Origin of the sequence: Pseudoalteromonas sp. MMG005 (genome assembly GCF_018101015.1) — a bacterium.
GTDB classification, from domain to species: domain Bacteria; phylum Pseudomonadota; class Gammaproteobacteria; order Enterobacterales; family Alteromonadaceae; genus Pseudoalteromonas; species Pseudoalteromonas aurantia.
The window spans coordinates 57,672-115,342 of record NZ_JAGJEK010000024.1; the positions used below are offsets into that span (position 1 = coordinate 57,672).

General features: G+C 41.2%; 55 protein-coding genes, 1 tRNA gene and 1 pseudogene (2 of these 57 cut by a window edge). 40 read left to right on the forward strand and 17 right to left on the reverse strand.

What is annotated here, in order from left to right; translation table 11 throughout:
• From J8M01_RS18400 to J8M01_RS18420, 5 genes are all read left to right on the forward strand, one after another.
• Positions 1-958, forward strand: the 3' portion of a protein-coding gene (locus J8M01_RS18400; RefSeq protein WP_211058918.1) for a polyamine aminopropyltransferase. 779 nt of this gene lie to the left of the window's left edge; only the last 958 of its 1,737 coding nucleotides appear in the window; its start codon lies off the left edge, out of view; the stop codon is at positions 956-958.
• A gap of 79 nt (positions 959-1,037) precedes the next feature.
• Entirely contained in the window at positions 1,038-1,451 is a 414-nt protein-coding gene (locus tag J8M01_RS18405; RefSeq protein ID WP_211058919.1) for a DUF2170 family protein, read from the forward strand.
• A gap of 14 nt (positions 1,452-1,465) precedes the next feature.
• On the forward strand, positions 1,466-2,158 hold the full coding sequence (locus J8M01_RS18410; protein WP_192506482.1) for a PspA/IM30 family protein: 693 nt from the start codon (positions 1,466-1,468) through the stop codon (positions 2,156-2,158).
• Positions 2,159-2,228: 70 nt separating this feature from the next.
• Positions 2,229-2,858, forward strand: coding sequence for a hypothetical protein (locus J8M01_RS18415; protein ID WP_211051258.1), 630 nt, complete (start codon positions 2,229-2,231; stop codon positions 2,856-2,858).
• Between the two features lie 5 nt (positions 2,859-2,863).
• A complete protein-coding gene (locus tag J8M01_RS18420; RefSeq protein ID WP_210995980.1) occupies positions 2,864-3,184 on the forward strand; it encodes a hypothetical protein in 321 nt (106 codons plus the stop codon).
• Between the two features lie 4 nt (positions 3,185-3,188).
• On the opposite strand, the gene J8M01_RS18425 is transcribed toward J8M01_RS18420, so the two are convergent.
• Positions 3,189-3,482 (reverse strand): hypothetical protein, encoded by a 294-nt coding sequence (locus tag J8M01_RS18425; protein ID WP_192506485.1) that lies wholly within the window; start codon positions 3,480-3,482, stop codon positions 3,189-3,191.
• A 195-nt stretch (positions 3,483-3,677) separates the two neighbouring features.
• Here J8M01_RS18425 and J8M01_RS18430 point away from each other — a divergent pair, with 195 nt between their 5' ends.
• Positions 3,678-4,400 (forward strand): lipoate--protein ligase, encoded by a 723-nt coding sequence (locus J8M01_RS18430; protein ID WP_211058920.1) that lies wholly within the window; start codon positions 3,678-3,680, stop codon positions 4,398-4,400.
• Positions 4,401-4,533: 133 nt separating this feature from the next.
• Entirely contained in the window at positions 4,534-5,550 is a 1,017-nt protein-coding gene (locus tag J8M01_RS18435) for a substrate-binding domain-containing protein (RefSeq protein ID WP_211058921.1), read from the forward strand.
• An 18-nt stretch (positions 5,551-5,568) separates the two neighbouring features.
• Here the strand turns inward: J8M01_RS18435 and J8M01_RS18440 are convergent, their stop codons facing one another.
• Positions 5,569-5,964, reverse strand: a complete 396-nt coding sequence (locus J8M01_RS18440) for a VOC family protein (RefSeq protein WP_210995984.1) — start codon at positions 5,962-5,964, stop codon at positions 5,569-5,571.
• Positions 5,965-5,982: 18 nt separating this feature from the next.
• Between J8M01_RS18440 and J8M01_RS18445 the strand changes: the two genes are divergently transcribed.
• From J8M01_RS18445 to J8M01_RS18460, 4 genes are all read left to right on the forward strand, one after another.
• The gene (locus J8M01_RS18445; protein ID WP_192506489.1) at positions 5,983-6,273 is read left to right on the forward strand and encodes a ribbon-helix-helix domain-containing protein; all 291 of its coding nucleotides are present in this window, start codon (positions 5,983-5,985) and stop codon (positions 6,271-6,273) included.
• Positions 6,274-6,320: 47 nt separating this feature from the next.
• A complete protein-coding gene (locus J8M01_RS18450) occupies positions 6,321-6,695 on the forward strand; it encodes an MmcQ/YjbR family DNA-binding protein (protein WP_210995986.1) in 375 nt (124 codons plus the stop codon).
• A 157-nt stretch (positions 6,696-6,852) separates the two neighbouring features.
• Positions 6,853-7,266: a hypothetical protein gene (locus J8M01_RS18455; protein WP_192506491.1), complete on the forward strand. Its 414-nt coding sequence runs from the start codon at positions 6,853-6,855 to the stop codon at positions 7,264-7,266.
• 17 nt (positions 7,267-7,283) lie between these two features.
• Positions 7,284-7,808, forward strand: coding sequence for a hypothetical protein (locus tag J8M01_RS18460; protein ID WP_192506492.1), 525 nt, complete (start codon positions 7,284-7,286; stop codon positions 7,806-7,808).
• Between the two features lie 77 nt (positions 7,809-7,885).
• On the opposite strand, the gene J8M01_RS18465 is transcribed toward J8M01_RS18460, so the two are convergent.
• Entirely contained in the window at positions 7,886-8,653 is a 768-nt protein-coding gene (locus J8M01_RS18465) for an HAD-IIB family hydrolase (RefSeq protein ID WP_211058922.1), read from the reverse strand.
• A 255-nt stretch (positions 8,654-8,908) separates the two neighbouring features.
• Here J8M01_RS18465 and J8M01_RS18470 point away from each other — a divergent pair, with 255 nt between their 5' ends.
• Positions 8,909-10,528: an SUMF1/EgtB/PvdO family nonheme iron enzyme gene (locus J8M01_RS18470; RefSeq protein ID WP_211058923.1), complete on the forward strand. Its 1,620-nt coding sequence runs from the start codon at positions 8,909-8,911 to the stop codon at positions 10,526-10,528.
• A gap of 156 nt (positions 10,529-10,684) precedes the next feature.
• Positions 10,685-12,646 carry a winged helix-turn-helix domain-containing protein gene (locus tag J8M01_RS18475; protein ID WP_211058924.1) on the forward strand — a complete coding sequence of 654 codons (1,962 nt, stop codon included), beginning with the start codon at positions 10,685-10,687 and terminating at the stop codon, positions 12,644-12,646.
• A gap of 18 nt (positions 12,647-12,664) precedes the next feature.
• Here J8M01_RS18475 and J8M01_RS18480 read toward each other — a convergent pair whose 3' ends face one another.
• A complete protein-coding gene (locus J8M01_RS18480; protein WP_211058925.1) occupies positions 12,665-13,780 on the reverse strand; it encodes a response regulator transcription factor in 1,116 nt (371 codons plus the stop codon).
• 553 nt (positions 13,781-14,333) lie between these two features.
• Here J8M01_RS18480 and raiA point away from each other — a divergent pair.
• The gene (gene raiA / locus J8M01_RS18485; RefSeq protein WP_192506497.1) at positions 14,334-14,690 is read left to right on the forward strand and encodes a ribosome-associated translation inhibitor RaiA; all 357 of its coding nucleotides are present in this window, start codon (positions 14,334-14,336) and stop codon (positions 14,688-14,690) included.
• Positions 14,691-14,784: 94 nt separating this feature from the next.
• Positions 14,785-15,702, forward strand: coding sequence for a glutaminase B (gene glsB, locus J8M01_RS18490; RefSeq protein ID WP_192506498.1), 918 nt, complete (start codon positions 14,785-14,787; stop codon positions 15,700-15,702).
• Between the two features lie 30 nt (positions 15,703-15,732).
• Here the strand turns inward: glsB and J8M01_RS18495 are convergent, their stop codons facing one another.
• Positions 15,733-17,037 (reverse strand): inosine/guanosine kinase, encoded by a 1,305-nt coding sequence (locus J8M01_RS18495; RefSeq protein ID WP_192506499.1) that lies wholly within the window; start codon positions 17,035-17,037, stop codon positions 15,733-15,735.
• Positions 17,038-17,194: 157 nt separating this feature from the next.
• Here J8M01_RS18495 and tadA point away from each other — a divergent pair, with 157 nt between their 5' ends.
• A complete protein-coding gene (gene tadA, locus J8M01_RS18500; RefSeq protein WP_192506500.1) occupies positions 17,195-17,698 on the forward strand; it encodes a tRNA adenosine(34) deaminase TadA in 504 nt (167 codons plus the stop codon).
• On the opposite strand, the gene J8M01_RS18505 is transcribed toward tadA, so the two are convergent.
• Positions 17,689-17,847, reverse strand: a complete 159-nt coding sequence (locus J8M01_RS18505) for a hypothetical protein (RefSeq protein WP_192506501.1) — start codon at positions 17,845-17,847, stop codon at positions 17,689-17,691. The genes tadA and J8M01_RS18505 overlap by 10 nt on opposite strands.
• A 93-nt stretch (positions 17,848-17,940) precedes the next feature.
• Positions 17,941-19,302: a membrane-bound lytic murein transglycosylase MltF gene (gene mltF, locus J8M01_RS18510; protein WP_211058926.1), complete on the reverse strand. Its 1,362-nt coding sequence runs from the start codon at positions 19,300-19,302 to the stop codon at positions 17,941-17,943.
• A 232-nt stretch (positions 19,303-19,534) separates the two neighbouring features.
• Here mltF and purL point away from each other — a divergent pair, with 232 nt between their 5' ends.
• The gene (gene purL, locus J8M01_RS18515; protein WP_211058927.1) at positions 19,535-23,419 is read left to right on the forward strand and encodes a phosphoribosylformylglycinamidine synthase; all 3,885 of its coding nucleotides are present in this window, start codon (positions 19,535-19,537) and stop codon (positions 23,417-23,419) included.
• A 130-nt stretch (positions 23,420-23,549) separates the two neighbouring features.
• The gene (locus tag J8M01_RS18520; RefSeq protein WP_211058928.1) at positions 23,550-23,705 is read left to right on the forward strand and encodes a hypothetical protein; all 156 of its coding nucleotides are present in this window, start codon (positions 23,550-23,552) and stop codon (positions 23,703-23,705) included.
• 341 nt (positions 23,706-24,046) lie between these two features.
• Here J8M01_RS18520 and J8M01_RS18525 read toward each other — a convergent pair whose 3' ends face one another.
• On the reverse strand, positions 24,047-24,355 hold the full coding sequence (locus tag J8M01_RS18525; RefSeq protein WP_211058929.1) for a monooxygenase: 309 nt from the start codon (positions 24,353-24,355) through the stop codon (positions 24,047-24,049).
• 140 nt (positions 24,356-24,495) lie between these two features.
• On the opposite strand from J8M01_RS18525, the gene J8M01_RS18530 reads away from it, so the two are divergent.
• On the forward strand, positions 24,496-25,407 hold the full coding sequence (locus J8M01_RS18530; RefSeq protein ID WP_211058930.1) for a LysR family transcriptional regulator: 912 nt from the start codon (positions 24,496-24,498) through the stop codon (positions 25,405-25,407).
• 99 nt (positions 25,408-25,506) lie between these two features.
• Here the strand turns inward: J8M01_RS18530 and J8M01_RS18535 are convergent, their stop codons facing one another.
• The 4 genes from J8M01_RS18535 to J8M01_RS18550 all read right to left on the reverse strand — a co-directional run bounded on the left by J8M01_RS18535 (position 25,507) and on the right by J8M01_RS18550 (position 29,017).
• Positions 25,507-26,169 (reverse strand): hypothetical protein, encoded by a 663-nt coding sequence (locus tag J8M01_RS18535; RefSeq protein ID WP_211058931.1) that lies wholly within the window; start codon positions 26,167-26,169, stop codon positions 25,507-25,509.
• Positions 26,170-26,283: 114 nt separating this feature from the next.
• Positions 26,284-26,823: a hypothetical protein gene (locus J8M01_RS18540; protein ID WP_211058932.1), complete on the reverse strand. Its 540-nt coding sequence runs from the start codon at positions 26,821-26,823 to the stop codon at positions 26,284-26,286.
• Positions 26,820-28,007 carry a peptidylprolyl isomerase gene (locus J8M01_RS18545; protein WP_211058933.1) on the reverse strand — a complete coding sequence of 396 codons (1,188 nt, stop codon included), beginning with the start codon at positions 28,005-28,007 and terminating at the stop codon, positions 26,820-26,822. The genes J8M01_RS18540 and J8M01_RS18545 overlap by 4 nt, the downstream gene beginning before the upstream one ends.
• Entirely contained in the window at positions 28,007-29,017 is a 1,011-nt protein-coding gene (locus tag J8M01_RS18550; protein ID WP_210998209.1) for a phospholipase, read from the reverse strand. The genes J8M01_RS18545 and J8M01_RS18550 overlap by 1 nt, the downstream gene beginning before the upstream one ends.
• 186 nt (positions 29,018-29,203) lie before the next feature.
• On the opposite strand from J8M01_RS18550, the gene J8M01_RS18555 reads away from it, so the two are divergent.
• Complete coding sequence (locus J8M01_RS18555; RefSeq protein WP_210998208.1) at positions 29,204-30,019, forward strand: MipA/OmpV family protein; 816 nt, start codon at positions 29,204-29,206, stop codon at positions 30,017-30,019.
• Positions 30,009-30,413, forward strand: a complete 405-nt coding sequence (locus J8M01_RS18560; protein WP_192506523.1) for a DUF3019 domain-containing protein — start codon at positions 30,009-30,011, stop codon at positions 30,411-30,413. Before J8M01_RS18555 ends, J8M01_RS18560 begins: the two co-directional genes overlap by 11 nt.
• 7 nt (positions 30,414-30,420) lie before the next feature.
• On the opposite strand, the pseudogene J8M01_RS18565 reads toward J8M01_RS18560, so the two are convergent.
• The 5 genes and pseudogenes from J8M01_RS18565 to J8M01_RS18585 form a co-directional block, all read right to left on the reverse strand.
• A pseudogene (locus J8M01_RS18565) lies at positions 30,421-31,984 on the reverse strand (cryptochrome/photolyase family protein).
• Positions 31,985-31,986: 2 nt separating this feature from the next.
• Complete coding sequence (locus J8M01_RS18570) at positions 31,987-33,336, reverse strand: DASH family cryptochrome (RefSeq protein WP_211058934.1); 1,350 nt, start codon at positions 33,334-33,336, stop codon at positions 31,987-31,989.
• 86 nt (positions 33,337-33,422) lie between these two features.
• On the reverse strand, positions 33,423-33,929 hold the full coding sequence (locus J8M01_RS18575) for a hypothetical protein (RefSeq protein ID WP_211058935.1): 507 nt from the start codon (positions 33,927-33,929) through the stop codon (positions 33,423-33,425).
• A gap of 54 nt (positions 33,930-33,983) precedes the next feature.
• A complete protein-coding gene (locus J8M01_RS18580; protein ID WP_211051592.1) occupies positions 33,984-34,466 on the reverse strand; it encodes a globin in 483 nt (160 codons plus the stop codon).
• Positions 34,467-34,755: 289 nt separating this feature from the next.
• Positions 34,756-35,535 (reverse strand): delta-class carbonic anhydrase, encoded by a 780-nt coding sequence (locus J8M01_RS18585; protein WP_211058936.1) that lies wholly within the window; start codon positions 35,533-35,535, stop codon positions 34,756-34,758.
• 198 nt (positions 35,536-35,733) lie between these two features.
• Between J8M01_RS18585 and J8M01_RS18590 the strand changes: the two genes are divergently transcribed.
• The 19 genes from J8M01_RS18590 to J8M01_RS18680 all read left to right on the forward strand — a co-directional run.
• Positions 35,734-35,810 (forward strand) — tRNA-Met (locus tag J8M01_RS18590).
• Between the two features lie 260 nt (positions 35,811-36,070).
• The gene (rimP, locus tag J8M01_RS18595) at positions 36,071-36,526 is read left to right on the forward strand and encodes a ribosome maturation factor RimP (RefSeq protein WP_192506529.1); all 456 of its coding nucleotides are present in this window, start codon (positions 36,071-36,073) and stop codon (positions 36,524-36,526) included.
• Positions 36,527-36,566: 40 nt separating this feature from the next.
• Entirely contained in the window at positions 36,567-38,069 is a 1,503-nt protein-coding gene (nusA, locus tag J8M01_RS18600; protein WP_210998202.1) for a transcription termination factor NusA, read from the forward strand.
• 24 nt (positions 38,070-38,093) lie between these two features.
• The gene (gene infB / locus J8M01_RS18605; protein ID WP_210998201.1) at positions 38,094-40,742 is read left to right on the forward strand and encodes a translation initiation factor IF-2; all 2,649 of its coding nucleotides are present in this window, start codon (positions 38,094-38,096) and stop codon (positions 40,740-40,742) included.
• A 111-nt stretch (positions 40,743-40,853) separates the two neighbouring features.
• Positions 40,854-41,252 (forward strand): 30S ribosome-binding factor RbfA, encoded by a 399-nt coding sequence (gene rbfA, locus J8M01_RS18610; RefSeq protein ID WP_010365895.1) that lies wholly within the window; start codon positions 40,854-40,856, stop codon positions 41,250-41,252.
• Entirely contained in the window at positions 41,252-42,187 is a 936-nt protein-coding gene (truB, locus tag J8M01_RS18615) for a tRNA pseudouridine(55) synthase TruB (RefSeq protein WP_210998200.1), read from the forward strand. Before rbfA ends, truB begins: the two co-directional genes overlap by 1 nt.
• A gap of 108 nt (positions 42,188-42,295) precedes the next feature.
• On the forward strand, positions 42,296-42,565 hold the full coding sequence (gene rpsO / locus J8M01_RS18620; protein WP_010365898.1) for a 30S ribosomal protein S15: 270 nt from the start codon (positions 42,296-42,298) through the stop codon (positions 42,563-42,565).
• A gap of 224 nt (positions 42,566-42,789) precedes the next feature.
• Positions 42,790-44,916 (forward strand): polyribonucleotide nucleotidyltransferase, encoded by a 2,127-nt coding sequence (gene pnp, locus J8M01_RS18625; protein WP_010365900.1) that lies wholly within the window; start codon positions 42,790-42,792, stop codon positions 44,914-44,916.
• Positions 44,917-45,023: 107 nt separating this feature from the next.
• On the forward strand, positions 45,024-45,902 hold the full coding sequence (gene nlpI, locus J8M01_RS18630; protein ID WP_192506533.1) for a lipoprotein NlpI: 879 nt from the start codon (positions 45,024-45,026) through the stop codon (positions 45,900-45,902).
• A complete protein-coding gene (locus J8M01_RS18635; RefSeq protein WP_211058937.1) occupies positions 45,886-47,019 on the forward strand; it encodes a hypothetical protein in 1,134 nt (377 codons plus the stop codon). Before nlpI ends, J8M01_RS18635 begins: the two co-directional genes overlap by 17 nt.
• 263 nt (positions 47,020-47,282) lie before the next feature.
• Entirely contained in the window at positions 47,283-50,075 is a 2,793-nt protein-coding gene (locus J8M01_RS18640) for a monovalent cation/H+ antiporter subunit A (protein WP_211058938.1), read from the forward strand.
• Positions 50,075-50,422, forward strand: a complete 348-nt coding sequence (locus tag J8M01_RS18645; protein WP_192506536.1) for a Na+/H+ antiporter subunit C — start codon at positions 50,075-50,077, stop codon at positions 50,420-50,422. The genes J8M01_RS18640 and J8M01_RS18645 overlap by 1 nt, the downstream gene beginning before the upstream one ends.
• On the forward strand, positions 50,419-51,936 hold the full coding sequence (locus tag J8M01_RS18650; RefSeq protein WP_211058939.1) for a monovalent cation/H+ antiporter subunit D: 1,518 nt from the start codon (positions 50,419-50,421) through the stop codon (positions 51,934-51,936). The genes J8M01_RS18645 and J8M01_RS18650 overlap by 4 nt, the downstream gene beginning before the upstream one ends.
• Positions 51,937-52,473 (forward strand): Na+/H+ antiporter subunit E, encoded by a 537-nt coding sequence (locus J8M01_RS18655; protein ID WP_192506538.1) that lies wholly within the window; start codon positions 51,937-51,939, stop codon positions 52,471-52,473.
• The gene (locus J8M01_RS18660) at positions 52,467-52,736 is read left to right on the forward strand and encodes a K+/H+ antiporter subunit F (RefSeq protein ID WP_211058940.1); all 270 of its coding nucleotides are present in this window, start codon (positions 52,467-52,469) and stop codon (positions 52,734-52,736) included. The genes J8M01_RS18655 and J8M01_RS18660 overlap by 7 nt, the downstream gene beginning before the upstream one ends.
• Before the next feature lie 9 nt (positions 52,737-52,745).
• Complete coding sequence (locus tag J8M01_RS18665; protein ID WP_192506539.1) at positions 52,746-53,078, forward strand: Na+/H+ antiporter subunit G; 333 nt, start codon at positions 52,746-52,748, stop codon at positions 53,076-53,078.
• Positions 53,079-53,275: 197 nt separating this feature from the next.
• On the forward strand, positions 53,276-55,396 hold the full coding sequence (locus J8M01_RS18670) for a methyl-accepting chemotaxis protein (protein WP_211058941.1): 2,121 nt from the start codon (positions 53,276-53,278) through the stop codon (positions 55,394-55,396).
• A gap of 227 nt (positions 55,397-55,623) precedes the next feature.
• A complete protein-coding gene (locus tag J8M01_RS18675) occupies positions 55,624-57,537 on the forward strand; it encodes a DNA topoisomerase III (protein WP_211058942.1) in 1,914 nt (637 codons plus the stop codon).
• Positions 57,538-57,595: 58 nt separating this feature from the next.
• Positions 57,596-57,671, forward strand: partial view of a tetratricopeptide repeat protein gene (locus tag J8M01_RS18680; protein WP_211058943.1) — the 5' portion only. The gene runs 782 nt beyond the window's last position; the window shows 76 of its 858 coding nt (coding positions 1-76); it begins with the start codon at positions 57,596-57,598; the stop codon falls past the right edge of the window.

Here is a 57,671-nt window from a genome sequence, read left to right on the forward strand (position 1 = left end):
GATGAAAGACTTGAGTAATGTTTTGTATAAAGACAAAGTGATTTATTCTGAGTCGACTAAGTATCAACATGTTGTGGTGACTGAGCGATTGAGTCGCACGCAAGCAATGCCTATTAATGATTTATTTTTAAACGGCCGCTTACAATTTTCCAGCGCCGATGAGCAGATTTACCATACTATGCTGGTATATCCTGCGATGTTAGCGGCTAATCGCCACGACCGAGTATTAATTATCGGTGGCGGTGATGGATTAGCACTGCGCGACGTACTTAAATGGCCAGTTAAAGAAGCGACACTCATTGATTTAGATGGTCAGTTACTGTCGCTATTTGGTTTGAAAGGTCAACCTTTCCCTGCGTTACCTGAGATAACAACTAAGCTATCGGCATTAAATAACGACGCATTGAACGATCCTCGTGCTAACGTTATTGTCACCGATGCTTTTCTAGAAGTGGAGAAAATGCTTGATGAAGGGTTATTGTTTGACAGTATTATTATTGACTTGCCCGACCCAAATCATCCCGACTTGAATAAGCTTTATAGTGATTACTTTTATAATCATGTTAGACAGTTATTGTCACCCGACGGTGCATTATCGATTCAATCGACTTCTCCGTATCACGCAAAGAATGCGTTTATCAGTATTGCTAAAACGGTGCAGCAAGCTGGGTTTGCTCATGTTGAGCAATATCAGCAGAATATTCCTTCATTTGGTCAATGGGGATGGACAATTGCAACTCGAACAGGTCAAAGTGCCAGTGAAAGAATCAAAGCCGTTAACGATTTTCCTGTACCAAGCAATTGGGTTAATCAAGAATATTTACAAGCTGCATTTGCTTTTCCAAATAAATTTTTTGATGGAAATAAAAGTATAGAAGTCAATAGACTGGGTTCTGGTGTGTTGTACGATTATTATCGTCAGGCATGGCAAACAGAAGCCGAGTTGTATAAAAATTGAAATGGAAGGTTGACATAATATGTCAGCTATGCAAATCTTAACTCAGACATAATATGTCATAGTGAATAAGGTATATAAGATGGAATTAAATGAATTATCAATCAAACTTGCATCATTTGAAACTGAAGGTGCAAATTTTGAGTCATTCTTAATTGCGAACGAAGGCGAGCAAGAAGTGTTGCAGGTCATTGTAGATGGCAATGATGAGTTACCTATTTTTGTTACTCAAACAGAAGAGCAGCTACTTTGTATCAGTTACTTATTTAATGAAGCCGAAGTCAAAACTGAACTGCGCCATGAATTGAATGAAGCCTTATTAAAGTTAAATGTACCAATTCCTTTGAGTGCATTCGCTAAAATTGAAGATCAGTATGCAATATTTGGTGCTTTAGCGGTGAGTTCATCTTTTGATGAAGTGACACATGAGCTAGTAACATTAGCCGATAATGCAATCGACGCTTTAGACGCTGTGACCGCTTATTTAAACGAATAATAGTGGAGTAAGTTATGAGTATTTTAAAGAAGTTATTTACCGCTGTACGTGGTGGTGCTAGAGAAGTTGGTGAGTCGATTGTGGATGCGAATGGCATTCGCATATTTGAGCAAGAGATAGCGGACGCACAGAATGCGCTGCATAAAGCCAAGAAAAGCTTAACGGAAGTGATGGCGAAAGAAATGCAAACCAAGCGTAAAATTAGCGCTTTAGATGACAGTATTGCCGAGCATGAAGAATACGCAGGCCAAGCGTTAGCGAAAGGTAATGAAGCATTAGCAATGGAAATTGCTGAAAAAATTGGTGATTTTGAAACAGAGAAATCTGAACATGATCAAGTACTAGCAGGCTTTAGTAACCATATTGTGGTTTTAAAGCAACAAGTTAAAGATGCTGAGAAATCAATCAAAGAGAACCAACGTCAATTAACGATGGTTAAAACGACTGAAAGTGTTCAGCAAGCAACAATGGCAGTAAATAGCACATTGAATACTAATGAGTCATCAATGACCAACGCGCGTCAATCGTTAGAGCGTATTAAACAACGTCAACAAGATAGACAAGATCAACTCGGTGCAGCGAAGCAACTAGAAGCATCTGCTAATGGTGATGATCTAAAAGCGAAGCTTGCTGAAGCGGGTATTGGTGAGCAAAATCAAAAGAGTAATGATATTCTTGCGCGTATAAAAGCAAAACAAAACGGATAATTTGTTTTACTCTGATAAAGGAGGCTGTGCCTCCTTTTTTGGTTTGGTATTATTGTAAATAAGGCTTCTTATGTTTGGTTTTTTTAAATCTAAAAAAGCGCCAGAGCGCCAACTCTCTCATCCAAGTCAGTTAGCCGTTGGTGATATGCTGACACTGATTGATTCATTTGCGTACCCGGGTTGGCTTAAAGGTCAAACGCTTAAAGTAACCGATGTACAAACTTATCAATATCAGCATAACGCAGAGTACGAGTTTGTACTGGAGAGTGAATCTGGCAAAGTGGCTTTCCTGCAAATTGAACGCAATGATGGCGAAGAGTTTGCTAACTTTTCGGTCAAAATTCAGCGAGAAGAAGTGGATGTTATTTTTACTTTGGATGAATTTGCACGTATTTTCGATGAAGAGCAGCTAAGTGAGATCACGACTGTTGCGCAACCCGATGCTTATGCACATTTCTTAGCGGATAAATATAAGCAAAGTGAAACGCCTTATGTGTGCTATTTCCATGCAAAAGACTACAGAAATCAAACTTTACCGCGCTATCAAGATGAATCTGGCGAGCCATGTGAAGTGATCAGCTTAATCTCAAGTGACGAAAGTCACAGTATTAATATTGAGATTTGGGAAGGGGGAGAAACCGAAGTGTCTTTAACACTGAGTCGCCCTGTAAGTGACGTAATTGACTTGTTCCCAGGGTAAAGGTCGTGACAGATAAGCAAGCCAAGTGGCAGCGACAAGAACAAGCCGTTCGAGCCACGCAGATGGCATTTGATTTGACCAGCGATGTGCAAAAAAGCATTAAAAAGCAAGCCATTGATGAAGAGTTAACCCCATCAGATATGATCCGAAAGATTTTACAATTAGATGTGAAATCTAAAAAGACGCGGCAAAGACTGTCATTTAATCTGAATGATGATGAAATTGCAGAGCTGGCAATACGTTTTGGGGTTGCGACAGATGATAAAAGAGCGGTAAAGCAGCAAGTTGCCGATATTCTGATCCAGAAATTTTCAAAAGGTGAGTAGCAGCCTAGGCGCTTATCAATTTGGTATGGGGGTTTTGTATTACCGCTATTTCTGCACCGTCAAAAGCTGGGCTCCGTTGAAAGTGATTTCCAATTAACTTTGCGTAGCCCAATTCTGCAACGGCGTTGCAATTCAATATTTTTTCGTCGCCACTCGTGCCAACATATATTGTTCCAGAGGCTTCAACATAGCGCCTTTCTATATATACTTGAGCACAGTGATCAGGTATACATACGCCCGCATACGTTGCAAATAAACTTGCGCAGCATAAAGAGAGTAAATAGTTAGATAACGTCATTTTTTCTGTGAAACTCCAGTGTATGTGTATTTTTCATAAGGTATTTATATTCAATTAGGTTTACTCTAAGGTTGTCATGCAATTGTACCTTTAAAAGATTGGGTATGGAGCGTTCGAGTCCCCCACCAATACCCCATATGATATGATGTTACAGCTGTTTATTCATTGACTAAGACCCGCACGAAAAGGACTATTATGGAAAAAACACGTATTAAGCTACTGCGTTATACTGATATTGCAGTTAGTACAGTCTTTGACAAAGAAGCGGCGTTATTGGCCCAATTGCAAACTAACACGTTAGATCAAAGCTTAATTTTATGGCGAACTAAAGTACCAACATTGGTTTTACCTGCGGGTAACAAATGGCCCATGAGTTCCTCACTGGAAAGCGCGTTATCTGAAATAGGGTGGCAATTATTTACTCGAAAAACAGGTGGTGCACCGGTTCCACAAACCGACCGTGTTATTAACGTATCTCATTTATATCATTGGCCAACCTCGAAACCTTATTCAATTGTTTTGGCATACCAATATTTATGTCGGGCTTTAACTGGCTTTTTGGCATCGTTTGGTATCACCTGTGATGTTCATGCCACGCCTGGGTCATACTGTGACGGCGACTATAATCTAAATATTGCAGGTAAAAAAATAGTAGGTACAGCACAGCGTGTTGTCGTAACAAAAGGTGGAGGGCGAGTTGTATTGGCGCAAGCATGTATTTTAATAGATGCATTAATGGAAGAGTTGGTTAAACCGGTTAACCTTTGTTATACCCATTGTGGTTATCAAGAATTAATCAAAGCAGATGTACATACCTCTTTATTTGAGCATATAGACGAACGTTTAAATGTCGATATGTTGTTTTCAAAGCTTCAACAAGCCTTTATCGATAGCCAGTTGTATTCCAGTTTTGAATAGTGTGTAATTTATTCAATATAGAATGATTACCTTTACTTTTATTTTACCTGCTTTACTCTCATCTGAGTGCTGTCACTTTTTATTGTGAGCAGCGAGGGATTTTGAGTTTGTATAATCGCGTTCTAGGATGAGTATGATTTTGCAGTATAGAAAGCCGCTAAGTCGTTATGTAACACAACTCACAACGGCTGTGCTTTTATCGATGTTATGTGTCAGTAATTGCTTTGCGACGGTGAAGATTGCCGTTGTCGGTAAAACTAAAAATGACAGTTTCTATGAGCAGTCTTATAAAGGGTGTGTACACTTCGCGAAAACACATGCCAATTTAGAGTGCGTATACGACGGTGCTGATGACTATCAGGATGTGCGTACACAAGTATTGATAGTAGAAGAGCTCGTGAAAAAAGGCATTGATGGGGTACTTTTATCCACGACTGATTCAACCTTTTTAGTTGAGGGAGCCCTTAAGGCTGCAAAGCGACAGGGGATCCCTGTGATCACCTTTGACTCAGATTTGTTACCCGAACATCAAACCTACAGATTGGCCTATGTAGGTACAAATAACTTTGATTTTGGTAAGGCATTAGGAGAGGTAGCCAAAAAATATCGCAACAATGATTCACCGCGGTTTTGTATTCAATCAGGTCACCACACGACGCCTAATTTGAATGAACGCATTAGAGGAGTTCGTTACTCTTTGAATAGCGAAGTGCGTGCACCGCATGAAAAAGGTAATATTTGGAAAGAGTATGAACGATGTCCTTTTTATACGATGGGCCGAAGAGAAGATGCGCTTAACCAGCTGCTTGCAATGGTGAGAACACCTAACCCGCCGATATTTATTGCTGTCGCAGGGTTCGCACAGTTTAACCCTCGATATATTGAAATGTTGCGCCCCTACAAGAGTAAAATTCAAAATAAACAAGCAATTATTATTTCGGCTGATACCGAGCAAGTGCAATTAAGTGCCTTGCAACAAGGGCTTGCAACTGAAAATGTGGGCCAAAACCCATTTCAAATGGGCATAACAGGTGCGCAATTATTGTATGATGTGATTATGTATAAAAAGGAGCCTGACCAAGACAGTTATTTTTTAGACTTTCACTATTGCCAGCAAACTAACACGCAGACATGTACGGTTAATCATTAGTTGTTTGCTCATTTTCAGTTAACGATATATTTTGGATCGCTCGATGACTTCAATGTCATAACCATCAGGGTCGGTGATAAAAAAGAAGGTGGCAATTAAGGTAGAGTGATTGAAAAATTGTTTTATTTCTTTAGGCTGGTAACCAAGCTCAATGGCGAGTTGGTGCAGCGAATTAAGATCTGGCGTCGTGAAAGCGAGGTGACCATAGCCATTACCTAATTCATACTGGTTTTTTTGTGCATGGTTATGTGTTAATTCGAGTTCAAAATCACTGTCTTCATTACCTAAATAAATCAGTGTAAAGTCATCAAATGTCAAACGACGCTTTTCATGCAAGTTAAATAATGCGTGATAAAATTTAATAGATTGTTCAGCGTTGGTTACCCTAACCATCGTATGGATCATTTTAGCCATGTTGTTCCCGGAGTAAATATGTGTGAATTATATGCCTCGCAACCACAGTTGCTATACGACACAACCAAGCGCTCAATTCGAATTCAAGGTGTTGTTACGAGCTTAGCGCTTGAAAATCAAATGTGGCATTTACTAGAGCAAATTGCACAACAAGAGCAGAGCTCAGTTGCAGAGTTTATTTCCGTTTTATATCAAGAGATTATAGAACGTCACGGTGAAGTAAAAAATTTAGCATCAATGCTGCGCGTTACTTGCTTAACGTATGTGCTCAATGATAACGGACGTAGCTCAAGTTGGGGTAGTAACTGAGTACTACGTTTTAACTCATGTCTATTTTAATCGTTAAGGCAGGTAGTATGGAAAAAATTGAAGTTAATACTTACTTATTAAATAAGCCATTTACAACAGTGAGTCAGCCATTTGGTGAAGGCGTTGATGTGTATAAAGTAAAAGATAAAATGTTTGCCACCTTAGCCCGAGGTAAAATGGGCAAGGCAGACAGCGATTATTGGTGGATGAATTTAAAGTGTGACCCTGATGAAGCTGCAATACTGCGAGATATCTTTGATGCCGTGATCCCTGGTTACCATATGAATAAACGCCTTTGGAACACCATTATTCTCGATGGCTCAATTCCGCAAGGAGAAATTGAGCGGATGATAGATAATTCATTTTTGCTGGTGGTAGGTAAAATGACGAAAGCTGCGCAAAAGGCAATTCTTCAAAGGTAGATTCCGTGGCCAGTTCGGTCCATTTATCAGTGATTCTAACAAGGCTATATGAATAAATTTTGATTTGATATATTGGATACAATATTTAGTATGAAATTGAACTGTTTTTCGTTACATTGAAGACTGTATTAACTTGTCTATTAATTAAGGAAAAATGATGACTACAGGTAAATTAGGATTGTTTATTGCTACATGGATGACGCTGTGTGTTGGCTGTCAGAGTGTGCAACAAAGTAATTCAGAAAAGGTGGATAGATTAACAGTAGGTGTAGTTCAAAAGGAGATAAAAAATGGTATGCCATCAACGGATGTGGTTGCTGCACTTGGTAGCCCAAATATAGTTAAAACAGCACCAAGCGGAAATGAAGTGTGGGTATATGATAAGTTTTCAAAAGAACAAGTTTATCAGACCTCAGGAGGAACTCTAGGGTACTTTTCTGGCAACGGAGGAGGGATTGTTTCTGCCGAGCAAGGCAGTAGTCAGGTTAGTTCGAATACGTTAACGGTCATCATCAAATTTGATCAGCTAAGTAATGTGAGTTCAATTGCTTATCACCGCAGTAAATTTTAATTAACAGGTAAGAGCTAATGAATTTACTGAAGTATTTTAGCGTATTGTTATGCGTGATAAGTGTACTTGGATGTGCATCAAAACAACAGCAAATGTCGACTTTAGAAGTGCGCAGTATGCAAACGAAAGAATACGATAGTACGACTCAATTGGTGGTGTTTAAAGCGTTGATAAATGCATTGTTAGATAGAGGGTTTACTCTGACATCTTCTGACTCTGATGCTGGTGTGGTGTTAGCAAATAGTACGACGACACAAACGAATGGCACAGAAGTACTCACAAAAGCAGTTGCCACGTATTTTACTCTGGGCCTTAATTGGGTATTTGGTGATAATAACCTAGATGATACGATTTCCATTGATATCTCAGCCAATGTGACTCAGCTAAAAGGGATCACAAGAGTTAGGATTAATGCCATTGCAAAGCGTTTAAATAGCAGTGGAGAAGTTGTTGAATCTGACATGATTGTTGAACCACAATATTACAACTCAATTTTTGAACAAATTGAAAAGTCGGTATTTTTAGAACAAAACCTCGATTAAAGCGACCATGCTATCCATAAATAAGAACTGAAATAGGTGGTATTCAGTTCTTATTTTATCGATATAAAGCGGTTCTGCTATGAGGCGCGTTTTGTCTCGAGTAAAGTTTGCAAATGTGTATGTATGGTATTTTTGCATACCAGAGTATGGGGGCGGGTGAGCGAAATACCACGGCCTACCACAACCGCTTTTTTTGCCGCATTTAACATCGCGACGTCATTGTGATCATTGCCAAAACACATGGTTGACGACAAGTCGAGCTGCAATAATTGTAGCGCAGAAAGTTTGTTGCTTTGTTCAGTGACAATATCAAAGCAATCCGTACCACTATGGTGATAAAAAGAGAACTTATCAAAATGCTGCTCACAGTAGGCTTTTATTTCTTTATAACGACTTCCTTCAAGCACTAAGAGTTTGATGACTTGTTGTTCACGTAAGCTCGCATTACAAGTGGGAGGTGTGCCAAGCTTAGCGACCCACTGATGAAATTCATGCGGCTTGTCTGAAATTGCATAATCGTAATGCCCGTCATAAAGGTAAGCAATGCCTTCACGGTCAAGCCATTCAAGTAACTGTACTATTTGTGCTTTATTAAAAGCATTTGCATTTGTGACTTGCTGTGCTTTGCTGATCATTGCCCCATTGCATCCAATTAAGGTGTGATCCCAAAAATGTTTGGGTAGGACTGGCAACGTATCTCTTAATGGTCGGGCTGTTGCAAAGTAAGTATTAATACCTGCGGCCTCTAATTCTATGAGCGTGTCACTGAGTGCGCTAGTGAGAGGTTTGCCTTCAAAAATAAGTGTTCCGTCTAAATCGAAAACAAAGTTTTTAATACCCTTCATGTTACTCCTTGGTTATCTCAAATCAGGACTATTTTGCAATGAAAGTAGGGTTATTGTCTAAAGGTTTATTCTGAATTTAAGCAGCCTATATTGAATTGTCGTTTTAAGCTGTGTTTTTCTATTTGTAAATTGTAACGTTATGATTTTATTTATTATAAATATGATAGGAAACTTTTATAAAACTGATAAGACGTCGCGTTAGTAACGACCTACAGTGGCCTTGGAACTTTTCGAAAAAAGTAAATTGGAGCTGGAATGAAAAAAATAACATTAGCTACATTGGTATTGCTATATGGTAATCGGGTTTGGGCTGCAGACGTAATTGAGCCGCCAATGGCGAGTATTCCCGCAGGGAGTTTTACGGTACAAACCGAAAATGATGAAAGTTATGATGTCACGGTGCCCGCATTTCAGATGGCTAAATATGAATTGACCGTTGCTGAATATAGCCGATTTATTTCTGACACAGGATATGAAAGTGCGAACAATTGCTCACATCGTATTGATTCAGGGTGGTTTAGCGGTCCGAGTGATGGTAGTTGGGACAATAATATATATCGGTTCTCAGAGTTTCATCCTGTTGTATGTATTAACTATGATAATGCCGTTGCGTATACGCAGTGGTTATCACGTAAAACGGGCAAAGATTATCGTTTGTTGTCTGAAGCTCAGTGGCAATATGTTATTGAAAGTGGCGGATTACAAGAATACATAAAAGCAGAGGGTAAAAAGCGTGAGCAAATATGTGATGTGGCTAATTTGGCTGATTTACATGCTCAAAATATGTCTGAAAAATTATACGGTGCGTCTTACACTGCAGCTTACAATGTTGAGAACTGTAGCGATAAAGAGGTAACGCTCGCTATGGTTGGTATGTATAAAGCCGATAAATATGGTGTGCATGATTTAGTGGGTAACGCGAACGAAATTATGGCAGATTGTTATGTTAGTGATACCGATAAGTTGAAAAGTGAAGGTGTCACCAAGACTGGAAAGGAGTGCAAGGCCTTTTTTTCTAAGGGTGGCGCTTGGCATTGGGGAATTCAAAATGTATTGGAGCGTTCTCAAAAAAGCCGGGACTTTTTAGGGGCAATTGAAGGGTTTCGGATAGTGCGTGATACCGCTGGACAACAGCTTGAGCCGCAAGAAGGTTCTACTTGGTTTGTGAACACGCTTAAAAAAGAACACGTAAAAGCTAGGCGAGTACATGCACAAGTAGCAAACTATCCAAAGCAAGTGACGGGCGTAAAGCTCACTGAATTTAAAGAGAAAGTCGAGTTAAGTTGGCAGCTAAGTAATGATGAAATACAGCCAACATATCAAGTGTTCAGACAAGATCTTTTGAATAATCATAAAGAGGTTATTGTTGGCTCTGGTATAAATGGGCGAGTTACAGACTTAAACCCTCTACCACATAAAGCGCGTTATTCTGTGGTTGCTTATTATGGTGATAGGCCGAGCTTACACAGCGAAACGATTGACACATCGGCCTATATTACACATGCCATACCAGGTAAAATTGAAGGGGAGGCCTTTTCACAAGGTACTGATATTGAAGTTATGAACTCAGTGCAAGAAGCGAAAGAGGACCGCGTGTTTGCAAGCTTAGGCTTGGCGAAAGCACAGTACAAAATTGATGTATCAACAGCGGGGCAATATGCTTTGCAGCCGAGGGTGTATCATACGGGCAGCAGCAAGCGTGTTGAAGTTAAGCTTAATGGTCGAGTAATTACGTCATTTTCGACTTCGTCTGAGCAAGGGTGGCAAGTTGTCCAAGATGTACACATCAACTTACCCAAAGGTGAGCATACATTGTCATTGCAAGGGCTTGAAGCTCGGTTGTCGGTTAATTGGATGGATATACGGCGTTTATAGTTTTTTTTGTTGTCAAACAGTAAGTATAAGGACGTACTTGTTGTTTGAAATTCAATCTATTTATTTTGCAGCAAAGCGAACGTTGGATTATTTTGGTTTGCAAATACCCATTTAAAGATTAATCTATCAACTAATGACAGTTGCTATAAAATAATAATGATTAATTTTTTAAACTTTCAATTTGATGTAGAGCAAGGTTTACTTTCCCAAGAACAGCAGTTTGTTTCATTGAATCATACCCAAATACAGTTACTTACTTTACTTATTAGTGAGCCTGCAAGGGTGTTTAGTAAAGAGGAAATACTGGCAGCAGTATGGCAACACAAAGTGGTGTCAGAACAAGTCATATTTCAAAACATCAGTCAGTTACGTGCATTACTGGGTGAAAGTGCCATTAGAACCTTTCCTAAGAAAGGTTATCAATGGAATATTCCTTTAGAAGATATAGGCAATGTGCATTCAATAACGGAACCAGAGTCTGCGTCTAGTGAATTAAACAGCGTAAGACCTGCAACGAACAAAATAGAGCCATTATCAGTTAAGTTAAGCAACGCAACATCTTTAAGTGGCGAACATAAGAGTGCGAGTTATAAGAAGCGCTCTTATAACTCGTTTGTTTATGCTGGGGTTATACTTTGTATCAGTTTATTTTTCATTATATACATTTCAGCAAGTAGCGTATTTAATGGCAAGCATTTTGTTGATTATCAGTTTGATAGTGTATTTTTACCACTTACTTTACAAAGCAATAAAAAATTGGCTCAAGAAACTGAGCAATTAAATCAATTACTGAGTAGTGAATTTAATATACCGAGTAATAAACTAGAATATGTGAATGAAGGGCAGTTTTTTAACTCGCCTTACATGACTTATCATACACTGCAAAAGGATAACACGGCGCTTTTGTTTTCGGGCACACTGTATGAAAATTATAATGAAGCCACTAAGCTATTTCAGCCCTATATGTTTGAGCTTTTAATACAAGGTTATGAACGGCAATGGGTCAGTTATTTATACGCGCAAGATATGACTGAGTTGAGTGGTAAAGTCATAGAACAAATGCGTATATTGAGTAACTCTCGTTATTTTATTCAACAGCGAAGTGCGAATGTTTCTGCAGAGTTAGTGTTATTAAATGGCCAGTTCCCACTAAACTTAAGTGTGCTACAAAAACTAGCTGAACGGTTTATAGATGAAGACAAGTTTGATGCTGCTGATGGTTACATAGAGCAGCTTTTAACATTAAGTGCGGAACGACAACATGCCTTGTATTATGCTTATGGCAAGTGGCTAAAAGGTGCGTTATTTGCCGCAAAAGGGAAGCAAGCGCTGGCACTGGCATTTTATGAGCAGGCGAATACGCTATTCTCAGACACTTTGCTATATGGTTTACAAAGTGAGGTGAATAAATCACTTGCTGATTTGGCTCATGACAACCGTGACTATGACAAAGTCAAAGCGCATTTATATGCAGCAGCCAGCTTAGCGCGTTTAGCAAGAAAGCCGGTACAGGAAATTCGTGCATATACGTTGTTGTCAATTAAGGCGCGTAAATTTGGCTTTGACAAAGCCAGTTATGATCACCTTTATCAAGCCAAAACGTTATTGGCTGAATATGAACTGGATGGTTCTCATTATATGCTGCCCTTTTATCATTTTGCTTTGTTTGCAGCGACTACTGAGGAGAAACAGCACTTTTTTCATGAAGTATTACGAATGCCGGTTACACCAGACAATGAATGGGTTTTTTTTAGTGCTGTCGAGGCCTTAAGTAAGCTATATCTAAGAGAAAATAACTTTAGTGCTGCAAAAACAGTGATTGATCACGTTAAGAAACCAGCGTTAAAGGCTTACTTAGATGCACAGTATCATCAAGCAAATGGCGATGTTCCTCAGGCAATATTGTCAGCGCAAGATGCGTTTAATTTTAGCCGTACACAACATACACTGTGGCTCAGTTTAAATAGTGCCCTATTATTATTAGAACTTGCAAATACGACGCACAACTTAGAAGTGTCAGAGTATCGTGTTTTTATTGAGTCGAATGCTAATCTTAGCTGGTTACAATGGCGTCAAGCGCGTTTAGCTCAGGTCGGTATAGCAGTACCAGCGTCGTGAGTTAAACCATTGGTGCTTTTAAAACAGTACATTGTTAGAATCTTGAGGGTTTTCTTTAAAGAGAAAGCGTAGTTCGTGTGGTGGTTTTTTTAAGGTACCTAATAAGGTGGTTACCTTCTCGGCATTACCATTAAAGTTGTGAATGAGTTGGTAAAGATCATCACCAGAGTCTGTAATGAGTTTATCTAAGTCACTTTCATCTTGTAAATCAAACTGAGACACCAACCCAGACTCAAAAAGCTGAGACTTTAAGTGGCTTTTCGAATTATTAACCGAGCTCTGAATACTGTCTAAAATGGCTTTGTTATGGGTTTCAATTGATAGGATCTGCGCGACCAAGTTGGCTTGACGCATAATATGCGTAATGGCCATTTCAAGTGCATCCATGAGGTGTGCAATAACATCTAATTGTTCACCAACATTCTTAGCTAAAAACGCCACTGATTGCCAATTAAAAATAACCGCCCCTTGAGCAAGCTTATGAATATGGTCCAGATCTTTGTGGTGGTTCAGTAGTTCTTTTTCTAGTTTGGCAACGTGATTGGATGAGCTAACGGTGTTTTTAGTCTGTTTAAAGTGAATCACACCATTGAGGTTTAATGAGTGCACAGTATTGAGTAATACTTGTGTTAGACTTTTCATATCAGCACAATAATGGCTAGCCTGCATAAATAAGCTTATGGCCTTCATGTAGGCGTTTTGTTTTTGTAAATCAAGTAACAGAGACTCTGTTTCGTCAATGGTATCGAGTGCTTCATAGTGTTGCTGTTCAGCCGTAAGAATGGCTTCAACTTTAATTTTTATTTCATCTGGATGTACTGTTTTAGAGATGAAATCGTTGGCGCCTATTTCGTAAGCTTTGATATGGCCATCAACGGAAGTGAGACTAGAAATAAACACAATGGGTGTTGTTTGCATGACCTGCATATTTCTAAGTTGTGTACATACTTCAAACCCAGAAATCCCAGTCATAACCACATCAAGCAGAATTAAGTCAGGTTTAAAAGCTTGTGCACGTTCTACACCTTGCTCACCTGAGCACGCAACATCTACCGTGAAATGAGCAAAGGTTTTTTGTAATAACGTGCGGTAGAAATCTTCATCGTCAATAATTAGAATTCGTGGTGTTGTCACAGGCTTGTCCTAATGTATGAAGGTCACAGATTTATTCAATATAGTGCAAACAAGGATAAATGAAACTTTATCACCCGTGCAGGTAATTTTAATTGTATTTATATAAGTAACCTCAGCTCTGGATAAGCGAATTTGCCCAATAAAGCTATTTTTCTCACTCTCGGCGTTGCTTTCATTTGTAATAGCCCGTTATTACTGCATAAAAGCGCCTTGATTTTGCACAAAATATCATCATTGGATTGTACGTAAGTTTGTTTTCAAAACATTCTCTATTCCAAAACCCTTATCCAAATCTGAGGTTAAGTAATAAGTGTTGGAGGTGCTAAGTATCGATTGATTAGGGAGTGCAGCAATGGAGGCGTCATATACCAGTGATGATTGAATGTTGCGTATTTCGAACTAACCGAATGATTTTCATTAATAAGGTGTAAAATTGAACTATGACCTAAGTCATGAGTTTGCAATTTATTAAAAATATCTTACATTTTGATCTTGAGTATTCTGAGAATGGCCTCAATACTATTAGTGAGGTAAGCAAAAAAAAGGATACCCTATGAAAATTAATCTTTCAGGCCACCACGTAGATGTTACTGATTCAGTGAAAAGCCACGTCCAAGAAAAGTTTGCCAAAATAGCGAGTCACTTTCCTTCACTGTTGTCGATTGACATAATTATCAGTAACGAGCATAAAAAGTTTTACACTGAAATTACAACTACCTATTCAGGTGTGAGTATTTCAGTCAAAGGTGAGAATGAAGTAATGTACCCGGCGATCGCAAGTGCAGCAAAAAAATTAGATGCCGCACTTAAACATCGTAAAGGTCAGTTAAAAGCCAATTTACATGCAAAGCCTGTTAGCACAACACCGGAAATAGCACACGAAATCATTCAGGAAATGGAATTACGTTAAGCTGAGATAAATCTCGACATTTAAGATGAATAGGGCCTAGATAGGCCCTTTTTTTATGTTAGACTCGGCTTCTTTTCACTTTTTAATAAAAACTATGGCTGATTATCAAGCAGTATTAGATCGAGTCATTGATCATATAAAGCCCTTACTATATCAAGGCACTGTCGCCGACTATATACCTGCACTTGCAGAGCAAAGCTTAGGGCAGTTCTCAATTGCAATTCAAACCAATGATGGTCAAAGCTTCAGTGCAGGTGATATTGACGCACGTTTTACAGTGCAGTCTGTATCAAAAGTAATGACCTTAACCATGGCACTACAACGCTACGGTGATGAGTTATGGCAGCGTGTGGGAAAAGAGCCTTCAGGTACCGCTTTTAATTCACTGACTCAATTAGAGTTCGAAAATGGCTTACCAAGAAATCCATTTATTAATGCTGGGGCAATCGTGACGTGCGACGCCTTATATTCTCGCTTAGGTGCGCCAATTCATACAATGTTAGAGCATTATCGCGCACAATCAGGCAATGACAAAGTTAAAATAAATAAACGAGTTGCACAGTCTGAATTTGAGCATCGGTATAGAAATGCGGCGATGGCTTATTTGATGAAGTCATTCGGTAACTTTAACAATGACGTAGAAGAAGTGTTGTGGTCTTATTTTAATTATTGTGCGATTGAACTAGATTGTGTGGAGCTGGCTAAGACCTTTTCATACTTATCAAATCAAGGTTATTGCCAACACAGTAAACAACAGTTATTGACAGCTAAGCAAACGAAGCAATTAAACTCGTTATTATTTACCAGTGGTTTGTATGATGCTGCGGGAGATTTTGCGTATCGTGTTGGTATGCCGGGTAAATCAGGCGTGGCGGGTGGTATTATTGCGGTGTTGCCAAATCAGTTTACGGTGGCTGTATGGTCACCTGGACTTGATAAGGTTGGCAATTCTGTGGCAGGTATTGCCGCACTCGAATTCTTAAGTGAAGAACTCGGCACGGCCATTTTTTAACTTGAGCTCAGTGTTTTTTCTTACTGGGTATCATTTATCCCAGTAAGAAGTTTCCAGTGAATCTTCACGTTCAGGTAATCCACGAGAAAGACGTGGAGAGTGCTGTACCAATACTTCATAGCTTGCTCGGTTAGCGTATTTACTAATTTGTGCAAGAGACGAGTAAGTGATGGCTGCTTGTTCATGCTTTGCCGAGTTTGGCACATTCAGTTTGTGATACTCGTTCGCAGATAAATCATGTAAAACGGCCGCTAGCGCACAATCACCAGCCCCATTGGTATTTTTAATGGTATCTGGGCCACCCATATAAGGTGCTGTATGACTATAAGCACGAATTGGGTTTGGGCAATCCGCTTTACGCATCGCACGTGAGAATTCGTATTGGTTAAATTCAGGAATAGCACCAGGTAATAAAGGGTATTCAGTTTCACGTTTTACGCTGTCTTCAACATAACCTGCCATAAATAAGCCTTTGGGCCCAGCTGTACAGATAACCAAATCAACCCAATCAAGCGCTTTATCGGCAGCAAGTAGCGGATCAGAGAAACCTGTAATCGCTTCACCTTCCTCTTCATTCATTGCTAAAATATCGACATGCTTAGCGACAAATTCAGCCCACCAACTAGGGTCTTGTTCGATTAAGAACTTAGTGCCTAAAGTCAATACCACAGGTACACCAGCTTGGTTCGCATATTCAACCGCTTGCATGGTTGCTTGCGTCATTGTTTCATCACCAGTGGTACGCATTAAATATGCGCTAATCACCAAGGCTGACGCATCTTGGATCAAGCTTTGTGAAATAGACTCAGGACGCAGATAGTTCATTAATCCAGCGCTGATAGCAAATGTGCGTTCGCCACTGTCATCAATCAATGTAAAGCAACGACCAATAGGGCCATCAACAGGTTGTAAGTGATCAAGGTCAACACGGCTAGATGTATTACATAAAAACTTATAAGCGTAACTACCTATATTGATATTTTCACTCATTACGCCAAGTAATACTGAGCGATCATCTGCAAGCACTGAGTAATTGTGCATGGTATTACCAATGGTGCCACCAGCAAACTCGTAATCAACCATATCTTCGCGCTTTAAACGCTCGTATAACGCATTGGTAATATCACTGGCTATCACTTGCGACATACCACGCTGCAGGCCAAATTCATCAAGAAAGGCTTGATCTACTTTGGCTTCAATATCTACGACAATTTGGTCAATGCCACATATATAGCTGCGTTTTAATCTGTCGTCATTGCCCAATTGGTTTATTAGAGGGTCTTTTTCTTCCACTGGAAAATAGTGTTTATGCCTACGGCGTCCTGGAAATTTCATGTTATACCCGTGTGTTTGAGCTCAAGAAATAAAAAAAGCGGCGAATTATAGCGTAAGTGTGCCGTGTTGAGCCACGTCATTTTGGTAATTTTAGCAATAATATGTGGTATATTTGCTCTTGACGAATCCTTATTAATAGTAGCACGACATAAAATTCATGACGGAATTAGAGCAAGATCAATATTGGATGGCACAGGCGTTGGCTTATGCTGATCAAGCTGAGCAGCAAAATGAGATACCAGTGGGCGCACTTATTGTAAAAGACAATCAATTAATCGCGACAGGGTGGAATCAGTCTATTTGCCAGCATGACCCATCAGCACATGCAGAAATGCAAGCCGTGAGAGAAGCTGGCAAAGTACTCGAAAATTATCGTTTGGTTGACTGTACTTTATATGTCACGTTAGAGCCTTGCCCTATGTGTGCGGGGTTACTCGTACACAGTCGTTTAAAACGCTTAGTATTTGGCGCGCCGGATGCTAAAACAGGTGCAGCGGGGTCAGTGATGAATATCGTTAATGAACCTAAATTGAATCACCAAGTAGAGGTAACGCAGGGCGTACTTGCAGAGTTGTGTGCAGAAAAACTGTCAAATTTTTTTAAACGTCGTAGAAAAGAGATTAAAGCGGCTAAAAAAGCAAAGCAAGCGACTCAAGGCTGAGCCGCAATTTCTTCCATTTGTTGTTGCGCAAATAGTTTACGACGCAATAACACTTTTTTGTGGTTATTTTTCATAATAACCCGGCGGCGATTCGCCTGAGAATGTTGGGTGTTTCGTTTAAATTGGTGAGTTCGACGTCTTCTAAGCATCGGCACCTCCTTATTTGTGAGAGAAAAAACACATATGGCAGAATTGCAGGGATGTATTGCAATAGCATGACACTCGCATCGAAAAGACGCATTTTATTTGCCAGCTTTTGTATCAAGCGCTCCGTTTTCATCTAACCATATCAGCGCGTCGTAATATCGACGGATGTTGTTAACATACTGAACGGCAACATCGCCACGCGCATATCCATATCTGGTCTTTCGATAGTAGCGTTTTTTGATTAGAAGGGGTAGTCGTTTTTTTACCTCTGCCCAGCTGTCTGGATCACCCATTTGCTGTTTGGTAATTTTCCTCGCGTCGTTGACATGCCCCCAACCAACATTGTATGACGCCAATGCAAACCAAGTCCTATCAGGTTGACCAATGCTTTTCGGAATTCGTTTCAATAATTTTTGTAAATACTTAGCGCCTCCTCGAATATTTTGCTCAGGTTTAAGGCGGTTTGTGACACCCACTTGCTTGGCTGTTGGCTGGGTGAGCATCATTATGCCTCGCACACCTGTAGGCGACTTAGCACGCGGATTCCACATAGACTCTTGATAGCTTAAAGCGGCAAGTAAGCGCCAATCAAGTGGGCTGGCGTATTGTTCAAACCAAGCACGGTAATTTGGTAATGTTTTACGGGTGGCTTTAACGAATGACAGAGTATTCACATAATTAAATTCATTAACATGACCAAAATACTTTTCTTCTAAGGTGTAGAGGGTTTTGTCGTGTGCAACGGTATTAAAAAATGGCAATAGCAGTGCATAGAGCGAGTCATCGCTATCGTTTCTTAGTACCCACGCGACTTGATCTGAATGCGTAACAGAAAACCCAATGCTGATATTGGGATGGTAACGTCGAAACAGAGCAAGGGTATGAGAGTCGGCAATGGTAAACTGAATTTCTTCATCTATCACGCCTTGTAGTAGCTCTTCTTCATCGAGATGGGAGGTTGTTTGCCATTCTAAGCTAGGGTATTCGTATTGTGCCTGCTCAAGAGATAAGGCATGGTTAGAATCATTGAGTACCACAATCGGTTCGTCAATATCGGCAAAACTGCGAGGTCGAGTACGGCCCTGTTTATAAACGAGTTTCTGGCTTACTTCTCGGTAGGTTGGACCAAAGCGGTAAGCGCGTTGTGGATGGTAACTCAGCCCTGAAGCGGCTAAATCCAAATCGCCTTTGTCTAAGCGAGCAAATAACTCAGACAAACTGAAAAAAGGCACTATTTGTAACTCAACGCCTAAGTATTGCGCAAATTGATGACTGAGCTCATATTCAAAGCCTTGTTCACCTTGTTGCGATTGAAAGTAGTTACTTGGACCCACCAAAGTGCCAACTTTAATTACTTGCTGTTCTTTAATTCTTTCTAATTGATTGGGAGGTGTTTTATCACAGCCAGCAATTGCCAGTACTATGACAATCGTTAGATACGTCATTAATTGCTGCATTTTATGGCCTTTTAGCGAGGTTCTGTGCACTACGTTATCGAAATTACCGACTGAAAGCAAAACTCCCAGTACCTTGTTTTGTATACAACAAACACAGATTTTGCGAGGCAGTGCAAATGAGGGCACGGATTTTTTACGAGTTTTGACAATTTTGGGTTAAACCTAACCGCTATTTCTACTATAATGGCGACCCAAAATATCGTTCAATCCCTAACCCCGGATGAAAATACCTATGTTGATCTTACGTGGTGCACCTGCACTGTCTGATTTTAGAGTTCAAAAAATCCTTAAAAGCTGCGTTGACGCGAACCTACCTATCACAGGTATTTATGCTGAATTCATGCATTTTGCTGATTTAACAAGTGAACTATCTGAAGCCGAATTGGTTAAGTTAAACAAGCTGTTGGAGTATGGTCCGACAATCGCTGAGCATGAGCCAGCGGGTCAGTTAATTTTGGTTACACCTCGTCCAGGCACGATTTCACCTTGGGCGTCAAAAGCAACCGATATTGCAAACAACTGTGGCTTAAGCCAAGTACACCGTGTTGAGCGTGGTATTGCGTATTATGTTGAAGGCGAGTTATCCGCTGAGCAATTATCAGCAACGGCGGCACTATTACACGACCGCATGACTGAAGCCGTGCATTCTGAGCTTGAAAGTGCTGGTAAGTTATTTAGTGTTGATGAACCTAGCCCAATGTCATCGGTTGATATTTTAGGCGGTGGCCGTGAAGCGTTAGCAACAGCAAACGTAGAGCAAGGTTTTGCATTAGCAGATGATGAAATTGACTATTTGGTAGAAAACTTCCAAAAGTTAGGGCGTAACCCGAACGACATCGAATTATTTATGTTTGCGCAAGCAAACTCTGAGCACTGTCGTCATAAGATTTTCAATGCAGATTGGACAATCGACGGTGCTGAACAACCTAAATCATTGTTTAAAATGATTAAGAACACCTTTGAAAATAACCCAGAAAACGTATTGTCGGCATATAAAGACAATGCCGCAGTAATGAAGGGTTCTAAAGCTGGTCGTTTCTTCCCAAATAAAGAGGGTGAGTACACTTATAATCAAGAGAATATTGAAATTTTGATGAAAGTTGAAACTCACAACCACCCAACCGCTATAGCGCCTTTCTCTGGTGCTTCAACGGGCTCTGGTGGTGAAATTCGTGACGAAGGTGCCACTGGCCGTGGTTCTAAGCCAAAAGCGGGCTTAGTGGGCTTTACCGTATCTAACTTGCGTATTCCAGGTTTTGAACAACCTTGGGAAAGCGACTTTGGTAAGCCTGGGCGTATTGTTAACGCATTAGACATTATGACTGAAGGGCCTCTGGGTGGCGCGGCATTTAACAACGAGTTTGGTCGCCCAAATCTACTGGGTTATTTCCGTACTTACGAAGAAAAAGTCACCAGCCACAATGGCGAAGAAGTGCGTGGTTACCACAAGCCAATTATGTTGGCGGGTGGGTTAGGTAATATTCGTACCGACCATGTTCAAAAAGGTGAAATTCCAGTCGGTGCAAAACTGATTGCACTGGGTGGTCCTGCCATGAACATCGGCCTAGGCGGCGGTGCTGCATCGTCAATGGCATCGGGTCAATCTAACGAAGACTTAGACTTTGCTTCGGTACAGCGCGAAAACCCTGAAATGGAGCGTCGTTGTCAGGAAGTGATTGACAAATGTTGGCAGCTTGGAGATGAAAACCCGATCGCCTTTATCCATGATGTGGGCGCGGGTGGTCTGTCAAATGCTTTCCCTGAATTGGTGGATGATGGCGGCCGTGGTGGTAAATTCCAATTACGTAACATTCCAAACGATGAGCCAGGTATGGCACCACACGAAATCTGGTGTAATGAATCTCAAGAGCGTTATGTTTTAGCGGTAGGTGTTGAAGATTTTGACCGTTTTGAAGCCATTTGTAAGCGTGAACGTGCACAATATGCGGTGATTGGTGAAGCAACTGAAGAGCGTCATTTAACCGTTGCAGATAGTCACTTTGACAACAACCCAGTGGATTTACCGCTGGATGTATTGTTAGGTAAAGCGCCTAAAATGCACCGTGATGTGACTTCTCAACAGGTTGAAGGCAGTGCCCTTGAAACTGCTAACATCGATGTAGAAGAAGCTGCAAAACGTTTATTGCGTTTACCAGCGATTGCAGAGAAAACCTTCTTGATCACCATTGGTGACCGCACGGTAACGGGCTTAGTAGCACGTGATCAGATGGTTGGCCCATGGCAAGTACCAGTTGCAAACTGTGCGGTCACTGCGGCAACGTATGATACGTATCACGGTGAAGCAATGTCATTGGGTGAACGTACACCTGCGGCATTACTTAACTATGGTGCATCAGCACGCTTAGCAGTAGCTGAGTCACTGACTAACATCGCAGGAACAAACATTGGCAGCTTAGAGAACATCAAGTTATCAGCTAACTGGATGGCGGCGGCCGGTCACCCTGGTGAAGATGCGGGTCTGTATGAAGCGGTTAAAGCCGTGGGTGAAGAGCTGTGCCCTGCATTAGGCTTAACCATTCCGGTTGGTAAAGACTCTATGTCGATGAAAACCAAATGGGATGAGAATGGCGAAGAAAAGTCAGTTACTTCACCGCTGTCATTGATCATTACGGCATTTGGTCGTGTTGAAGACATTCGTAAAACAGTAACGCCGCAATTACGCACAGATAAAGGTGAAACATCACTTATCTTATTGGATTTAGGTGCTGGTCAAAACCGCATGGGTGCATCAAGTTTGGCACAAGTTTATAAGCAGCTAGGTGATAAAACGCCAGATGTGGATAGCCCTGAATTGTTAAAAGGTTTCTACAACGCGATGCAGGCGTTAGTGGCTGATGAAAAGCTACTTGCTTATCATGACCGTTCAGACGGTGGTTTATTTACTACAGTGACGGAAATGGCATTTTCGGGTCACACAGGTGTGACTGTGAACCTAGATGGCTTGGTAGGTAGCGACATTGAAGCACTTTATAATGAAGAGCTTGGTGGTGTGATTCAAGTGCGTAACAGCGACTTAAGCGCAGTACACGGTGTACTTGCTGCACACGGTTTAACAGCTATCAGCCATGAAATCGGCTCATTAAATAGCGAAGACACGGTGGTATTTAACCGCGCAGGTAAAGCGGTACTGAGTAATACACGTACTGAACTTCGTACTATTTGGGCTGAAACGACCTATCAAATGCAGGCACTTCGTGATAACCCGGAGTGTGCTAAGCAAGAATTTGATGCTAAATTTGACGCCAAAGACCCAGGTCTAAACGTGAAGTTAAGCTTCGATTTAAACGAAGACATTGCAGCGCCTTATATTGCAACCGGTGCAAAACCACAAATGGCAATCTTGCGTGAGCAAGGGGTTAACTCACATATTGAAATGGCTGCTGCGTTTAACCGTGCTGGATTTGCAGCTGTTGACGTGCACATGAGTGACATTTTAGAAGGCCGTTTAACACTTGAGCAGTTCAAAGGCTTAGTGGCATGTGGTGGTTTCTCATACGGCGATGTATTGGGTGCCGGTGAAGGTTGGGCGAAGTCTATTCTGTTCAATGATATGGCGCGCGAGCAGTTCCAAACCTTCTTCCACCGTGAAGATACATTCAGCTTAGGTGTGTGCAATGGTTGTCAGATGTTGTCAACGGTGAAAGAACTGATCCCTGGCACTGAGCACTGGCCACGTTTTGTTACTAACAAGTCAGAGCGCTTTGAAGCCCGCTTTAGCTTAGTTGAAGTGCAAGAAAGCCCGTCAGTGTTCTTTAAAGGGATGGCGGGTTCTCGTATGCCTATCGCGGTTTCTCATGGCGAAGGTCATGCTGAATTTGCAAATCAGAGTGCAGTAGATACTGCTATTAACTCTGGTACTGTGGCGTTGAAGTTTGTTGATAACTACGGAAACCCAACCACGCAATATCCAAATAACCCGAATGGATCTGTTGAAGGTATTACCGGTATTACCTCGACTGACGGTCGTGCTACTGTGATGATGCCTCACCCAGAGCGTGTATTCCGCGCAGTGGCAAACTCATGGCACCCAGATGAGTGGAAAGAAGACAGCCCATGGATGCGCATGTTCCGCAATGCACGTAAGCATGTTGGCTAAATTAACTTAGTGCAATTTATTGTGTTAAAAAGGTCGCTGATGCGGCCTTTTTTTATGTCATATGAAAATATCGTTGGCGAGAGAAAGGTATCAAAGCTGATTACTCTGCAATATCAAGTGTAATGAAAAAATGAAAAAAGATTGCTCTGAAAAGCGTATTGGCTATCCACGAACTGGGGCTAGTTTAGCGGGTGGCCGTTGCAATATTATTTCTCACACTATTGATGATGAGCTGCAAGGAGAGGAGTATATCTTGGTGGATTTTGTAAACCCGAAACAGTTTTAATGTGATCTCGCTGGAGTACTAAAAAGGGGTTGGATCACTTGCTTCATAAGGCATCTCTATAAATAGATAAAAGTACGAAAGGCCATTGGAAGCCCTTTTTGTTTTTTAGCATTAAGCAGAGTAATAAAGCTTGTCACTCTGAATCTATTTCAGAGCCTATTTTGAAATTTAGTATCAAGGTTAAGATAGACTCTGACCTGCGTCAGCGCGACGGCATTATTAGAGCTAGTTGTGTGTTAAATGGGGGGAGACAGAGGCAACATTGCTTTTTTTAATAAAGAGAGTGCACAGTTAACAGGCTGCTATTGAGACTTATTAACTGTGATCTTATTCTGCGAATATTAAACAGTGAGCGGAGCGTGGTTAATATTTGAGAGTGGTTCATTTATGTCGAATATGACTCCTCGAATGTTTGTTATGCCCATTTGTGTCAATCGAGATGAATGCATGTCTAAGTACTGTTGTGCGTTAGAATGTGTATCAAATAAATAGACTCCGCCGCCCAATGATTGCTCGGCATTAAATGTCCAAATTTTCCAAATCACTCCTGGTTCAGCGTTAATCGAATTAGCAAGTTCTCGCATTTTTTCTTGCAGGTCAGCATTATTTGATACGGGTAAAGTGAAGTCGACTTGTAGTAGTTTAGGCATTTGAATGCTCCATTAATTGCGTGAATGAGATAACTTGCTGCCACATAAGTGCCTTTACAAGTTAGATGCGTTAATCTTAACTCAGTAAAATGAACCGTAAAGTTCATAATATTGCCATTAATTGTGAGTAAAATTGACATATGAGATTAAAAACAACGTTGGAGCAATGGAGCACATTAAGTACGATTGATGAGTTCGGCAGTATTCAAAGTGCAGCGCAAGAAATGCATAAAAGCCACACAACATTAATTTACTCGATAAGAAAATTAGAAGCGCAGCTCGGTGTTGAACTGCTCGAGGTGGTCAATAAACGGGCCGTACTCACGGCGATGGGAAAAACACTGTTGCGCAGCGCTAAACCGATTTTAGATCAAGCTAAAGGGCTTGAAGACATCAGTATGGCATTGTCATTGGGCACTGAATCTGAAGTGGTTGTTTCAATCGATCATTTATGCGATAAAGCGATTGTATATCAGGCGCTTAAAAAGTTTATGCAGCATAATGTCATGACGTCAGTGAAGCTTATTGAAACTTCTTTATCGAGCACGCATGAGGCCGTTGTTGAGCAACGTGCTGATATTGCGATAATTACCTTACCAATAATAAATTTACCAGCCGAGTCGATTGGTGTCACTAGTATGATACCAGTGGTGGCTGCAACACACCCATTGGCTGGTCAAACAGATTTAACAATGGAAGATCTGATCGCACATACGCAAATTGTGCTTCGAGATTTAGGTGTGAGTGAACAAGCAAGCTCGGTAAAGCAGAAAAATGTAGGATGGTTGAAATCGAAAAGGCGGGTCACGGTTGACAATTTTGAGCAAGCCATTACAGCGGTAAAGCACGGTTTAGGTTTTACTCGAATTCCGCAACATATGTTGAATGACACTGTTGACTCTGATTTGACCCAGTTGCGTATACAAGGTGCTGGGTGTTATCAAGTACCACTGCATATTACGTTGCCGAAGGGGTTAAATAGTGGTCCAGCCGCACAAGCGTTATATGATTTAATTGTCACCTCACACGGTCAGGCTAGAGAGAAATTATAATTTAGTGACCGAGTGTTTTCTGGCATCTATGGGATTGTACATCGATTTAGTGTGGCGTTAGGTTTGGAGGTACTCCAAACCTACTCACAGTTAGGTAACTTACTCTAGTCCATCAGTGTCATAGTAAAGTTGTTTGAGTGTGCCACAGTTGACGAATTTGTAGATTAATTCGTTTGCAGCAGGCACTATTTTTGACGTCCTGAATTTTTGCAAGCATGCACCTGTTAAATCAACATAGATCAAGTGATTAAAACTGGGTTTGTTTTGAATTTTATGTACGTAAATACGCTCAGTGCCTTTGACGGTGATCATATCGTACTCTTGCCATTTTGATGGCTCAGCTAAATCAGTTAGCTTACGAGAATAAAGGGGTTTGCTAAATACAATGGTTCTGTCTGAGTATACTAAGCTACCGCCTTTTTTATAGTGGCCTTCGTACACATCGGCTGTAATTGTGATTTCTTCCCCGCGCATCAGCCGCTCTATATTAAATGGCTTAGGTTTGATAGTAATTAAATCAGCATCTCGAACTAAATTTAAAAATGCCACATCTGGGTTGTCAATACGGTACACAATTTGTACATCATGCGGGGTCGTATAGGTTGGAAAGTTAGCAGCATAAATACGTGAGCCGCGATTCATTAGCACCATCGCATGTTCTGCCTTATAGGCAGGATTCAGTGGAGGCAGTTGTTTTTTCTCTTCGGCTGCGTATGCATTGCTTAATATGATCATACAGAGTGTCAGTAATAATGTTCTCATTGGTATCTCGATGAAAAGTGATAACTCTAGTATAGCGCGATGTTGTCGATAGCCTAGTACGAGTTATAGACAAAATCATCACTTTTTAGATATGCATGTCTAACATTAATGTTGTCATTGGGAAGGTAGGTTTAGCTCAACTTTTAATTTATTTGCCATGGCATTAAGGCCTGCAATTTTCTCGCGAGCGAACGTAAGCTGCTGCTCTGTAACCCCTTCATGTTTGCCTCGTTCAATCAGCGCTTCTAGGCGTTTTACTTTACTTTTTGTCGCTGTAATGTATGCCAATTTAAGTGCTTTTTCTTGATCATTGTGAAATTGCTGATAAGCATGATGATCGTTTAAATCACCAGTATAGCCTGCGCCAGAGGGAATGGCTTGAATGGGAGGAACGTATGGCTTAACACGTTGCTTCGTATTGCTTGGTACCAGCGTATTTTGACTATCAAGCGATAATTGTTTTGTGGGTATAGACTCCGCAGCAGCTCTCATACTGGGTACTTGCTGTTTAACCGCAGAGCGATGAATCAGGGGCTGCTCATTTGGGGTTACAGGTGGTGAACTCTCCACTGGAGAGTTCGGTACAATAAGCACCATGAAATAGCCAAAAATAAGCACTAACATAGTGATTAACACTAATTGGACATGTTTCATATTGATGACTTCGTTGCTTTTAGCCAAGCTTGCTTTTTTTGTTGATAGCGTTGTTGGGCCATGTTTTCAATGAGTGCAAGGGTCGCTTGGTAGCGTACTGTCTCAGACTCTTTAGGATAGTAATCGAAGTTGATTTGGTGCGTTTGCGCAATTAACCATTTGCCTTTAGGGCTTCGTATTGGATTTGTTAGCTGTGCTTTTTTTAAATTAAATACCACTTGATGTACCCATTGCGTAGCGTTGTGTCTTGCTAATTTTCCTTGCGTATCCGCAAACAGGTTTTGCTTATTATGCTGCAATAGGGCGTTTTTGAAGCCGAGTTTTTTCACGTCAGTATTGAAGTTTTTTGCTTTATTTTGTGATTCAAACAAAACGGCGCTGGCAATCACATTGCTCTTATGTTTAAAGTCGGCTTTATGTTTTAAATAGAAATTCGCAATATGTTTATTGGTAATTTGAGATTTAAGCCTGTCTACATACTCGCTGCGTTCGCCGTGCATTTGAGATTGTACGCCAAAGTAACTCAGCATTGGAGAGCGAATGAGTTCAGCCGTGGCAATCTTATTGAGGTTGGCCAATGAAATGTTGGCTTGTTTAAGGCGCTTTGCAAGATATTTCACCTTGTGATGATAGTCGCGGTGCTGAGTAATGAGTTTTTGAAATAACGCATAATCACCTTGATGTAGCTTGTAGCGGTTTTGCATTGACTGTTCTAGCATTAAGTCTGCAAGCGTAAGTTGCGCGCCAACTAAAAAAGATAAATCGACGGTTGTAAGTTGCTGTAATTGAGCGTGAGTATAGTGGTTATTGTTTGGGTAGTTCGGTAAATCTTGGCTTAATTTCCAAGTGCTATACCTTGACCAATCGGGCGCTGGTGGTGTTGGAAGTACAGCGCTTGGCACCGCATTTTGCAACAAAGTCATCACATAGCGACGCACATGAAACTCGGTGCTAAATCCAACATCAGCTTGGCGTTGTAATAAATGGGGTTGGTGTTGTTTTGCTTGTGACAATAGAAATAGGTTTTCACTCAGCCGATTACGTGTATCTTCGCTATCAAAGTTGGGTTGGTGCTGCTGGTATATAGCATGCATTAAGGTGATTTCAGCTTGACTGAAAGTCTGTTTTTTTGCGAGCGTTGGTAAGCTTAGAAAGCTTACCAACACAATAATGAACCACGGCATTAGCGGGCAACCATGGCGTGATTAAGTAAGTGTACCACCATGGCAATAGCGTGCGGAATAACTTGCTTTGCCGTTGTTAAGCGGTCGTAATGATCTTGGGAGTTTAAAACAATACCGCCTTGTGCATATGAATAAGCGCCCCCTTGTGTTAGTAATGGGCGAATATCTTGGCTTGTTATTGGAACCGCAGTGAAGTCTGCCATTGCATTGTGAACAAGCTGCATGTTGTTTAAATCTTCTTGATCATAGTAGTCTTTAACCCATGACTCCCAACTTGAATGGTTTAATGCTGACGTTGTCCAAGTGTGATGAGGCTGTAGTAAGTCTGTGGTGTGAAAAACGAAACCAAGCAGTTGTGGTTGGCCACTTTGCAGGTAACTTTGATACCAGTATTGACCAAGGTTATCAATTGGCTGAAAAGGCATTTCTTCAAAATCGTCGTACATAGCATAGCTAGAGTGGCTATCTATACGGTAATTGGCTTCTGTCACCCCATACGTATTGTATTGTGTATCATCCGCTCTAAACCAACCCGTTTCGCCACCCGCGCCATCATCAAGGTAATCACCTTTTAACCAAGTCGCAGCTAGGCTGTCAATGTTGCCCCACACCGTGAGTTTTTCATAGTTATAGCCACCAAAATCGTTGCCATGGGCATCTGCACCTTGAGTGTGATTTTGAAAGTGCCAATAGCTGGTGTATTTCACAATACTTTTTGCCGCGCCCCATACCGGTGCTTGTACGCAGTCACCAGTGATTGCGCCGCAAAAAAAAGTGTCTTCAAAATCGTCAACATCATAGGCGGCTTGCCCAAGTAAATCAGCTAGAGCATTTACAGTTAAGTTATTTTTTTCAGCGTATTGTTGAAGTCGACTATATTGTGTCGTCGTTGGGTTTTGTGCCATATAATTGATAGCATCAATAACAATGCGTTTATGTGTTTCTTGGCTGAATGCTTGTACATTCATAGTCATCATTGTGAGAGCACAAAGTAGTAGCGCTTTTTTCATACGTTCCTCGTTGAAGTAATTACTCTATTGCGAACGACGTATTTAACGATGCTATTGTGACAATTTAATTAATAAAAAGTTAATTTTAAAATGTAGTCTAATGTGAAAAGTTGTTATTGTTGATGTTGTTTTGCTCAGGTATGATCAGGGATGAATTTTAGGCACAATCCAGTGTAACCAAGGACTATGAAAAAAATAATAATATTTATCATATTACTTTGTGCATCTTTTTATTCTCAAGCAGAACTTGATGAGTATGATGACGATGAGTTTTTATGGCAATTAAGCCTCGGTGGCTTTTGGGTTGATTTAGCCCTTCCTGAATTAAAAGGCGCAGAGTCGAATTTTGATAGTTTGACGATGTTAGTTGATGCGAAAATCCAATATAAACGCTTTTACTTAAATTCGCACTCTGGTGATTTTTTTGGTGGCTCAGATATAGGGTATCAATTAATCATTGAGGATGACTGGGGCGTAGACGTTATTTATGGGAATTATCAAATACCCTTTTCAAACGAAGGGTATTTTGATAGCGAAACATATATTCCCGAGCTTGAAGGGCTCAAAGAGCGTAAGCGAGATCAATCCATTGGTTTTTCATACTATCGCACTATAGGAGAGTATCAAGCGGTTGCTGAGCTTGTGTACGACACGCTCGGTGATAGTAATGGCTGGGTGTTACACTTTGAAGCAACACGCAATTTCGAGTTGAGAAACTGGGACGTTTGGCTTAATTTTGGTGCAAATTACTATTCTGCAAATTTCATTGATTATTTTTATGGTGTTGATGCTGATGAAGCCAGATCTTCCCGGCCAATGTATGAAATGGGACATGCCGTATCAGTGTTCACTCAGGTACAAGCAAATTACCCCATAGCGGAAGATTGGGTGTTTAGTGCTGGGGCATCAGTCTTAGTTGGGGCAAGCAATACGCGTAAAAGCCCTTTGATTAACTCTCGGCACGCACGTGCAGTATTTGCCGGAGTGAAATATGTATTTTAAATTGGTCTCGGTAAATGCCTTAACGTTAATTGCAGGAATGAGTGTTCATCAACCTGTATTGGCAAATGGCGAAGGAGCAACAGAGATCTTACATGCAGCACCCAGTAAGTGTGTTGCATTAAATGAAGGCCGAACTTGCTACGCGGATGTGAAATTTTCTATTAATACGCCAGTTGTCGGTGATTATTGCATACGAGAAAGTACTTCGAAGAAGATTTTACAATGTTGGGCACAGTCCCAGTCGTTCGAGTTTGTATTAGGTTTTGGTTCTGCCGAAAGTATGAGCTATGAGTTGATCTCAAAGTCACAGCGAGATGTACTTGCAGTGACCACGATTGAAGTGAATTGGGTCCATAAGATCCGAACTAAAAAACGCCGTTGGCGATTATTCTAAGCTGCAATTATAGCGAGCTGATATTGTCTAGGTAATATTGCGCTCGCGTTAGTGTATGCTGCTTTGTAATTTCACCTTGTTTGTCCCAATTTCGATAGACCATGCCAATACGCGGGTTAGTGGCAAACCGTGCTCGATGTGTGATCATAAAATGCCAATACAAGCTATTTAATGGACATGCGGTCTCAGTGGTTTTTTCTTTCACATTGTAGTGACAGTCGCCACAGTAATCGCTCATTTTATTGACATAATTGCCACTGGCAGCATAAGGTTTTGTGGCGACAATGCCATTGTCGGCAAATTGCGTCATCCCACGAGTATTAGGCATTTCAACCCACTCAATGGCGTCTATATAAATACCTAAGTACCAGCTATCGACCTGATCAGGGTGAATACCGGTGAGTAAACAAAAGTTACCAGTGATCATCAAGCGTTGAATATGGTGTGCATAGGCGTACTCTAAACTTTGCGTGATTGCATGTTGTAAGCAGCGCATCTTTGTTTGACCAGTCCAAAACTGGGGGGGGTAAATCGCGTCTCGCGTTTAAAGTGTTATAGGTACTATAGTCTGGCATGTTAACCCAATATACCGCGCGTATATATTCTCTCCATCCAAATATTTGTCTCACAAATCCCTCTATTTGTGCAATGCTAATGGTATTCGGGTGATTCTTATAGGCTGCCACTGCGCTACGAATGACCTCTGAGGGAGACAGAATTTTGGTATTTAAGGCGAATGACAGCCGACTATGATACAAGCTCCATTTATGCGCACTATTGGCTGTCATTGTGTCTTGAAACTTTCCGAAATTAGGGAGTAAATAGCGACAAAAGTAATGCAGTAACTGGTGTGCTTCAGCTCTGCTGGTAGGCCAAATAAACGGGTGTTGAAGTTGCCCCAAAGTGGCTATTTTATGTTTTTTGATACGTTGCACAATTTCCCTGATATCATAGTCAAACAACAGTGGTGCAGGGATATCAGTGAGATCGGCCTTTTTGAGTTTTTTCCTATTTTCATTGTCAAAGTTCCATTTTCCGCCTTCAGGGGAATCACCGTTCATTAAAATATTAAAGCGCTTTCGCATTTTGCGGTAGAAGTGCTCCATGGTGATGTGTTTATTTTTGGTGAAGTATGTCGAGATTTCTTCAAACGGGAGAAAAAAGTGTTCACTCTCAATACAATGTACCCTTGTGTGCATTAGCACCATGTCAGCCAGCTGTATAGCAAGGCGATACTCATCTGGTCTTTGGTATTCAAAGCAATCACATTGATATTCGTTGCATAAGCGCTGAATTAATTCTGGTAAGCTATTGTCATTACTTGTGTCATTACTTGTGTCATCAAGTGTTAAATATACCACGTTGAAATTGGCTTGCTTTAACGCCATTGCAAAGCGCCTCATTGCAGCGAAAAAGCCACATATTTTTTGTATGTGATGCGTGGTGTAATGGGCTTCTTGATGCAATTCGGCGATCACGTAAGTCACATTAACATCGTTAGTTTTAAACCAGTGGTGTCCCGCATCAAGCTGATCACCAAGTATTAGGCGTAATGTTCGCGCTTTTTGCATTATTAGCACTCCACTTTACAGTGGCATGGCCACCCCGTTATATCGTTGCAGTCACTCTGCTCGTTTGGGTTTGACGTTGCCGATGGAGGCGACCAAGTTTGTGTGTATTCATCATAGGGGTCATACAGCTTTGCTTGTTTTTCGATGTTGAAATGGCGACCTCCTTTTACGTCTGCACCGACCCCAGCAATATATTGCCAATTGCCCCAGTTACTTGCTACATCGTAATCTATTAGACATTGCTCAAAATAAGCAGCGCCATAACGCCAATCTAACTGCATCTCATTAATGAGGTAACTTGCCACGATTTGCCTTCCCCTGTTTGAGAGCCAGCCGGTTACGTTTAACTCATTCATAAGGGCATTTATAAAAGGGGAGGGGGTATTGGCATTACACCATGCGGCAAACCGCTGAGCATAAAAGCTGGTAAGCGGTGTAGTCTGAGACACTCCTGAAAATCGAAATAGGGCGGTTTGATGTTGAGCGCTGTACCATCGAAAATATTCACGCCACAGTAATTCAAAGTAAATCCAATATGTTGACTCGTTATGACCATTGAGTGCTTCGTATTGTCTGAGCGCATGCAGAATCTGATGCGGGCCGATAGCACCGTGCGATAAATAGGGTGAGAAGCGTGTAGAGAAGTCATCACCTTGCAGTGCATTACGGGTGAGTTTATAGCTTGATGCAGATGAGGAATCAAAGTAGCGCGCTAGGTGGCGCTGTGCATTACTTTCACCGCCGCAGTAATAAGGGTTATTCCCGTTGGATATAATTTCGGGAAGTGAAAAATAAAGCGCAACTGGGGCTGGTGGTAAATGATGCACTAAAGTGGGTTTTTGGGCTTGCAATGTTGTTATAAACGCCTCTTTTTCAATTAGCTTTCTAAACCCTGAAAATGTTTTTGGTAGCTCGGCTAGGCTAAACGGAAGCTGTATTTCATCAAAAAGATGGCTGGTATTGTCTGACAGAAACTCTACCTTGGTAAACGTTGCCTGTAATTTTTTCCACACTTTTGTCTCGTTGTACCCTGAGTGAATAGCTTGGCCTACGTGTGTAATACCGTATCGTTGGATGTAATCATGAGTAATGGTATACCTGTCACCAAATTCGACTTGTAATGTTTGGCCATGTTGTGCGAGTGTACCTTTTAGGTCATGTAAGGTACTTTTTAAAAAACCCAGTTGTGCTTGGGTGGGCGGTACTTGCGCAAAGTGTTTTGAAAAATGGTTTTGGGTAGGTAAACAAAATAAACAAACAAGTGCATCAACTGTGGTGGACAGTGCCAGCAAAGCTTTATTGTCTTGTACACGGCAGTCTTGATTAAATAGGTAAAGGCCAATTCGTTTCATAATAAAATGTTCGCTATTTCTTTATTAGTAATACGAACAGAAATGAAAAAAGCCCACATGGGCTTTTAAATGAACTAAAAATTAGGCTACTGGCATTGCTCAATTAGACCGCGCAAATGTGCACCAATATCTTGGCTTTGACTACGCCCGTCTTGCAGTACTTGCGCTGCTTTTTCTTGTAGCTCATTTAAGTTGTATTCAGACAATAAGGTGCGTAGATAATTAACCGTGTCAGCACCTTGTTGAAGCAGTTGTGGAATACTTTCTAATGATATTTCCGACTCAGATAAACTACCAATTGTTTCAGCGAGCTTAGATAAGTCGGCACTATCTTGCAGGGCACCTTCAACTTCAATAAGTGCCCCCATTGGATCCGCGTCAAGTTGCTTCGCAACGCACGCGGCAACAGTGCCCTTTTCAGCCGTTGAAGAAAACGTTGCTAAGCCTTGTTCTCTAATTGCTTCAATAGCTGATTTTAGCTCATTATTTTGCGATAAATATTGCTCTTCAATTTGTGTTTTTGATGACTCAAATACATCGCAAGCCGTTACCGACAATAATAAAAACCCCGATAAAACGAACGCTCTTTTCATAACCATTCTCTTTGCGTAAACTAAAATGCAGTCTACTTTGCTCGCAAGGAAAAGTCATCTTAAGGTCGATATTTGATGCTGCTTTTGCTGTCTAAAATGTTGCAAATTAACAATGTTAGTTGTATTAAACGCGACGCTTTTGATTATATTGGCAAACATATGAAGGGCTTTTCGCCAAGCATTACGTAATGCCAATGTAAATTGCCTTCCCAAATGAAGTTGCAGTGTTTCTAGCATTGTATGGCATATCACCGCAATGTCGTACTCGCTTAACCTGAGAGTATGAAAATCTGATTTGTATTGTTTAACCAAATCAACCAGCGCGCTTTGCTGTGGTAACAATGCAATTGCCTCGTGTAAAAATGTATGAATACGGTGTTCAATGTTGAGGAGGTATTTAGGTGAGTTGGGAACAACAAGCTGTAAATCGTATCTTTTAAGCTGGCTATGCAAGCTAACACAAAAACAATGAAAGTTAGGTTTTAACGTAGAAAATGACTGCGTTAATAGTTGGTATTGATAAGGAGAAATACTCATAATCGCCTCTTTGTCGATTAAAAGCGCGTCCGTTTGCTTGGATGGAAGAATCATTTTCAGATGACTGCAAACCTGCGTTTGAATTATCAGAAAAGAACCAAACGTGATAGCTGTGGTACAACCGAACCCAATAACTACCTCGAGTTTAAATTGACTATTTATTGAACTCTTGACCATCAGTATAGAAGTGAAGCGAGCAGATGTGAATGATTAATTTATGGGGGTTTTAGGTTTTTAATAAAAAGGCAGTAAAATACATACTTTTCTGCCTCTATTCTTTTTTGTAAAATTAATTAATTGGCGCTAGTAGTTTTGGGTCGGTTACTAGCTTACGAACACCATGTGCGTGATCTTCTTCAAACTCATTGCTTTCGCACCATGTTGCGAGTGTATTGATGTCAACTTTGGCACAAGCTGGGCGTACGCTCCAGGTGACTTGTAGCGGTGAGCATTGTTGTGCTGTGTAGCTAGGGCCGGTGGTTGAGCCTAAAAATTCTACAGGTTTACCCGTTGTATCAGGGATGTGTTTTGCTTGGTGGTATCCGTTTACGACATTACCGTCATAATCAAGATCGTTGAAATCAAGAGCGTTTTCATCATTAACGACCATGAATACTTGTGTTTCTACACGTAATTGTGGATTAGCACATTTGTCACTTAAACATGAGCCTAGACCCTTACCAGGTGTTACATCACAAGAACTGTGAACCCAATGGACTTCAATGGTGTCACCAGGTTTGACATTTTTGCATACTTTTCCTTTGGGCGCTTTCAATTCGGCTGCAGTTAATGAGCTGGTGGCATTACATTGATATCCGCCATATTTACTATCACCAGCAAAGACTGAAAAGTCTTTGGCTTTATGCTCTGCATTTTTGTGAAAATGAATGTTACACAGGTTCATTTCTTCGCTATCAGGTGCTTTTGAGAATACCCGTTTGTTTTCGCCAAGTAGATTATCAATATCACGAGGTGTTTGTGGTCCATACCCTTCACAACTTGAAGCAATGGCTTGTCCCGCAAATGCTAATGATAGCGCTGTCAATAGCGACACTGTTGCTTTTTTCATAATAGTTTCCCTGTAATGTTAAAATTGCGATATTATATCGCAGCTTACAGCGATATGTAATGTTTTGATAAAGAAAATTACCTATTTTAGGGTCTTTGGTGATTTAAATAATAGAATTAATCGTTGTTGTAAGGTTGCTTATTAATGGAACACTCCTTATAATACTGCGCATATTTTGCAGTGTTTGCTGCACATTGGCGCGGGATGGAGCAGCCTGGTAGCTCGTCGGGCTCATAACCCGAAGGTCGTCGGTTCAAATCCGGCTCCCGCAACCAAATTCTAAAAAATGTGTTTATTTTTTAGATGTAGCGCGCATTCTATGTAATGCGCGTTTTGCGTTTAAGCGTTTGCTTAATTTGGCTGTTAAGCCCGCAACCAAGTAAGGCCTTTGGCCACACAGTTTTGTTTTAGGTGTGACGCCCCGCTTGGTTCGGGGCGTTGTTGTATCTAGTGCTTTGCTTTTAGCAGTGCTGAATACTAAACAGCTAGTATAATTGGGGCTTAAGCCCTTTTTTTGTTTGTATGGAGGAAATTTGTGACAAAACTCGAGCAAGATTTGACCGTAATGTTAGAGCCAGCTGTAGAAGCACTCGGTTTTGAATTGTTAGGTCTGGAGTTTGTGCAAGCCGGTCGTCATTCTACATTACGTGTATACATTGAAAATGAAGGCGGTGTTTCAGTAGATAACTGTGCTGATGCAAGCAGACAAGTAAGTGCGATTCTTGACGTAGAAGACCCGATTACAAACGAATATGATTTGGAAGTGTCTTCTCCTGGCGTTGATAGACCACTATTTAAGTTGGCTCATTATGAGAAGGCACAAGGTGAAGAGGTGCGAGTACGTACTAAATTACCGCAAGATGGACGACGCAACTTTAAAGGCGATTTAGTCGCAGTTAGCGCCGATATGATCACGTTAAAGATCGATGGTAACGAACATTTCATTATGCTCAGTAACATCGAGCGTGCAAACATCATCGCAAAATTTTAAATATTGAGTGCGAAGGACAAGGGCAAGCGAGGCATTACCTATGGCAAAAGAGATATTATTGGTGGCAGAAGCCGTTTCCAATGAGAAGGCAGTCCCAAAAGAAAAGATTTTTGAAGCGTTAGAGTTTGCTCTGGCGACTGCAACGAAGAAAAAACATGACGGTGATATTGAAGTTCGTGTTTCAATTGATCGCAAAACAGGCGAATACGATACGTTCCGTCGCTGGATGGCAGTGGATCCGCAAGAAGATGGTTCATTAGAAAATCCGTATTCAGAAATAACCCTGGAAGCTGCGCAGGTTGAAGAGCCTGAAACACAACTTGGTGATTTTGTTGAAGAGCAAATTGAATCAATAAAATTTGACCGTATTACAACACAGATGGCAAAGCAGGTTATCGTACAAAAAGTACGTGAAGCTGAGCGTGCACTTGTTGTTGAGGCTTACAAAGATCAACAGGGTGAACTGGTTACAGGTGTCGTTAAAAAAGCAACACGTGATGCCATTGTTATGGATTTAGGAAATAATGCTGAAGCAGTGATTTACCGTGATGATATGCTACCACGTGAGAGCTTCCGTCCAGGTGATCGTGTTCGTGGTTTGCTGTACGAAGTAAAACCAGAAGCGCGTGGCGCTCAATTATTCGTAACACGTTCAAAACCAGAAATGCTAATGGAGCTGTTTCGCATTGAGGTGCCAGAAATTGGCGAAGAAATGATTGAAATTCGTGGTGCAGCTCGTGATCCGGGTTCTCGTGCAAAAATCGCAGTTAAATCAAATGACAAACGTATTGATCCGGTGGGAGCGTGTGTTGGTATGCGTGGCGCACGTGTACAAGCTGTTTCTACGGAGCTTGGTGGAGAGCGTGTTGATATCGTATTATACGATGATAACCCTGCACAGTTTGTTATCAATGCAATGGCGCCAGCGGAAGTAGCTTCTATCGTAATGGATGAAGACTCTCGCTCAATGGACATCGCTGTCGAGGCTGATAACTTAGCTCAAGCCATTGGTCGTAATGGTCAAAACATTCGTCTAGCGAGTCAATTGACTGGCTGGGAACTCAATGTAATGACAGTCGAAGATATGGACGCAAAGAACTCGGAAGAGTCTGATAAGCTAGTTAACTTGTTTACGCAAAACCTAGATATTGATGATGACTTTGCAGGTTTATTGATTAACGAAGGTTTCTCAACGCTTGAAGAAGTCGCATATGTTCCAGTTGCTGAGTTTTTAGAAATTGACGGCCTTGATGAAGACACCGTTGAAGAACTGCGTAATCGTGCGAAAGATGCGTTAACGACTAAAGCACTTAAAACAGAAGAAAGCCTTGAAGGTGCAGAGCCTGCTGAAGACTTGTTAGCATTAGAAGGGTTAGAGCGTCATTTGGCATTTGTTATGGCAAGTAAAGGTGTTGTTACCCTTGAAGACTTAGCAGAGCAGGGAATTGACGAGCTGGTAGAAATTACAGAGTTATCAGAGCAAGATGCTGGGCAGTTAATTATGGCTGCACGTAACATTTGTTGGTTTGGTGAAGACGAATAATTTATTAACGGAGTAACACACACTATGGCAGAAGTAAGCATTGAAAAACTAGCCGAGACTATTGATACAACTGTTGATAAATTGCTGCAGCAATTAAACGATGCAGGGATCACCAAAGGCGAGACTGATAGTGTTACTGAATCTGAAAAGGCTCAGTTACTTGACCACCTAAGTAAACAGCATGGTGGTAAAGGTGCTGAAGGCCCTGAACGCATGACTTTGCAACGTAAAAGCAAAAGCACATTAAATGTGAAAGGCTCTACGGGTAAAGATAAAGCAGTTCAGGTTGAAGTACGTAAAAAGCGTACTTACGTGAAAAAGAGCACTATTGACCAAGAAAAAGAGCAAGAACGTCTAGCAGCAGAAGAAGCTAGCCGTAAAGAGGCTGAATTAAAAGCACAGCAAGCCGCTGAGCAAAAGGCCAAAGAAGATGCTGAGCGTAAAGCAAAAGAAGACGCTGAGCGTAAAGTTAAAGAAGAGGCAAAGCGTAAAGCTGAAGCTGAGCGAAAAGCCAATCAACCGCAGGACAAGAAAGTGGATAGTGCGAAAGTTGAAAAAGACCGCCTAGAAGCGGAGCGTCTGCAAAAAGAAGCAGAAGAGGCAGCATTGATAAAAGCTGAAGAAGAAGCGAAGCGTCAAGCAGAAGTGGCGCGTAAACTAGCTGAAGAAAATGAAGCTCGTTGGAAAAAAGAAGAAGAGGAACGCCGTCGTCGCGAAGAAACGGCTGACCATCACCTGACAACATCAACTTATGCACGTGAAGCAGAAGATGAGTCAGATGCACGCGAAGAGAAAAGTGCGCGTCGCAAGAAAAAGAAAAAAGCACCTGCAAGAGCCGAAGCGCCTTCAAGAGGCCGTAAAGGCAAGCTAAAAGCGCCAGCTTCTTTACAACATGGTTTCCAAAAACCTGTTGCAGATGTGAAACAAGAAGTACGTATCAGTGAAACAATTGCTGTTGCTGAACTAGCTTCTCGTATGGCTGTAAAAGGCACTGAAGTCGTTAAAACGATGATGAAAATGGGTGACATGGTTACGATTAACCAAGTTATCGACCAAGAAACAGCACAACTAGTTGCTGAAGAAATGGGTCATAAAGTAGTTCTAGTAAAAGAAAACGAGCTAGAAGTACAAGTACTGAATGACCGTAGTGAAGTTGAATCAACTGAATCACGTGCACCAGTGGTAACGGTAATGGGTCACGTTGACCACGGTAAAACGTCAACGCTTGATTACATTCGAAGTGCAAAAGTAGCGTCTGGCGAAGCCGGTGGTATTACACAGCACATTGGTGCATATCACGTTGAAACGGAAGGCGGCATGATCACCTTCTTAGATACTCCAGGACACGCAGCGTTTACGTCAATGCGTGCACGTGGTGCAAAAGCAACTGATATCGTTATCCTAGTTGTTGCCGCAGATGATGGTGTAATGCCTCAAACAAAAGAAGCTGTACAACACGCTAAAGCAGCGGGTGTACCTTTGATTGTTGCTGTGAACAAAATGGATAAAGAAGGCGCTGATCCAGATCGCGTTAAGAACGAACTAGCACAGCTAGACGTTATCCCAGAAGAGTGGGGCGGCGATACGCAATTTGCACACATCTCTGCAAAAGCGGGTACTGGTGTTGATGAGTTGCTTGAAGCGGTGCTAATGCAATCGGAATTATTAGAGCTCACTGCACCGACACAAGGTATGGGTGCGGGTGTGGTTATTGAGTCACGTCTTGACAAAGGCCGTGGTCCAGTTGCAACCGTACTTGTTCAGTCAGGTCAGCTAAATCAAGGCGATATCGTTTTATGTGGTCTTGAGTATGGCCGTGTTCGTGCGATGCGCGACGAAAATGGTAAAGAAATTAAAACTGCTGGTCCATCAATCCCAGTAGAAATCTTAGGTCTTTCAGGTGTTCCTGCAGCAGGTGATGAAGCCACAGTTGTTAAAGACGAGCGTAAAGCGCGTGAAGTTGCATTGTACCGTCAAGGTAAGTTCCGTGATGTTAAACTAGCTCGCCAGCAAAAAGCGAAACTTGAAAACATGTTCAGCAACATGACAGAAGGCAATGTGTCTGAAGTAAATGTTGTATTGAAAGCGGACGTTCAAGGTTCAATTCAGGCGATCGCTGATTCACTTGTTAAACTCTCTACAGATGAAGTTAAAGTGAAGATTGTTGGTAGTGGCGTTGGTGGTATCACGGAAACTGATGCAACACTTGCGGCCGCTTCAAACGCAATTATCGTTGGCTTTAATGTTCGTGCTGATGCATCTGCGCGTAAAGTCATTGATTCAGAAAACCTAGATTTACGTTACTACAGCGTTATCTACAGCTTGATTGAAGAAGTTAAGCAAGCGATGTCTGGTATGTTGGCACCTGAATTTAAGCAAGAAATTATCGGTCTTGCTGAAGTTCGTGATGTATTTAAGTCACCAAAAATTGGCGCAATTGCTGGTTGTATGGTTACTGAAGGTATCGTTAAGCGCAGCGCGCCTATTCGTGTACTTCGTGAAAACGTGGTTATCTATGAAGGCGAGCTTGAGTCACTACGTCGCTTTAAGGATGATGTACAAGAAGTACGTAACGGTATGGAATGTGGTATCGGTGTTAAGAACTACAACGATGTTAAAGTTGGCGACCAAATCGAAGTATTCGAGACGGTTGAAGTTCAACGTACATTGTAAACCATTACTATAATAATGGTTGAAATGGGGGCACTAGCCCCCATTTGTTCGTTTAAAACTAATTAAACTTATTATTGTTTTTCAATAAGTTAAAATTTATAAGTGGTGAAGATGAGAGAATTTTCTCGCACAGATAGAGTTGGCCAGCAAATCCAAAAAGAGATTGCTGTGATATTGCAACGCGAAATTAAAGACCCACGCTTAGGCATGGTGACGGTTTCTGCGGTTGAAGTATCAAGAGACTTATCTTACGCAAAAATCTTTATTACGGTATTGAATACCAGTGATGAAGATAAAACTAAGCAGAGTGTTGCCATCTTAAATGATGCAACGGGCTATATTCGTTCTATTCTAGGTAAGCGTATTCGTGCGCGTATCATGCCAGAACTACGTTTTGTGGTAGACAACTCGTTACTTGAAGGTATGCGTATTTCAAATCTCGTTGATTCAGTTATTCGTGATGATAACGAAAAGCGCGGACCTGAGTCATCGGAGGATGAGCAAGAGTAATGGCAAGACGTTCAAAAGGTCGTCCGGTTGATGGCATCGTGCTTTTGCACAAACCTGAAGGGATCTCTTCGAATAAAGCGTTGCAACAAGCAAAAGGTATTTACTTTGCACAAAAAGCAGGCCACACCGGTGCATTAGATCCACTGGCAACAGGCATGCTACCAATTTGTTTTGGTGAAGCGACCAAGTTTACACAGTTTTTATTAGATACTGATAAAACCTATGTTGTGCGTGCCAAGTTAGGCGAACGCACAACCACCTCTGATTCTGATGGTGAAGTGGTTGAAACACGCCCTGTGGATATTACGCTTGATGGTTTACAAAAAGAAATTACAGGCTTCTTGGGTGAAACTGATCAGTATCCTTCAATGTACTCAGCATTAAAATATCAAGGTCAGCCTTTGTATAAATATGCGAGAGAGGGCATTGAAGTTCCGCGAAAATGTCGAAAAATAAATGTATATAGTCTAACGCTTGATGAATATGACGCTGAGAATGAAGAAATTCAGATGACAGCGCATGTATCTAAAGGCACCTATATTCGTACTATCGTGGATGATTTAGGTGAAAAGCTAGGGTGTGGTGCGCATGTCATTATGTTGCATCGTTCGAAAGTGGGCCATTATCCAAGTGAGCAAATGGTTACCATCGAACAGCTAGAAGCAAAGCTACAACAAGCAAAGGCTGAAGGGGTTGAACCTTCCACATACCTAGATGAATTACTGTTGCCGATGGACACTGCTTTGGTCGATTTACCCGTAGTGGAGATCTCAGCGGAGCAAGGTGTTGCATTCAGCCATGGTCAGGTTGTGGTGTGTGGCACGGTACCTGAGGGTATTATTAAAGTGGTTGCAGATGGGCAGTTTATCGGTATTGGTGAACGTAATCCTGATGGCCATTTAAAAGCCAAACGCGCACTGGCAACTAACCAATAGTTTTTTCTAGTCTCACGCGGCGAATATTGCTATACTGCGCGCCGCTTACTCGCTTTTGCTGAATTAGTGATCGGCTTAAGCACAATTTAAATTAATTTTGGAGTTATTATGTCACTAAGTACTCAAGAAAAAGTAGAAATCGTTGCTAAATTTGCACGTGTTGAAGGTGACACTGGTTCACCTGAAGTACAAGTAGCACTTCTTACTTTCGACATCAACAAGCTACAAGGTCACTTCGCTGATCATAAGCATGATTTCCACTCACGTCGTGGTCTTCTTCGCAAAGTTAGCCAACGTCGTAAATTACTTGATTACCTTAAAGGTAAAAACGTTGAGCGTTACTCAGCGCTAATCAAAGAGCTTGGCCTACGTCGCTAATCTTTTGATTGATTGTTGGCTTTTTTAGCTAACATTAAAAAAGGGGCTTTCAAGCCCCTTTTTTTGTGGGTGTTCTCCACGTATACTAACACCCGCTTAGCATTGGGCTAAGTCAGCGCCAGCGCTTTTGCCAATTGTAGTGCTTAAATAGATTGTTTAGTCTATTTAAGACTGTAATTGGTACTAGTTGGCGTCTATATTTTGTTTTATTTAAGGAAATATTTGTGCAAGCAATTATTAAAGAATTTCAACTAGGCCAACACACGGTCACAATCGAAACTGGCGCGATTGCCCGTCAAGCAGATGGTGCAGTATTAGCAAGCATCGGCGATACTTCAGTACTTGTTACTGTTGTAGGTAAGCGTGACGCACAACCGGGTCAAGACTTCTTCCCACTAACAGTAAACTACCAAGAGCGTATGTATGCTGCGGGTCGTATCCCAGGTGGTTTCTTGAAGCGTGAAGGTCGTCCAAACGATGGCGAGACATTGATTGCGCGTCTTATTGACCGTCCAATTCGTCCTCTTTTCCCGAATGGCTTTGTAAACGAAGTACAAGTTATTGCTACGGTTGTTTCTGTTAACCCTGAAATCCAACCTGATATGGTTGCGATGATCGGTACTTCAGCCGCTCTTGCTATTTCTGGTATTCCATTCAGTGGCCCAATTGGTGCTGCACGCGTTGGTTATATCGATGACCAATATGTACTAAACCCAACTTTAAAAGAGCTTGAAGAAAGTAAGCTTGACCTTGTTGTTGCAGGTACTGAAAACGCGGTACTTATGGTTGAGTCTGAAGCAGACGTATTACCAGAAGACGTAATGCTTGGTGCAGTTGTGTATGGTCATGAGCAATCTCAAGCGATCATCACTGCTATCAATGAATTTAAAGCTGAAGCAGGTAAGCCTACTTGGGATTGGACTGCACCAGAGAAAAACGTTGCAGCGTCAGACAAAGTTGCAGCACTCGCAGCTGATAAAGTAGGTGCAGCTTACTTGATCACAGACAAGGTAGAGCGTAAAACAGCGCTAACTGCAGCAAAAGAAGGTGTGGTTGAAGCACTTACTGCTGAACTAGCTGAAGGCGAAACGTTAGATACGCAAGAAGTTGGTAAATTATTTGGTGCATTAGAGAAGAACATCGTACGTAGCCGTATCATTGCTGGCGAGAAGCGTATTGATGGTCGTGAACCAGATATGGTTCGTGCACTTGACGTAATGACAGGTGTGTTACCACGTACTCACGGTTCTGCTATTTTCACTCGTGGTGAAACTCAGGCGCTAGTTACAGCAACTTTAGGTACGGAACGGGATTCACAGTTAATCGACGATTTAACTGGTACACATAAAAACCACTTCATGCTTAACTATAACTTCCCTCCATTCTGTGTAGGCGAAACCGGTTTTGTTGGTTCACCTAAGCGTCGTGAAATCGGCCACGGTAACCTTGCAAAGCGTGGTATTCAAGCTGTAATGCCAACATTGACAGATTTCCCATACTCTATCCGTGTAGTATCTGAAATCACAGAATCAAACGGTTCTTCTTCAATGGCGTCTGTATGTGGTACGTCACTTGCGCTAATGAATGCTGGTGTACCAATCAAAGCATCTGTTGCGGGTATCGCGATGGGTCTAGTTAAAGAAGAAGAAAACTTTGTTGTTCTTTCTGACATTCTAGGTGACGAAGATCACCTAGGTGACATGGACTTTAAAGTAGCGGGTACTGAAGCGGGTATTACTGCATTGCAGATGGATATCAAGATTGAAGGTATCAACAAAGAGATCATGCAAATTGCACTTAAACAAGCTAAAGCAGCGCGTTTACACATTCTATCTGTGATGGATGAAGCAATTGCAGCACCTTCAGAAGAACTTTCTGAATTTGCACCTCGTATTTATACAATGAATATTCCACCGAAGAAAATTGCTGAAGTAATTGGTAAAGGTGGCGCTACGATTCGTCAGTTAACTGAAGAAACGGGCACAACGATTGAAATTGAAGACGATGGTACGATCAAAATCGCAGCAACAGATGGCCTAAGTGCAAAAGATGCAATCTCTCGCATTGAAGCGCTTACTGCTGAACTAGAAGTGGGCACTATCTACAATGGTAAAGTTGTACGTATCGTTGACTTCGGTGCGTTTGTAAACGTATTACCAGGTAAAGATGGCCTAGTTCATATTTCACAGATCAGCCCTGAGCGTGTTAACAGCGTCGGCGACCACTTAACTGTTGGTCAAGAAGTGAAAGTTAAAGTACTAGAAGTAGATCGTCAAGGTCGCGTACGTCTGAGCATTAAAGAAGCGTTAGAGCAATCAGCTACGCCAGCGCCAGAAGCGCCTGCTGAGTAATTTTGTGTAAATAAGTTATTTACTATGTAAAAGGGGGCTGATTGGCCCCCTTTTTTATGTTCTAATGTTGGTTCACCTATTGTTTTTAGGCTAGCAAAAGGAAGGATATGAATTTAAAATCCATCATAGTTTTACCCCTTATATTAGCAGGGCTAACTGGTTGTAACTCGACGCCAGAACAGATTAAAGCATCTATCGTAACAGTTCCTTTCAGTGCGCCTCTACAGACTAACTTTCGCAATGAAATTAGTGTCGCGCGTTATTCGGAATTATTGCTGGCAACAGATTTACCGACAGAGCAAAGAGCACAGCTTTATTACAATCGAGGTAGACTTTACGATGGTCTAGGTTTAAGTACTTTAGCAAGAATTGATTTCAATCGAGCAATAAAGATGAAACCTGACTTAGCCGAAGCTTATAATTTTTTAGGCATTCATCACACTTTATTGCAAGAGTATGGAAAAGCATATGAAATGTTTGAGGCAGTTTTAGAGCTTGATGAACGTCATGAATATGCCTATTTAAATCGCGGAATTGCATTGTACTACGATAACCGTATAGATTTAGCAAGCGATGATTTAAGTGCCTTTTTAGCGCGCTCTCCACAAGATGCATACCGCGTCATGTGGCTGTATTTGGCACAGTTAAAACACGACCCAATTATTGCTAAAGCGACTTTAAAAGCGAATCAGCAAGCAATTAACGACGCAGAATGGTCATCACAACTTGTTAAATTGTATTTAGGCGAGCTATCAGAAGAGCAGTTTTTGCAACAAATTAGTGTCGGTGTAAAAAATCAGCAAGAGTATTCGGAACGTCTATGTGAAGCGTATTTTTATTTAGCAAAACTGTATCAATTCCAAGGTAATGAGCATATCGCAGCTGACTTTTTTAAATTAGCATTATCAACGAATGTATCTGAGTTTATAGAGTACAAATACGCACGTTTAGAATTAGATATTTGGGCCAGTGAAAACGCAAGCTAGACAGATATTTATTGCGATAAGCTGTTTGCTTTTAATGGCCCAAAGTGGCCATTATCCTCAGTTAGCAACGCCTTATGAACGCTCCAACTTCTTGACCCAATTTCCAAATGCTTTTTATCAATTAGACAATACGTTTGCGCTTAGGGAGTTGCCAAATAAAACGATCAATGCATTGTTGGTATTAGAGGTACCTGATATTGGTTTTGAATGGGCCATTAGACATGCCAAAAGAGATGATTTTAAATCAAGTAAATTGTATTGGCAGCGTTATTTGCAAGAAGTACCTCTATCGCAGTTTTTGCGCTTACTTGAAGTGTTAAAAAAAGCCAATAGAGTCAATGAAATGAGTGATGTGGCCGTATATCGAGCCTTACCTATATACTATCAAGATTGGCTTGCTCTGCATCGTGGCATATCACCACTGGGGTTAAGTTCTGCACGGTTGTCTGCGCACAACATCATAAGGCCATCAAGTCAAATTTCCTTTTCAAAGCGATGTATCAATAAAGTTTTGTTACTGACCGATCATCTTTTAGGGCTAGAAAAATTGAACTGGCTTAGACTGCAATATAATCAAACACCAGAGCCAAGTGCAATGAGCTACTGTTTCAGTGAGCCGATGTACATTGGTAATGTGGCTGAGTGTTCAACCAAAAATGAGCAGTTTGCACACTGTAAATTTGAGTTATTAGTTGATGCGTTTCCAAGTTTACTGCACCAAGCAGATAAATTGGTTGTTTTGACTCGAAATGGATACGCGAATGTGCGTGGTAATATGATGACGCTAAATGGACGCAGTAGTTATGCGGTATTTTTACATGAGTTAATGCACTTTAGTGGCTTTGAAGATGAGTATCCAGTACCGGAAAGCAAGGCTCTTTGGCTATGCGCAGCGCCCGGACAGCATGCTCCAAATTTATATGTTGGTGAAGCGACAAGTGCGCCACGAGGATGGCAAAGAAGTAATACATGCAACAAAGGTGGGTTGCAGGCTTTTAAGCCAAGTGATGAGTGGAGCATTATGGAATATCAAAGTAAGCCGCTTTCTGAGCAATATAGAATATTATGGCAACAGGCGGTTAATGCTGAGTATCAGAAAAAGCGTTCAACGCGGTAGATTTAGTTTGACTGTCTTATTTAAATAATCGTATGCGGATTTTGTGATATATGAAATATATCTGAATTGTTTGTTAATCTTGGCTAAAATAGAACCAGCTAGAACCTGAAACTATAGACAACTCAAACACTAATACAGTATAACTATGGTTAGTTTTGTGTGGTGAAAATGAACATGGGTTTCTTTTACATCTGACATAAAGCAGCACACTAAATATGGTGTACGGTCGTACTTAGACGGCGTAATAATAAAAGGTTTACTCTATGACTTTGCTTTGGATACCCTTGCTATCCTTATTCGGCAGTATTATTTCTTCATTAACGGGTAAATTAACACGTAATCAATCGACTGGGTTGACCTTGTTAATGCCAGTTATTGCACTTGCGATGACAGTAAACTTGGCTCCGGCTGTGTTTGCGGGTGAAGTGATCCGTTATAGTGCACAGTGGGTGCCTTTATTGGGGCTTAACCTGTCATTTAGGCTAGATGGACTCGCTCTGTTATTTGTTTTTATGATCTTAGGTATTGGTATATTAGTCATTTTTTATGCGCGTTATTATCTGAGCTCTAAAGATTCTATGCCTAAGCTCTATGCATACTTAATGCTCTTTATGACTGCTATGTTAGGTATTGTTATGTCTAACAATGTATTACAACTGTGGTTGTTTTGGGAGTTAACCAGTATTAGCTCATTTTTGCTGATCAGTTATTGGTGGCATAAATCAGAAGCACGCAAGGGCGCCCGTATGGCGTTAACTATCACTGGTGGTGGTGGTTTGGCGCTATTGGCAGGTTTACTATTACTTGGTGATATTGTTGGTAGCTATAATTTAGATACCATACTCGCAAGTCGGGCGATTATACAAGAGCACGCTTTATATGAAGTGACGCTTATTCTTGTATTACTTGGTGCTTTCACAAAATCCGCACAGTTTCCATTTCACTTTTGGTTACCGCATGCGATGGCAGCACCAACACCTGTAAGTGCTTACTTACACTCTGCGACTATGGTAAAAGCGGGCATTTTCTTATTAGCTAGATTCTACCCGGCATTGGCTGGAACTGAACTTTGGTTTATATTGGTTGGCTTAACGGGTCTTGCCACGCTTTTGTTTGCGGCTTATGTAGCACTTTTTAAACATGATTTGAAAGGGTTGTTGGCTTACTCCACAATTAGTCATCTAGGATTAATTACTCTGTTGTTTGGTTTAGATACTGAATTGGCGACAGTGGCGGCCATATTTCACATTATTAACCATGCAACGTTTAAAGCGTCGCTATTTATGGCGACTGGAATAATCGACCACGAAACGGGTACGCGAGATATGCGTAAACTCAATGGCATGTGGCGATTTATGCCTTATACGGCCACGTTGGCTATGGTTGCAGCAGCGGCCATGGCGGGCGTACCTTTATTAAATGGTTTCTTGTCAAAAGAGATGTTCTTTGCTGAGACTTTGCATCAACAGCTACTCGGTTCGATGTCGTGGCTTGTACCGGTACTGGCTACTGTGGCGGCAGCATTTTCTGTTGCTTACTCAGCCCGCTTTATTCATGACGTGTTCTTTAATGGAGAGCCCGTGAGCTTACCTAAAGAGCCCAGTGAACCACCACGTTATATGCGCATACCTATCGAGGTGCTAGTTGCGCTTTGTTTAGTCGTCGGCATGTTCCCACATTTTGTGGTTGATGGTATTTTGAAAGCAGCCTCTACAGCGGTGCTTGGTGGTTATGTGCCAGAGTTTAAAATTGCGATTTGGCATGGTTTTAATTTACCTCTTTTAATGAGTGGTATCGCTGTCTGTGGTGGCTTACTGATCTATACACAGCGTAAGTATTTGTTCCAATTTCAAGCGTCACTTCCTCCATTAAATGCTAAGAAGGCATTTGATGGTAGCGTTTATGTGATGATTAAATGGTGTCAGCGTAAAATAAGTGCCATTGAAAATGGCTCTTTGCAGCGTTATTTAATGCTAATGTTAATGGTGGTGCTCATTAGTGCTGGTTGGCCTTTATTTGAAATGAGTCAACTTGTAGGTGGTAAGCAGCCTACCCCAGTGGATGTGCATAATGGCATTGGTGCTGCTCTATTGATGATTGGTGCAATTGGAACGGTAATTTGGCACCGCTCGCGTATGGTGTCATTGTTAATGATATCTGTGGTTGGTTTGATGGTATCAGTGGCGTTTACGCGCTTTTCGGCACCAGACTTAGCGCTCACGCAGCTTACTGTAGAAGTTGTGACGATTATCTTACTAATGCTTGCGCTGTTCTTTTTACCACAACGCTCACCAAAAGAGTCAAGTTCAATACGGGTACTGCGAGATTTGGGGATTGCATCAGCTATCGGGGTTGTTGTTGGTAGTATTTGTTATGCACTCATTACACGACCACTTGAATCTATATCTGACTTTTTCTTAGCTAATGCAAAGACCGGTGGTGGCGGGACCAATGTGGTTAACGTTATATTAGTTGACTTCCGTGGGTTTGATACGCTAGGTGAAATTTGTGTGTTAGGTATTGCAGCACTGGGTATTTACAAGTTATTGGTCAATCTTCCGTTATTTATGCCAGGCAGTGATAGTGAAGGTCGACCTTGGGCAAAAGAGCGTTACCCACTATTGTTAGCCAGTATTTCGCAGTCACTATTGCCGCTTGCATTACTTGTGTCATTTTATATTTTCCTACGGGGTCATAACCTACCAGGAGGTGGGTTCATTGCTGGTCTAGTAACGGCGATTGCGTTTATATTGCAATATATCGCGCATGGCTCTCACTGGATTGCTGAGCGACTCACTATCAATTATCGTAAAATTATTGCTTCAGGTATTGCAATAGCGCTATTCACGGGAGTAGGTAGTTGGGTCTTTGATCGACCATTCATGACAACATGGTTTGAATATTTTGATATTCCATTAATCGGTAAAATTGAGCTTGCGAGTGCATTGGTGTTTGACTTAGGCGTTTATATTACCGTAGTTGGTGCTACGTTAATGATCCTTGCGAGTTTAGGTAAGCTCACTGCAAGTGCACATAAAGATGAGGTGAAAGTCTAATGGAATTATTATATGCATCTTGCGTGGGTTTATTAGTTGCGTGCGGCGTGTTTTTGATTTTGCGCTCACGAACATTCCCCGTTGTACTTGGACTGACCATGCTGTCATACGCCGTAAATTTATTTTTGTTTTCATCAGGAAGGTTAAGTTTAAACCAAGCCGCAGTATTAGGATATAGCAGTGATTATGCCGATCCATTACCACAAGCTCTGGTTTTAACGGCGATTGTGATTGGCTTTGCGATGACCGCGTTTGTCGTTATTTTAGCAATTCGAGGCCGGGCAGATTTAGGAAATGACCACGTGAATGGTCAGGTACCAGAGAAAGATAAAAAGGGCAAAGCATGATCCAGCATTTGACATCTTTACCTGTTTTACTGCCTATGTTGGCAGGGGTTATTTTATTAATGCCACCGTGTGGTAAAAATGTAGCAATTAGACGAGTTGCGTCCGTTGTGATGGGGGTCATTACTTCACTCGTATCGGTTCTTTTGCTGCTCCAAGTTCAACAACAGGGCACCGCGGTTTATGCTATCGGTGATTGGTCGGCTCCTTTTGGTATTGTTTTGGTTGCAGATCCCTTGTCGACATTACTCGTGTGTTTAACCAGTATTCTCTGTACTGTATGTGCTTTATATGCGAGTGCAGGGGATGATGAAAATGGCAGCTTCTTTCATCCACTTTTACATTTTTTAATGCTCGGAGTGAATGGTGCCTTCTTAACGGGAGATGCTTTCAATTTATTTGTATTTTTTGAAGTGTTACTTATTGCATCATACTCACTGCTAATGCATGGAGGAGACAAGAGAAATACCCGAGCAGCCTTACAATACGTAATTATGAACTTAGTTGGTTCAGCGGTATTTCTTATTGCATTAGGCGTACTATATGGCGTGCTGGGGACGCTCAACATGGCAGATATGGCGCAAAAAGTCACATTTTTAGAAGGTGATGATGTTTATCTTGCAAAGATTGGTGGCTTATTGTTACTGGTTGTTTTTGCGTTAAAAGGGGCGCTTTTGCCGCTACACTTGTGGCTACCAAACACTTATGCTACCGCTATGCCTGTTGTTGCCGCTTTATTTGCGATTATGACTAAAGTAGGTGTGTACTCTATGATGCGGGTATACACGCTGATTTTTGGAGATGAGGCGGGTGAGTTAAGCCATATGGCACAAAATTGGTTATGGTGGTTGGCGTTAGCGACTATTGCCATGGGAGCTATAGGTGTACTGGCAAGTCAGGATTTGCGTAAGTTGGTTGCCAATTTAGTCATTGTATCTGTTGGAACACTTGTTGCGTTAGTTGCAGTTCAAACGGTCGAAGCCAGTGCTGCTGCGATATACTATTTAGTTCATTCCACATTGGTCACTGCAGCCTTGTTTATATTAGCAGATCTAATCGGTCGACAACGTGGTAAAGTGGCCGATAGGATCACGGTAGGCAGGCCTGTCACACAACCAATCCTTCTTGGGTTTGGTTTTGTTGTCGCAGCGGTTGCTGCGATTGGTATGCCACCGGTGTCTGGTTTTATTGCAAAGATTTGGTTATTGAAAGCGACATTTGATAGTGAATATGGCATGGTGTTTTGGCCGTTGTACTTATTGGCTAGCTTAGCTTTATTAGTCGGGATCTCAAAAGCCGGTAGTACTGTTTTTTGGCATCATAAAGGCAATACAAATGATAGCCATGAGCAGGTGAGAGTCCACCCTGCACAATTAATTGCGTTGATTATTTTGCTTTCAAGTGCGCCACTCATGGCTTTGTTTGCAGGCCCTGCAAGTGAGTATGCATTAAATGCAGCTACAGCATTACATGATTTTCGAGGCACAATATCAACTATATTAGAAGGAGGTCAGTAAATGCGTTTAGAAGCTCGTTTTAGTTGGCTACCGACCCCGTTTCGTAGTTTATTGTTATTTGTTGTATGGCTGCTTCTTAACAATACATTGTCACTTGGGCATATTGTATTAGGTACCATACTCGCCATTTTGATTCCATTGGCAACATACCCATTTAGAACACCTCAACCGCTAATTGTGAAGCCAGGCTTAGCTGTGCGTCATTTGTTATTGGTGCTTTATGATATCATTACCGCGAATGTACAAGTTGCTATCTTAATTCTTGGGCCGACAAAAAAACTCAATCCAGGTTTTGTTAAGGTGCCGTTAGATTTAACGCATAGTATGCCGATTACCATTTTGGCGAGTACAGTATCTCTCACGCCAGGGACCGTCAGTGCCGAAGTGTACCCTTGGTTAGAGTCTTTACCTGAAGGCGAAGACCCAAGCGAACGGTACTTATTGATCCATGTATTGAATTTACAAGATGAACAGGCTTTGATACAGACAGTTAAGCAGCGATATGAAGCGCCGTTGAAGGAGATATTCGAATGCTAGAAACGGTAATTTTGATAGTTTTTGCCATGATAGGTATCTCACTGTTACTAAACCTATGGCGTTTGGTTGTAGGACCCTCAGTACCAGATAGAGTTTTGGCATTGGATACGATGTATATTAATAGTATTGCATTAATTATTTTATATGGAATGAGTATGGGCACAGCTTTGTATTTCGAGGCGGCATTACTTATTGCGATGCTGGGTTTTGTTAGCACCGTGGCTGTATGTAAGTATTTACTACGTGGCGATATAATAGAGTAGGGGGCAGTTATGGCTGAGTATATTATTTCAATATTGCTTTTGATTGGTGGGTGTTTTGTTTTGGTCGGTTCAATTGGGCTAGTTAAAATGCCTGATTTTTTTATGCGTTTGCATGGGCCAACAAAAGCCACTACTTTGGGAATGGCCAGTCTGCTAACCGCGGCAATGGTTTTTTTTAGTACCACAGGGGAAAGTTTGAGTTTAAAAGAAATACTGATTTCTATATTTCTTTTACTTACAGCTCCAATCAGCGGGTATATGTTAATTAAATCTGCAATTCATCATAAACTTGAAAGTATTAAACGCACATCAGGAAAAGACAATATCGAAGATGACGTTTAGGTCACTTGTTATCGAAAAATAAAATAAAGCGAGGCTGATTTGATTGGTCTCGTTTTTTTATTTAATGGGTATGAATTTTTACATTTTGTATACTAAGTTGAGAAAATACGCGCAATTTTTTATTTAACCTCTTGTCATTGCTGAAATAATTAATTAACTTCAATGGGGGTGTTAAACAAGTCATGTTAAGGTTAGCTATGAAACAAGTGTCTATCCGTGGGAAATTACTGGTTTTTGTTGGGATTTTAGTTTCGGTGTTGGTTACTACGTTAACTGTGTTTACGTGGCTTCATCTAAAAGAAGAAAATACCGTGCAAAACGATAGGGTACAACAGGTTTTATTCACTGAGATTCAACATAACTTAATCGCTCAAAGTGCATATTATGCACAGCGAGTTGCAGGTTTTATTAATGAGGCATATCGGATCCCTTATACGTTTGCAGGTGTTTTAAATAGCACCAGTGTTAGCGCTCCATTAGATAGAGAAGCTGTACAGCTAGCACTTAAAGGGGCACTGGCTCAGAATAAATCTGTTTCATCTATGTATGCTCAGTTTGAAAGCAATGGCTATGATGATTTAGATAATCAATATACCTCAGGTGCGTCACATTCCGTAAAGGGAGCTGGCACGCTGGAATTGTATTTTACGCAAGACGCATCCGGAGTTACTCAGCAAACAGTGGCATCTGCAGGCGATAAATATCTTGATAGGCGTAATGAATTTGGTTTACGTGAAGCTGAGTGGTATTTATGTGCGAGGGATAAAAATGCACCGTGCATCATGGAGCCTTACTTATATGAGGTTACACCTGGAAATAACACTTTGATGACGTCCTTAACAGTCCCTGTGAATAGTGGAGGACGATTTAAAGGATTAGTAGGTGTCGATGTGAATCTACCTATTTTTCAGCAATTAGTTGATGAACTGTCGAGTACATTATACGACGGAAAAGCCAAAGTTACGCTGTTAAGTGAGTTAGGTCTTGTGGTCGGGGCAAGTCATTATGATAAATTGGCAAGACCTTTAAGTGAATCAATTAGAGAAACGCGGGCCAATAAATTAAAGCTTTTACATCGTGGTAAAGGCTTTGTTCAATTTGAAGACGACATTGCTGTCGCCGTGCCTATTGATATTCCGTTGGCAGATACAACCTGGTCATTAGTTATTGAATTGCCTAAATCAGCTGTTTTAAACAATGCAAATAAGTTGGCTGAGGAATTAGCTGAATCGACAGATGCACTTGGTCAGTGGATGATGCTCGTTGGGTTGATGATTGCAACTATAGGTATTGCAGTAACGGTGATATTGGTTAATACCATTATTAAGCCATTGACACATATTCAAAATAGAGTGGAAAATTTAGCGTCAAGTGAAGGTGATCTAACCCATGCACTGGAGGTCAGTGAACATGCAGAGCTTATTGCAGTAGCGAAAGGATTTAATGCGTTCACAAATAAACTCAGAAATATGATCGATGATTTAAAGTTGCTAGCAGAGCAATCTTACCAGCAATCGTTTAATACGACGGAAGTTGCTATCAATATAAAGAACAAAGTAGCGAATCAGCATATTGAAATAGACAGTGTGGTGACTGCTATTAATGAGTTAAGTGCTACGGCCTCTGAGGTTGCACGTTCGTCAGAGCAAGCTGCGAGCAGCACTAATGATGCAACAAATCAGGTGCGAGAGAGTGAAGCTGGTATTATAAAAACAACCGAAACGGTACAAGGAATGGCATCACAAGTAATAGAAGCAAAACAAGCAATTATTAAAGTCGCTGAGCGCAGTCGTGATATATCAAAAATACTTGATGTGATTAGAGCTATAGCAGAGCAAACTAATTTGCTCGCCTTAAATGCGGCAATAGAGGCTGCAAGGGCTGGTGAGCAAGGTCGTGGTTTTGCAGTTGTTGCGGATGAAGTGCGAGCGTTAGCATCGAAAACACAAGCTTCCACTGATGATATAAGCAAGCTGATTGATAATTTGACGTCTGAAGTCGCAAGTTCAGAAAGAATAATTGAAAGCTCAGTTGCTAAAGGTGAGCAAGCTGTTGATTACAGTCAACAGTCATCGAAAGCGATGAGTTCTATGGTGTCGGCGTTGACGAGCATTTCTAATGAGGTGACCCAAATAGCCACAGCTGCAGAAGAGCAAAGTATGGTCACTGAGGAAATAAACACGAATACGACAAGTATTGCGGATGCTGCTGCAGAGCTTTCATTGTTAGCTGATCAAGTTGAGCAAGCGGCGAGCATGATGACTGAAATTGTTGAGCAAAAGCACGCTCAGCTTAATTTGTTAAAAACGAAGCAGTAGCGATTATTTTTTGGAGTAAATGATATACGGGTTGACATTTATGACAATGCTAGATGGTGCATCATTCTGCCTTTTGCACTTCAATTATGTACGACCTGAAATTTCAGCCCTGTTATAGGCATGCATAATCGACAGTGTTTGACACTAGAGTTTCTAAACTGGCATCTACATAAAACTTGGAATAGAATAACTGTTAATTTATACAGTTATTCATCCTAAGTAGATATATGAAACTTTATATAGCGGAAAAACCATCATTAGGTCGAGCGATTGCAGATGCATTACCAAAGCCGCATAAGAAGCAGGACGGTTTTATAGAAGCGAGTGATGGCAGTATTGTTTCGTGGTGTATTGGTCATTTGCTTGAGCAAGCAGAGCCTGATGATTATGATCCTAAATATAAAAAGTGGCTGCAACAAGACCTACCTATAGTCCCAACGGACTGGCAGTTTAAAGCCAAGCCAAAAACGAAAAAGCAACTCGGTGTACTTAAAAAGCTGATAAAAAAGGCTGGGACGATTGTGCATGCGGGCGATCCTGACAGGGAAGGTCAACTGCTAGTTGATGAGGTATTGCAGTTTGTTGGGCTATCAGAACGGCAAAAACAAAATACTCAGAGGTTACTTATTAGTGACCTAAATATACAGGCTGTTAAAAAGGCGCTTAGTCAACAGCAACCTAATCAGAATTTTGTTCCTTTGAGTGTTTCAGCATTAGCGCGTGCAAGAGCGGACTGGTTATATGGCATGAATCTCACTCGTGCGTATACACTTGCTGGCCAAAAATCAGGTTTTCAAGGGGTGCTTTCTGTAGGGCGAGTACAAACTCCGGTACTTGGCTTAGTGGTTAGGCGAGATGCTGAAATTGCGGACTTTGTATCTAAACCATTTTACGAAGTATTTGCCAGCTTAGAAACCGATGACAAAAGTAACTTTTCAGCTAAATGGCAACCGAGTGAAGCTTGTGAGCCATATATGGACGAAGAGAAAAGGGTGTTGTTGAAAGCGCTCGCTGAAAACGTAGCGACACGCATAAAAGGGCAAGTTGGTGAAGTCATCGAAATTGAAAAAAAGCCAAAAAAACAAACTGCACCTTTACCATATAACCTATCAGCATTACAAATTGATGCCAGCAAAGCGTTTGGTATGTCAGCCAAACAAGTTCTTGATGTATGCCAAGGGTTATACGAGAAGCATAAACTCATTACTTACCCACGTTCAGATAACCGATACTTACCTATGGGGCATTATAAAGAAAGAGAGTCGGTGGTGGCAGCAATGGTAAATAACAACGGGTGTGAGCAATCTAAAGTGGATGCCGCTAACCTGTCGTTAAAGTCAAAATGCTGGAATGACAAAAAAGTCGCTGCACACCACGCCATTATTCCGACCAGTAAAAAATTGAAGTCCGCACAGCTAGGCTATCAAGAGCAACAAGTATACGGCCTGATCAGCAGGCAATATTTAGCACAGTTTTACCCTGCGTTTAGCTATGATGAAACCAAAGCTGAAATTATGATTGCTGGTGGGTTGTTCATCGCGAAGGCAAAACAAGTCAATGAGATTGGTTTTAAAGTATTGTTTGGTAAAGCCAGTGATGATGAGGATAACTTATCTACCTATTTACCGCCTTTGGTGAAAGGGCAGCGTTTACATTGTCACGATGCCAAAATTCAAGAAAAGCATACTCAACCTCCACAATATTATACCGATGCAACACTCTTGGCAGCGATGACAGGGATCAGTCGGTACGTTCAAAACAAAGACATAAAAAAGATATTGAAAGAGACTGATGGGCTTGGGACTGAAGCCACTCGAGCAGGTATTATAGAGTTGTTATTTACACGTGGATTTTTAACGCGTAATGCAAAGCAGATCAGATCAACTGAGTTAGGGCAAGCGATGATCACTATGTTACCAGAATCACTCACTCTACCCGACAGAACCGCGTTATGGGAACTAAATTTAGCACAAATAGCGAATAAGGAATGTACTTATCAGATGTTTATGGCCCCTTTGTTGTCTCAACTGGATGAGTTCGTCGACAGTGCGATGGTTGCTTATAACCCAGATTTGAAAAGGTTGTCTAAACCGAGGATATTCAAGCGTAGAGGGAAAAAGCGGACAAAGGCGAAAAGTTAAGCTTGTAAATAAGATTTTTGACACTATATAAGAAGAAAATACATCACAGAAAGTAAATATGAGTAACCAAATTCAATTAACGCCTGAAAATATTCAACAAACATTGGGTGAGCAAAACCAAGAAAAATTAATAT

Coding starts and splice junctions, on each gene's coding strand:
- mltF (WP_211058926.1), bottom strand. CDS start 19,302: ATGCAGCAATTAATGACGTATCTAACGATTGTCATAGTACTGGCAATT.
- J8M01_RS18555 (WP_210998208.1), top strand. CDS start 29,204: ATGAAAAAAATAATAATATTTATCATATTACTTTGTGCATCTTTTTAT.
- purL (WP_211058927.1), top strand. CDS start 19,535: ATGTTGATCTTACGTGGTGCACCTGCACTGTCTGATTTTAGAGTTCAA.
- J8M01_RS18670 (WP_211058941.1), top strand. CDS start 53,276: ATGAAACAAGTGTCTATCCGTGGGAAATTACTGGTTTTTGTTGGGATT.
- J8M01_RS18465 (WP_211058922.1), bottom strand. CDS start 8,653: ATGAAGGGTATTAAAAACTTTGTTTTCGATTTAGACGGAACACTTATT.
- J8M01_RS18430 (WP_211058920.1), top strand. CDS start 3,678: ATGGAAAAAACACGTATTAAGCTACTGCGTTATACTGATATTGCAGTT.
- nusA (WP_210998202.1), top strand. CDS start 36,567: ATGGCAAAAGAGATATTATTGGTGGCAGAAGCCGTTTCCAATGAGAAG.
- tadA (WP_192506500.1), top strand. CDS start 17,195: ATGACGGAATTAGAGCAAGATCAATATTGGATGGCACAGGCGTTGGCT.
- J8M01_RS18560 (WP_192506523.1), top strand. CDS start 30,009: ATGTATTTTAAATTGGTCTCGGTAAATGCCTTAACGTTAATTGCAGGA.
- J8M01_RS18640 (WP_211058938.1), top strand. CDS start 47,283: ATGACTTTGCTTTGGATACCCTTGCTATCCTTATTCGGCAGTATTATT.
- J8M01_RS18545 (WP_211058933.1), bottom strand. CDS start 28,007: ATGCCGTGGTTCATTATTGTGTTGGTAAGCTTTCTAAGCTTACCAACG.
- J8M01_RS18550 (WP_210998209.1), bottom strand. CDS start 29,017: ATGAAAAAAGCGCTACTACTTTGTGCTCTCACAATGATGACTATGAAT.
- rbfA (WP_010365895.1), top strand. CDS start 40,854: ATGAGAGAATTTTCTCGCACAGATAGAGTTGGCCAGCAAATCCAAAAA.
- glsB (WP_192506498.1), top strand. CDS start 14,785: ATGGCTGATTATCAAGCAGTATTAGATCGAGTCATTGATCATATAAAG.
- J8M01_RS18440 (WP_210995984.1), bottom strand. CDS start 5,964: ATGGCTAAAATGATCCATACGATGGTTAGGGTAACCAACGCTGAACAA.
- J8M01_RS18575 (WP_211058935.1), bottom strand. CDS start 33,929: ATGAAAAGAGCGTTCGTTTTATCGGGGTTTTTATTATTGTCGGTAACG.
- rpsO (WP_010365898.1), top strand. CDS start 42,296: ATGTCACTAAGTACTCAAGAAAAAGTAGAAATCGTTGCTAAATTTGCA.
- J8M01_RS18535 (WP_211058931.1), bottom strand. CDS start 26,169: ATGAGAACATTATTACTGACACTCTGTATGATCATATTAAGCAATGCA.
- J8M01_RS18445 (WP_192506489.1), top strand. CDS start 5,983: ATGTGTGAATTATATGCCTCGCAACCACAGTTGCTATACGACACAACC.
- nlpI (WP_192506533.1), top strand. CDS start 45,024: ATGAATTTAAAATCCATCATAGTTTTACCCCTTATATTAGCAGGGCTA.
- J8M01_RS18650 (WP_211058939.1), top strand. CDS start 50,419: ATGATCCAGCATTTGACATCTTTACCTGTTTTACTGCCTATGTTGGCA.
- J8M01_RS18570 (WP_211058934.1), bottom strand. CDS start 33,336: ATGAAACGAATTGGCCTTTACCTATTTAATCAAGACTGCCGTGTACAA.
- J8M01_RS18415 (WP_211051258.1), top strand. CDS start 2,229: ATGTTTGGTTTTTTTAAATCTAAAAAAGCGCCAGAGCGCCAACTCTCT.
- J8M01_RS18660 (WP_211058940.1), top strand. CDS start 52,467: ATGCTAGAAACGGTAATTTTGATAGTTTTTGCCATGATAGGTATCTCA.
- J8M01_RS18520 (WP_211058928.1), top strand. CDS start 23,550: ATGAAAAAAGATTGCTCTGAAAAGCGTATTGGCTATCCACGAACTGGG.
- J8M01_RS18530 (WP_211058930.1), top strand. CDS start 24,496: ATGAGATTAAAAACAACGTTGGAGCAATGGAGCACATTAAGTACGATT.
- J8M01_RS18475 (WP_211058924.1), top strand. CDS start 10,685: ATGATTAATTTTTTAAACTTTCAATTTGATGTAGAGCAAGGTTTACTT.
- J8M01_RS18495 (WP_192506499.1), bottom strand. CDS start 17,037: ATGAAATTTCCAGGACGCCGTAGGCATAAACACTATTTTCCAGTGGAA.
- J8M01_RS18525 (WP_211058929.1), bottom strand. CDS start 24,355: ATGCCTAAACTACTACAAGTCGACTTCACTTTACCCGTATCAAATAAT.
- J8M01_RS18505 (WP_192506501.1), bottom strand. CDS start 17,847: ATGCTTAGAAGACGTCGAACTCACCAATTTAAACGAAACACCCAACAT.
- J8M01_RS18405 (WP_211058919.1), top strand. CDS start 1,038: ATGGAATTAAATGAATTATCAATCAAACTTGCATCATTTGAAACTGAA.
- J8M01_RS18425 (WP_192506485.1), bottom strand. CDS start 3,482: ATGACGTTATCTAACTATTTACTCTCTTTATGCTGCGCAAGTTTATTT.
- truB (WP_210998200.1), top strand. CDS start 41,252: ATGGCAAGACGTTCAAAAGGTCGTCCGGTTGATGGCATCGTGCTTTTG.
- J8M01_RS18580 (WP_211051592.1), bottom strand. CDS start 34,466: ATGAGTATTTCTCCTTATCAATACCAACTATTAACGCAGTCATTTTCT.
- J8M01_RS18645 (WP_192506536.1), top strand. CDS start 50,075: ATGGAATTATTATATGCATCTTGCGTGGGTTTATTAGTTGCGTGCGGC.
- J8M01_RS18410 (WP_192506482.1), top strand. CDS start 1,466: ATGAGTATTTTAAAGAAGTTATTTACCGCTGTACGTGGTGGTGCTAGA.
- raiA (WP_192506497.1), top strand. CDS start 14,334: ATGAAAATTAATCTTTCAGGCCACCACGTAGATGTTACTGATTCAGTG.
- J8M01_RS18470 (WP_211058923.1), top strand. CDS start 8,909: ATGAAAAAAATAACATTAGCTACATTGGTATTGCTATATGGTAATCGG.
- J8M01_RS18460 (WP_192506492.1), top strand. CDS start 7,284: ATGAATTTACTGAAGTATTTTAGCGTATTGTTATGCGTGATAAGTGTA.
- J8M01_RS18540 (WP_211058932.1), bottom strand. CDS start 26,823: ATGAAACATGTCCAATTAGTGTTAATCACTATGTTAGTGCTTATTTTT.
- J8M01_RS18675 (WP_211058942.1), top strand. CDS start 55,624: ATGAAACTTTATATAGCGGAAAAACCATCATTAGGTCGAGCGATTGCA.
- J8M01_RS18455 (WP_192506491.1), top strand. CDS start 6,853: ATGACTACAGGTAAATTAGGATTGTTTATTGCTACATGGATGACGCTG.
- J8M01_RS18665 (WP_192506539.1), top strand. CDS start 52,746: ATGGCTGAGTATATTATTTCAATATTGCTTTTGATTGGTGGGTGTTTT.
- J8M01_RS18655 (WP_192506538.1), top strand. CDS start 51,937: ATGCGTTTAGAAGCTCGTTTTAGTTGGCTACCGACCCCGTTTCGTAGT.
- J8M01_RS18450 (WP_210995986.1), top strand. CDS start 6,321: ATGGAAAAAATTGAAGTTAATACTTACTTATTAAATAAGCCATTTACA.
- infB (WP_210998201.1), top strand. CDS start 38,094: ATGGCAGAAGTAAGCATTGAAAAACTAGCCGAGACTATTGATACAACT.
- J8M01_RS18435 (WP_211058921.1), top strand. CDS start 4,534: ATGATTTTGCAGTATAGAAAGCCGCTAAGTCGTTATGTAACACAACTC.
- J8M01_RS18585 (WP_211058936.1), bottom strand. CDS start 35,535: ATGAAAAAAGCAACAGTGTCGCTATTGACAGCGCTATCATTAGCATTT.